This is a genomic window from Anaerotruncus sp. AF02-27 (genome assembly GCF_003465835.1).
GTDB classification, from domain to species: Bacteria; Bacillota; Clostridia; order Oscillospirales; family Ruminococcaceae; genus Anaerotruncus; species Anaerotruncus rubiinfantis.
On the sequence record NZ_QSBX01000009.1, the window covers coordinates 1 to 56,858 of the forward strand.

Below are 56,858 nucleotides of genomic sequence, written 5' to 3' on the forward strand. Positions count from 1 at the left end.
AACTCCAGCACAGGATCACGCACAACCTTGTGTGGCCCTCCCCGCATACTGGCTGGGAGCATACGGTTCATCGGGTATTTTGACCCCGGCGCGCCTTCCGCACGTTTCCGTGCTGCGCATAGCATCTCGCGTTCTCCGGCGGCATTCACTGTACCGCATCCGGTTCATGCACCCTTTGCGGCATATCAACACTTTGTCTTTCCGTCAATGCTCGCCTGGATCTGCGACAAACTGTATAACAGGCTCTGTTCCGAGCGGTAAAGCCCTTTAATGCGCTTTTCCAGTTCGTCTCGTTCTTTCCCACATAAGCCTTTCAAGCTCGCTTGCAAAGTCTCCCTGCGCTTCCTGATGGGCTCTAATTGGCTGAGATATTCGATTTTCAGTTCTTCGAGATTTTTCATAAGTAAAATAAAAAGAGCCGGTCAACTACCAGGCTTCTCCTGATAGTTAATCGGCTCGTCGGCTCAATGGCTCATCGGCTCTATGTATTGGATTTTATGCTGATAATCTGCTCTCTTTGCGGACACCGTTGATTTTTGCACTTAAAGGGCAATTCTCGGATTTCCGTTGTCGGCTTTACCGGAAATGCCTTCTTCCCGCATTTGTCGCAATAATACCATCCATTTTTGATCATATCTTTCTACCTCATATTGTACCATATATCCAAATTAATTGCAAGTGTGTTATATATCTTGTATTTGTTCGATCATTATGCCGCCGTTTGGCCCCTTCTTCGGGAGCTTGCCCTTAAAATCTCGCGGGACAAGGCGGTATTCGTCGACGAGTTCTCCCCACCCCAATGTGTCCATCTGGAACAGTTCAATATTGTCCTGAACCTCTCCGTTTCCATATCTCCGGCGAACCAACACCAAGCAAACATTTGCCCAGCCTTCGGCTTCCAAATCTATATAGTTGCTTGTTCCGTCATCTTCTTCAACCTCGACAAGCGCTTTCAGGTGCGCGGGAATCGGCATCATCTGTTTCCATTCCTCTGTCGCAATACCAAGATGTTCATTTTTCACAATTAATCACTCCCTATTTTATGCATGTTAACTTTTCTGTACACACCTGTACACAATAAAACGCCCTTCAAGATATCGAGTTGTACAGCGCAAACGCTCTATCCATGCCGGTTTACTAGCTTTTGTACTCGTTGTACACGCTGTACACACCAATTTCGCAGAGGGATATATATAGGGGAATAGAAAAGAGAGAATTTGTATTATCCTCTTTTATTCTCGCGCGTTATATAGTGTTATTATGTTTTTTAGTGTGTACAGTGTGTACAACCTACTGCAAACCGGCTTCGTGTGCGGGTTTAGCCTGTACACACCAAAAAAAATCAAGTGCGTACAGGTGTGTACTACTGTGTACAGGCTGAACTGTCCTGTACATCCAAATTCAAGCGGTATCCCGTCGTCCTTACTCCGTTGATCCTTTGTTGAAACTGTAGGCGTTTTCCGTTATCCGGTCGCTGGATCAGCCCGCGCCGCGCGAACTCCTTCGCCTCTGCAATCGGGTTGAAGTTCTTCTCGGTCAACGCATCGTTAAAGCAGCTGCCAAGCAGATAAACATATCCTGTCCCGATTATCCCATAGCAGGGATCGGCAAAACTCCTGAAATGCCCGATATTCGTCGCTACCCATCCACAGAGATAGTCCCATGCACGCCCGGTTGTGTCCGCATCCTCCTTTGTCAGAAGGTCTCCGATGATATATTCTCCCAGCTCCTGTGCCCGGATCATTGCCGCGCCTTCCTCCATTCGGAAGATCCAGCATGAAGCATAGAAATCTGCTGTGAGTATCAGCGCCGCCGAAGCGATCGGCTTGTCATTAAAGTCACCCTTTTCCCGTAAAAATCCCTGAAAGCCTTCAAAGGTGTCCCGCATCTCCTGAAGGCCCGCTTTCACAGAGCGCTTTTCTATCAGCCGCCTGATCCACTCGCGGCCAGCGTGCCCATAGTTCGCTTTCACAAATCCAGCCAGCTCCGGCGCATTGTCAAAAATCGGCTGTGCACAGTAAAGCTCAATCGCGCGGCCCATTGCACCGCCCTTTGAGTTGTCCGCCAGCAGCGGTGCTTCTCCGTTCGTAAGGATCGGAATGCGCCAGTGACCGGTTTGGCGAAGGTTGCCGTTGCGGTCTGCCTTTGTCCGTCCCCTCCCCTCGGTCAGGCGGTAAATGATCTTGTCAAAGGCCGTCTGTCTGTCGCTGCCGGATGTCTCACGCTCATCGATTGCAAGCGGGATCGAATGACAAAAGCCCGCGCTCTTTTCAAGCCCGATCTCCGTCGCATTGAAGCTGCGGTAAAGCCGCGCCGGGTCTCCCCACACGCTCATAGCCGCGTAAAGCGCAACTGTTTTCCCCGTCCCGGTGCCGCCCCAGATATGAAGGCAATAGCACAGAGCTTCAAACATCCAGAGCATAGGAGCGGAAAAGCTCGCTGCCAATAGTGCACGGAAGGCCATGCTTTCGGTTCTCGCACCGCCTATCGTGTCGATCCAATCACGATAGCTTCCGGCCCCGGTAACCCCTTCAAACATATCCCGCATTTCATCCTCGCCGTCAAATACACAGTTTTCTGTATAGGGGAAGAACTCTTTTTCACCAATCCAGCCAACCCGCGCAATCGACCTGCGGCGCGGGATCTCCTGGGCGTTCTCCGTTTCGAGATCATGAAGATACTGCACCAGAAATCGGCTGCTTTCACTTGTAACCTGTATGCCGTTGTCTGCCAAAGCAATAATAGCTGTCCGGCTCCCGGATGTGGATCGTTTTACGGGGATCTGTTTCCACCTCCAGTCGCGGTAAAAGGCCAGATTTAATTTTTCGGTTCCAGTGTCCACGTTCTGCAAACGGTCTGTAATGATGATTGGATGCGGACAGGCGCTTTCCAATCCGTTCTCCCCCACGCGCCAGACACCGCGCCCCACGCCGATATGCCAACCGGGCGGCACGGAAAGCCCCTGCAAAGGGATGTCTTTCAACACGATGTATTCCTCTTCTGGCCGGCTTGCGGTCAGTTCCGTCCTGCGCTTTTTGTCTGTCTGCTCCTTTTTTGCCTTTATCAGCGCGTCAAACTCCCGGGTGAACTTTTTTTCCTTTGCCACGGCTTTCAGTTTTGCAATTTCACGCTGCCGCGCAATTTCATCCTCCATGTCAAAAAGCGTGTCAAGCAACTCGTCGGGAATCAGCGCGTCAAGCGTATCCGGCTTTCCCTTCAAAACTTCGTCAACGGCTTTCACCGCCGTCCCCGCTTCGACCGGCGGCGATACCTCTGAAAAATTGTCCTTCGCTGTAGGCCGGAAGCCGCTCTGTTTTCGGTCGTAAGCATCCGGTTCGTACAGTAAGCGAAATTCCTTCCAACCATTCCCAGCACATGAATTGTGAAAGCACTTGAACCCGATTGCGCCGCTGTGATGCCTGAAAAGCACCGCATCCTTGCCCTTATGTTCCGGGTTGAACGGGCATCCGTCCTGCAATATGTACCGCGTCCCGTCCGCCGTGTTGATCGTGTCCTTAATCCTTATTCCATGATCTGAAATCCATCGGTCAAGATCAAACTCAAAGCCTCGATAATGCCTACTGTTTCTCATAGGCGGCTCCTGCTTGTACGCCTTCACAAAATCATGAAATATCGCTGTCGGAGTCACTTCGATCTGTTCCGGAACACACAAAACCGCGCTTCTTCGGTGTGGCCGCTCGGCTGTGCTTTGTCCTTTCACCGCCATTGATCCATATAGTTTTGTGATTCGGGCCGCGTTGAACACCTTGAGGTCGACCTTCACTGCGTCGGTGCTGAAAAGCATATCGGCACAGGAGAGCGCATCTTTTAAAAGCTGCGCGTGCGCCGGATCATTCGGCATGTCAATTCGGAATAACAGGTGAAACCCGTTGCCGCTGTCGCAAACAACAGGTTCCTTGAAACCGTGCGCTAACAAAACCTCACGCGCATTTTCCATTGCGCCTTGTGCAAGGGCTTTTTCCGCTTCGGTCGCGCTGATCCCGGCGGCCCGCTGCGGATCAAAATCCATCAGAAACCACCGCCGCCCGGTAATATCTGCATCGCTTGTGGTGTCGCCGTTCCCAGCCTTGTCCATCTTCCCGGCAAGCCTGCGGGCCATTGCATCCGGCACGACCGGGTTCATCACAAAATAGATATTGCCTTTACCATCCCACCGTATAGCAGACTGATATGCTGCGTCAAAGTCGGTAAAGTATCCGCTGTAAATAGTTTTATATGCCCCATCGAGAAGGACGCGCACTTCACACACGCCCTCACAAAAGAGCTTTAAAGGATTGGGCGGCATTGCGCCGCCCTGCATCCCTTTATTCATGCACATCCTCCTCTGCCCTCATCATCGCGCTTCTTCCCGTGCACATAGCGCAAGGTTCCATTTATCCAGATTGTCATAGCTGGAAATCTCAACGCCTCCTACAGGAAGCATTATAAATTCCTCACATGCCGAGTCGAAAAACTCAATGGAGATCTCGCAGTCGTCCGGCACGTGTTCCAATACCTTCATGAGCTCTGTTTTAATCATTTGTTATCTCCCTTCTGACGGGTTTGCAAGCCGCGTTAAGCGGCCTGCGCCCTTCCATTCATCATATTTCATTCTTGATCGATTCGCGCCACTGTGCGCCCTTCTGCGCGTCTATGGGGATTTCCTCAATGTCCCTGAGACCCCCGCACACAATGACTTCTTCTTCGCTGCGGTCACTGAGATATGCGATCACATCTTTCAGCAGGATCTTCGCACGGTACACGTGCCGTTCGTAGTCGCCCGGAAAGCGGGTTGCAAACCAATGGGCGATTGCCTCATTGACCGTCCAGGAATAGCTCAGATCGGCCGGTTGCAGCTTTTTGCCTTTGAATACCCAGGCCCCGCGATAAATGGTGACAAAGCCGTCCTTGTCCGCCAATGGCCGAAGCTCCTTATCGTAGCCTTCCGGTCGGAGCTTTTTCAGCTCCTTCAGATAGCGTTTAATGCCCTTGAAGCTCCGCGCGTTCGTGTAGATGTCAAGCAGGAGATGATACCGCTTGTCCTCCGGGATTTGATCGTGGCAGAGCTTATATGCCTCCAGATCCGTGTAGCCATACCATGAAAAGTTACCAAAACAGAACAGGTGTTCATAGTCGCCCTTCGCCAGACAATCCTTTATGTATTCCTCTTCGGTGATTAGGGTATGTATGGCTTTGTCCCGCTCTGAAAGCTTCTCGAATGCGTCCCGATCCATTGAAATCATTTTGTTACCTGCCTTTCTGCGGCCGCTCTGTCCCACGCTTCGAGACAGTCCCGGCCTATCATGTGAATTAACTCGACTGTATTTACACCAGGCACATGACCAATCGCCTTCTGTATCGTATCCGCCTTGTCTGTCGCCCATGATTCCCAGACATCCCGGTACTTCCCGGCCTTCCCGTCGCTCCATGCTTCTTTGATAAACGGGGTCACAATTTCCATGTAGTCGTCCCTTGTCATCTCCTCTCGCCGCCTTCCTTATGTACATAGAGATATTCGGCCAGCCGGTATAGACGATGCAGGAGCGCCGGGGACTGGATTTTGTCTGTCAGGTCGTGGATTGCCTGTCGCAGTGTTTGAATCTCAGTCATGAGCCGCACCGCCTTTCGCACCCGCTGCGATTACGGTACGGGACAAAGCGTCCGTGATCCTGGCTTGTTTTCTTAAAATCTCCTGTGCGGCACCTAGTAAAGAAAACAGCAGTTCCTTCCGGTCTATAAAAAGTGTCCCTATCGCGGAAGGGGTATCTTCCATAGTTACAAGATCTTCCAATTCTTCATGCAGAACGATCAATAGATTGCCCACATCTTCCTGCTGGCGGTTCACATCTGCCAAAATTCTCCCGATGTTCATAGCGTCTTTCCTCCTTGAAGTTCTTCAATAATCCAAAGCATAGCTAACACGTCATAGAATTTGCGGCAATCGTATCCCGTCAATTCAACAAGCCGCCGATTTCGATCATAAAAAGCATTGGATGAGTAAAAACTTTTCTGCGCTGCCAGCGTCAAATTTAAATTGTTCTCCGCCATTGCCAATACGAGTTCTGCATATCTTGGCTTTTGGGCAAGTAATTCCCTCACTTTTAGCTCTTTACATTCAGGGCGCGGTATGGTACTATGTAGTTGTTCATTAATCGCTGTGCTCGCTTCGTAGTTGCCGCTACGGGCGGGCATTTCTTTTTTCTGCGTCATGGTCTCACACCCACTTTCCAGCATCGGCACACTCGCCAAGAAGCTGCACCGCATATTTGAAGCCAAGAACAAAACCCTGTACCTCTCCAGCGGATTCGGCACGCCCGACCGCATCCTGAAATTCTTTGCGTAAATCCTTGTCAGATACTTTTTCAAGCATCTGGTCAACGCCACCCATTAGGATTCTTGCATTTTCAGTCTTAGGGATCGTGCCGTAGATATCGCCGTTGATAAAGTCGGTGTAGATTTCCTCGAGTTTTGATTGATTCATAATTGATCCTCCTTTTCCTTTCCTGCCTGCCATTTGAACGGCCCACCCTGGGTGTACCAGAGGTAAAACGGGACCGTTGGAACCTTGAAGCTCCTGTAACCATTGGGGCTTTTCTGCCACGGGAACCCAAAAGGGCATTGTCCGTGCTCCATTGATGCGCGTAGGCCATCCGGGTTCACGCCAAGAAAACGGGACAGTTCTGGGACTGGTATGTATTGCGGGTGACGCTTTATAAGCTCGCTCAGCTCGTCCAGCTTTTGTACAACCGGAAGCGGAATTTCAAGTGGGCTTAACATCTTCACCACTCCTTCCATCCAGATATCCGACAATTTCACCGTCTTTGTCAACCAAGCACCTGCGCCCTTCCACATCGGTGGTTATGGTCATGGCGTTTTCAAATAGGCCCGGGAATACTGCTTCAATGGCTTTATGCGCCGCCCGCTGTCCGGCATCGGTGTTGGTGATCCGGTCGAACATGTACTCCTTTAGGGCGTGTGTGAAAGGTGCGTCTGTCGTTTCCTCAATCCATTCGCTGCCGTCGTCGGGATAATCTAAATTGTAGACAAAGGCTAGCCTGCTGAATTCTCGATCCTTTTCGATCAACAGCCGTTCTTTCTTCCAATTCTTCATGCGATGCGATCCGCAAAGGTTGAACAGTTCCTCGTAGGTTGCGCCGGCGTATTGCCAAGAATCCAATAAAAGTGAAACATCTTCGCCAAACCTTACGAGCGCTTTCTTAGTTGTGTCATAAACTTCCTCTTTTTGCAGGATCGCGGCATCCAAGAGAACAAAAGAAATTCCTTGCCGCTCCATCAGCTTCTTTTGCCTCCGGTAATAGCGTAGATCTAAATTCGCCTGGTTCTGTGTGGCCAGCACCGAACGAATCATCATCCGAAGAAGAATAAGCAGCCGAAGATACTCATTTTTTGGATGAATCGTTTCATCTGCCACTTTTTGATAAAGGTCGTCAAAGTGCTCCGCGATCTTGACAGTGGTTTCCTTTGTGTTTAACATCCTTCGCCCCTCCGACTTCTCATCTCTGCCGGTTCAATCCACGCCTCCACAAATTTAATCGCGTCTGCAAGGTCTGACTGCCGGATATCCCGATAACTGGCGACGCCAAAACGATTTTTAAGGTCGCGGTAAATCGCCTGATAGATCAATCGGACACTTCCCTTTACTTGGTCCGGTGGATAAATAATCGCGGCTCGTTCATACGCTTTTCTTCCAACTACGCTTTGAAGGGTTCTCTGCTGACCCGTTTGTAAAGTGATCTGGTTCTCAACCTTGTCCTCAACAACCTCCAACTTCTTTTCCACATAAGAGGTTCGCTCATCCAATTCAAGAATAGCTTGCGTTTGAAGGCGGAGCTGATCGACCGCAGAAAATTTCGATTGTTCCTTGGCTCTGAAATATGTAGCTTCCAGATTGTCGAATTGTTCCCAGGCCTTATCGGTGTCGAGAATCTTGCAGTGCCGGGACGCTCCCCGCTCAGTCCAGAGATAAAGCGTTGAAGCAAATTTGCTAACGCCAATAGCTTCTTCGATATTATCGAAGTACCTTTTAAACTCTTTCAGTGCTTCGCCTTGTAGCAGGAAGTAGTGCGTACCTTCAATAAAATTGTCCTGATGATTGTTGGCATTTTGTTGAATTTGCTGTTCGCTGGCCTCATAGACTTCTGCAAGCTGTTTTGTGGTAAGTAATCTCTGTCCCCTAAATTCGACTGGGGTTAAAGCTGTTGTCATTTTCAAATTCCTTTCTTAATTTTCTGGGCCCGCCTTCATTTTGACCGGCCCGCCGATTTTTCGCAAAGTCCGTATCGCCCGATTTTCAAAATCATACGACACAAAGGTTGATCTAATTGGTGCAGACTGATACTTTGCCGTTTTGCGATCTCTTATTTTCTTCCAAAATCGCAGTATTTCGCCGGATGTTCCGTTGAACCTGCCGAATCTGCCTCCTGAGAACCCGCGCGCCTTCTGCGTCTGCCGTCAACATCCGATCTTCCAGACAGCTCAATTCCGCCCTGAGCGTCCCCAGCTCGGCGGCGCGGTCCGTCTTACGAATTAACATGCTTTTCATCGTTCACATCCCCGCTTCGGCTTCCAAAATTCCTTCAACCTTCGGTTAATCCGTAATCCATTTCGGTAAGCTCCCAGCATGTGCCAGCCGAGCATGTAGCCAAATTCTTGTATTTGTGCATTGCCTTGAAATTTTGGAAGAATTGGCAGAGGTGCGCCCATCGTAACCATCTGCCACAGTCTTTTATCGGTTGTATCAGCCGTAATGCCTGCATATCTTGGGTGTGGCCTTCCCAAAACTCCGGTCAGGTAAGTTGTAAAGTAGCCTTTAACTGCAATCCAGTCTGTCCGAAATGACCAATAGGTATCTTGCAGTCCCACGATTAGGCGGGTCGCAAGAATTCCTTTTACTGCTTTGTTCATAATCGCTAATTCCTTTCCATTATTTTGTACGTTCCATTCTCGTTCACAGGGAGTTTTATTGGACAGTAAAGATGCTAGACTTAGGATGTACCGGAAACCGCGCCCTTTTCATTTATTGCCACCTGATACTTCGCGGCCATCTGCTTGACAATATGTACATAGATTTCAATGAGCTTTTTGTCGTCGCCGATCACGTCAAGCCGGTTCAAATTCTTTATCGTCGTTTTCGGCGCTCCTTCCATCGCCAGCCGTGCCTTTTTATTTTCAAGCCGCCGTTTAAGGTTTACACCGCCCCGGAGGTCCACCAGTTTATAGATTTCTTCATGAACGTCCCTGATGTGCTCGAATCCCCCGAGCTTGTCCGAGATCCGGGAAATCAACGCCTGTGTTTCTTTCCTCCATGATGTTGGATCAAGCGCGATCAATTCGCAGGTGTCATCCAGCTTACGGTTCATGTCCTCAAGCGCCTTTGCCTGCTGCTTCTGCTCAATCTCGATTTTGATGAGATAGCGCAGTTCCGGTGACAGTTCTGACACGTTAGTTTCCAAGGCGATCAACTTTTGCCGGATGGTGTGACCTTCCGGGGATCGCTGGATCATTGCTAATTCTTTTGCCATTTCCAAGGTCAGGAGGTGTTCCGTCCGAGGCTTGCCCGGAAGCCCGTCAGACCTATCCCCCGAAAATGGGGAATAGTCCACATCCTCATAGAAACCATATCCGCACATGTCCTTGAACCAAGTGGAATAATCCTTGCCGATTTTAAGCCGCTCATGAAGCTCTCGCCCAATTACTACCCTTCTGCCGTCCTCCGTTGTGTATACCGGGATAATGTCACTGTTGAATACTGTTAATTTGTCTGTCATCCGTCTCGCTCCTTTCATTTAATCTGAATCTGCCAAGTCCAAAATCTTCCGAATGCTGGCAATGATTTTGGCGGGGGTTGCCTTGCCGATCATAATTCTGCGCAAGTAAGGGCTGTCCAGATATAGCCCTGTGTCCGCGCGAACTTGTTCCATCAGCCATTCTTGCGTCTTGTTTCTGAGTACAAGCTCGAACTTGACTTCCTTTCCGAACTCAGTAAGTTCGGTTTTACACATAAAAACATTACCTCCTTTTCGTCAATTTGTTCATTGACAATTACCCGAAAGTGTAATATATTTAAAGTGAAGTTTTGAAAATATCACTTTTTCGGGTTTCTTTAGCCATACTATAATACTTTTTAAGGTTATAGTCAAGCGTTTTTATAACCCAAAAAGGTGATTCTTCCATTTGTACAAAAAAGGAGTTATATGTATGGCTAATTTGTACGAAAGACTTTCTAGTCTCTGTGCTGAAAGCGGAATCACAGGATACAAGATGTGTGCTGATCTTTCTCTAAGTAAAAACCTTATGACAGAATTAAAATCCGGACGAAAGAGAGGTCTAAGCGCCAAGACCGCTGCTAAAATTGCAGCGTATTTCGATGTGACAGTCGATTACCTGCTCGGAAATGAGGACAACAAAAAAACGCCTGTCCTTACTGAAAAGGACAAGCGCGATATTGCGAAAGAATTGGAGGCCATTCGGCAACGCATGGAAGATGCGGACGACCTTATGTTTGATGGGGTTCCCCTGAGCCAAGAGGCCAAAGAATCCATAATCTCTGCTATGCAAATCGGCATGGAAATGGTTCGCCGCAAGAACAAAGAAAAATATACCCCCAAGAAGTATAAAAAGGAATGATGCTGTTTGCCTAAAAATACAGCTGAATATCTAAGAAAACGGTATCAGACAAACAATCCCTTTGAAATTGCAGATCAACTTGGGATACTCTTGGTTTTTGTACCGCTGGAAGCAGAAACGCATGGTCTTTTCCAGCGCTATAAAAAATCATCCATTATTTATATTAACGATTCTCTCCCGGAGCAAAACAAAAAGTTGGTGTGTGCACATGAATTAGGCCACGCCGTTTTACATAAAGGTCTCAATCGTGTTTTTATGGATGCTCACACGCTAATGGTGCCCGGTAAATTCGAGAAGGCCGCATGGCACTTTGCGGTTGACCTCTTGTGGACTGACGCAGACCTCCGGGAATTCCAGGAGTGGACAATCCCACAGATTGCAAACTACCTTGGAATTTCGGAAGAACTTGCCGAATACCGCATGTTGTCGGTGATTCCGAAATTATACTGATAGCGTTATGTCTCCGTGAGGCGGAAACGTTGAGTGCTGTTGAACGTGTCGTTAAGGGCGACACGTTAGCCGAGTGACTTTTTTGTTGATAGCTGCCCCAAAAATTGGGGAGGTTAACGGGCTGGATTTTCAACCGGTAAATACTGAATTGGATTTTCATGTCAGCGATTACTTTCTTGAATGTTACCCCCCCCAATTTGGGAATTCCATTGAGCGCAATTTTGCGCCCAATTTTGGGCCGAGTGATTTCGGCAAGCGTGCCCACTAGTGGGCATGTTTTTGATAATTCTATCAAAAAGGTTTTAGAATGAAATGAAAGGAGGCGCGACAATGCCCCGGCCAAAAAAAGAACAGCCCAACCACGCGGGCGGGCTGTATGAAGTCAAAATTACCATTGGTAAGACGCTCGACGGCAAGCTGCTGCGCAAGAGCTTTTACAGCTCCATTAGCAAAGACGACGCGCGGCGGCAGGCTGAGGAATGGAAGATCCAGCGGGAAGTGGCGAACCGCACTGGCGTGGGCTTTGTGGACAAAGAGCAGACTTTTGAAAGCTGGGCAAAGACTTGGTTGGAAACATATAAAAAGCCGAAGGTCAACCCCCATACCTACGACTTTACTTACCGGATCAATGTTGAAAAGTATATGATCCCATTCTTTAAGAAAGCCTGCCTGACAGATATTACTCCCGCTATCATTCAGGAATATTTCAACGCGCATAACCGTCTTTGACAAAGGTATAATAATAAATCACAACAAAAACCGAGCCAACCTACACTAAAACGCCACTTTTTGTATCAACAAAAGGGGCGTTTTTTTCATGGCTCGACAGGGAAAGGAGTGGTATCAATCAAAAATTAAAAATGGAAAGGGGGAATATTTTTCGCTGGCCGGGCCGTATGGTCTGGCCTTTTTTCATGCCACAAAAAAGGAGGTTAGCGAATGGCAGATGAAACATTGAACAAGGGCCCGGAGGGAGAAAAGCTCCCGGAGTCCCCAGCCCCGGATGGGCCCGGCGCACCGCCCGCGCCGGAACAGGCCGAACAGGTGACGCTCCCCGGTATGGGCGAGGGCGGCCCTGCTCCGTCTGGTAAGGTCATCAACCTGTCGGATGTGCGGGGTGATGATGATAAGGGCGGCAAGGCTCCCGCCGTTGAAGCGGAAAAGCCGGAAAAGCGCCGGGGCCGTCCGCCAAAGGAACAGGCGGAGCCGAAGTCTCCAAAAGCGGAAAAGACGGCCAAGCCCCGCGCAGGCCGCCCACCCAAGGGGGACAAGGCGGCCCGCGCCGAGGCTCAGCCGTCCACGCGAGACAAAGTGTCCCAAAGTAAAAAGAAAACCCCGGAAAAGGGCTCCGGCGGGATGGGCCCGCCCAAGTCTCCGCCAAAGGGCAAGGCCGGGCCCGTCAAAGCTGCGGCGGCCCCTGTCCCGGAGATCAACCGGCCGCCTACCCCAGCCGAGCCGCCCCGCCCGGTTGAGGAGGGCAAGGTTGTCTATTTGAAATTGTCCGAGCTCCATGCGTTCCACACGTTCCGGGAGCATCCCTACAAGGTGCAGGACGATAAGGCGATGGATGACCTGGTGGGGACGATCAAGGAGCATGGCGTTATGACCCCCGCCACCGTCCGCCCGGAAAAGGACGGCCAGGGCTATGAGATCATCGCGGGCCACCGCCGTCATCATGGCAGTGAACGGGCCGGGCTGGATGAAATGCCCTGTATTGTCCGCAACATGACGGACTTTGAAGCCGTCCGGGAAATGCGGAACAGCAACAAACAGCGCGGGGAGCCCCTCCCCAGCGAGTTGGCCCGCCTGCTGGATTTGGAGGTGGAGGCTATCAAGCACCAGGGGGCCCGCCCCGGCAACAGCCAGGAGGAGCAGGCCCTGGGGAAACGCTCTGTTGAGATTGTGGGTGCGGATCACGATATGAACTATAAAAAAGTCATGCGTTATATCCGGCTTAATTCTCTTGTCCCGGAGCTCCTGGATATGACGGACGCCAAAAAGCTGGGCTTTATGCCTGCGGTGGAGCTGTCCTATATCCGCCCGGAAAACCAGCGATTGATCGCTGTTTCCATTGAGGGGGAGCAGTCCTCCCCCTCGGTCAACCAGGCCAAGCGGCTCCGGGAGCTTGACAAGGAGGGCAAGCTCAACGGCGATGTGATTGACGGGATTTTGAGTGAAGAAAAGAAGGAGGATCGCGGCGTGATTATTTCAACATCTGAACTGTCGAAGTATTTTGGCAAGGAGGTCACTCCCGCCAAAATGAAAGAACAGATTATGGCCCTGCTGGACGACTGGAAAGAGAAACAGCCGCCCGAACTGGCAAAGCCGGAGAAAAAGAACACTCTGGAAAAGTAACGGGGCTTTGCTTCGAGACACTTTGTCCCAAGGTGCCGGGCCCCGGAAAAGCAGGGCTCTGTGGTGATATATCCCCCGTCGCCGGGGATAAAAAAGCACAGTCGGAGGTGGGCTGTCAAGGGGGCGGAACGCCCCGCCGCTTGCGGTGGCTTGCCCTTGACGGCCTGCCCCGGCTGTGCTATCTCCGGCCACGCGGCGGGGGGATATCCTCCAGAGCCGCTCCCTTTCCCTGGATAGGGAAAGGGCGGGGGGATAGGGTTGACCCGGCCCAACAATTCAGTTACGGAGGTTTTGACGATGAAACGACCCCTTGCTTATATTACCGCCGCATGGTGCGGCGATGACGATGACAATATGGAACGGGCGGCGCGGTACTGCCGCATCGTGTACGAGGCGGGCTTTTCGCCTGTCTGCCCCGCGCTGTATCTGCCCCTGTTTCTCAATGATGCGGTGCCGGAGGAGCACAAGAACGGCATCGACATGGCCCGCGACCTGCTCCGGCGTTCCCGTGTGCTGGTGGTGTGCGGCCACTCTATCACCGAGGCGATGAAAAATGATATTGCGGTGGCCCAGCGGCTGGGGATCACAGCGACCACCCTGGACGGCATTTTGACGGTCAAGGGCCAGGGCCGCCACTAACGCGCCGGGCCCAGAGAACGGCGGAACTTGGAGACACTTTGTCCCAAGGTGCGCCGGGGAAAGGAGGGATATAGCTGGTTGACGAGGATGTTTCCAGACGTACCATAGCACTATCCATAAAGGCCAGCAAGCTGACGGCGCGGGTGCTGGCCCAGGCGCTCCAAGCGGCGGGCCGCAAAATTGCAAAGACCCGCCGGGAGCACCAGACGCCCCACGGCAGGCAAACGGTGCGCCAGCTCATGGCCCACGGAGCCGCCACAAACAGCATTGAAATTGAAGCTCCCCGGCAGTTTGACCGGGTGGCCCGCCGCTTCAATGTGGATTATGCCTTTTATAAAACCGGGCCGGACAAATACCTGCTGTTTTTCAAAAGCGGCCAGGCGGACGCGGTGACAGCTTGCTTTTCTGAATACTCCAAACGCCTGTTGAAGCGTTCCAAGTCCAGCCGTGTCCCCATCCGGGAACAGCTCAAACGGGCTGAGGATCAGCTTGCAAAGGAAAAGCCCCGGAAGAAAGAACGAGTAAAGGAGGCGGCCCGTGAGGACAGATAAACTCAAAAAGTATTTGATACCTAACATCCCCTATCTGTTTATCCTGTGGGCCTGTCTGAAACTGGGGACGGCCTACCGGCTGGCGGCGGGTGCGGATGTTGCTCATAAGCTCATGGGGCTGGGCCAGACCATTGGCCCGGCCTTTGCCGACTTTGCGCCGGGGCTTGCTCCCTTTGACTGGCTCGTTGGCATTGTGGGCGCGGCGGCGTTCCGTCTGCTGATCTACACGAAAAGCAAAAACGCCAAAAAGTACCGCCGGGATGAGGAGTATGGCTCCGCCCGCTTTGGAACGGAAAAGGATATAAAGCCCTTTGTCGATCCCAAGTTTGAGAATAATGTCATTCTCACCGGGACGGAATTTCTTACCATGAACACGCGCCCGAAAAATCCGGCCAACGCCCGGAACTTGAATTGCTGTGTCATCGGCTCGTCCGGCTCCGGCAAAACCCGGTTTTGGCTCACGCCCCAGCTTCTCCAGGCTCATTCCTCTTTCGTGGTGGTTGATCCCAAGGGCGGGGTGCTCTCCCAGGTAGGCCGCTTTTTACAGCGGCGGGGGTATAAGATCAAGATTTTTAACAGCATTGATTTTTCTAAATCCATGCACTATAACCCGCTGGCCTATCTCAAAAACGAGGCGGACATTCTCAAATTTGTGGATACGCTCATAGCCAACACAAAGGGGGACGGCAAGGAGGGCGATCCGTTCTGGACAAAATCGGAAACGCTTTTGTATTGCGCCCTGCTGTCCTATATCATTTTCGAGGGCCCCGCCGAGGATCGGAACATGAATACGCTGGTGGATATGATTTCCGGCATGGAGGTCAAGGAGGATGATGAAAACTTCCTAAACACCGTGGACTATATGTTTAAGGGCCTGGAAAAACGCAAGCCGAATTGCTTTGCTGTCAAGCAATACAAAAAATACAAGCTGGCCAGCGGCAAAACCGCAAAAAGCATTTTGATTTCCTGCGGAGCTCGTCTGGCTCCGTTTGACATCCCCCAGCTCCGGGAAATTATGAGTTATGACGAGCTGGAGCTTGACCGCATCGGAGATCGGAAAACGGCGGTTTTCTTTACTATTTCCGATACCACGCCCACCTATAACTTTATTGTGGCCCTGGCCTTTTCGCAGATGTTTAATCTTCTTTGCGAGAGGGCGGACAACGTACACGGGGGCCGTCTGCCCCATCATGTGCGGGTGCTGTGGGACGAGGCGGCCAACACGGGCCAGGTGCCAAACCTGGAAAAGCTGGTGGCGGTGATCCGCTCCCGCGAGGTGAGCCTGTGCCTGTTCTATCAGCAGTTGGCACAATGCAAGGCCATCTATGATAAGCACGCGGAGACCATTCTCGGAAATATGGACAGCGTGATCTTCCTGGGTGGCCGGGAGGCCAGCACAATCAAGGAAATTTCCGAGAACTGGCTGGGAAAGGCCACAATCTCCATGCAGACCGAGGGCCGCTCCCGCGGCCAGTCGGAAAGCTACAACCAGAATACCCAGCGGCTGGGCCGGGAACTGATGACCCCCAGCGAACTGGCGACCATGCCGGGCGACAAGTGCATTTTGCAGTTGCGGGGCCTGCCCCCGTTTTTCTCGCCCAAATACGATTTGAAGCAGCATCCCAACTATAAGCAAACGGCGGAAGCCGATAAAAAGAAAAACGCCTTTGACCTTGATAAACTCATAAACCGCCGCAGGCGGCCTGGGCTGAACGAGGCTTGTGAGGTGTACAAGGTGGCCGTGTCGGAAACTTCGCTCACAGACGAGGACGAGGACATCCTCAACTATGACGATGTGGACGATCCGGACGCTTTTGTATAAATATCGCTTCGGGACAAAGTGTCCCGAAGTGGCAACCTGCCGCCAGGAATGGCGGCTTTTTTCATGGCCGGGGCATCTCCCCGGAGAAAAGGAGGCTCTATGCAGTTTTTCGCATCTGCTATCGACACTTTACAGACCCTTGTTGTGGCCCTCGGCGCTGGCCTGGGCGTGTGGGGCGTAGTCAATCTGCTGGAGGGTTACGGTTCAGACAATCCGGGCTCCAAAAGCCAGGGCATGAAACAGCTCATGGCGGGCGGCGGCATCATCCTGCTGGGCACAACGCTGATCCCCCTGCTCTCTGGCCTGTTTTAAGGTAGCGGCTTATGGATTTTCTCACCGACTGGCTCACGGATTGGCTCAAGGAGCTTTTAATCAGCGGGATCATGGGGAACCTTTCGGGGCTCTTTGATAACGTAAACGCCCAAGTCGGAGAGATTGCGGTACAAGTGGGAACAACCCCGGCGGCATGGCACGCCGGGGTGTTCTCCCTGATCCGCCAGCTTTCCGAAACGGTAATTTTGCCGATTGCCGGAATGGTGCTGACCTTTGTTGCGACCTATGAACTGATCCAGATGCTTTTGGAAAAAAACAATATGCACGAGTTTGATGTGGCGAATATCTACAAATGGATGTTCAAAACGTCCTGTGCCATCCTTATTCTGTCAAACACATTCAATATCGTAATGGCCGTGTTTGACGTGTCCCAGAGCGTGATTGCACAATCGGCGGGGCTGATCCAGGGTTCCACGGACATTACGCCGGATATGCTGACCCAGCTTGAAACGACGCTGGAGGGTATGGATTTAGGGCCGCTGTTGGGCCTGTGGCTCCAGTCCTCCATTATCGGCGTTACCATGTGGGCGCTGAATATCATTATTTTCGTGCTGGTCTATGGCCGCATGATTGAAATATATCTGCTCACCAGCCTGTCCCCCATCCCTGTGGCGACCCTTGCCAACCGGGAATTGGGACACACGGGCCAGAACTATCTGCGCTCGCTGTTCGCCGTGGGATTCCAGGGGATGCTCATTCTGGTGTGCGTGGCAATTTACGCGGTGCTTGTCCAGGGGATCGCCACAGGCGGAGATCCCATCGGGGCGATATGGGGCACCGTTGGCTATACGGTATTGCTTTGCTATATGCTGTTCAAAACGGGCAGTATCTCCCAGCGCATTTTCGGCGCGCATTAGAGGGGAGGCGCGTATGGCAGAACATTCAACCTTGGGACAAAATGTCCCGAAGTCCCCGGCTCCCCCGGAGGGGCTGTTCCTTATGGACGGCATCGAGGGCCTGCGCTCCCTGCCCCAACACTCGGTTGATATGCTCTTGACCGATCCGCCCTATGGCACGACCCGCAACTTTTGGGATGTGCCCCTGCCGCTCCCGGAGCTTTGGGAGGCGGTGCGCTGGGCGGTCAAGCCGGAGGGTGCGGTGCTGTTCTTTGCTCAATGCCCCTATGATAAGGTGTTGGGGGCCTCCAACCTCCCTATGCTCCGCTATGAGTGGGTATGGTACAAGAGCCGGTGTACTGGCTTTCTCAACGCAAGGCGGGCCCCCTTGAAACGGACGGAGAACATTCTGGTATTCTATCAAAAGCTCCCCTATTACGATCCGCAGTTCGAGCAGGGCAAGCCCTATAAGAAAACCGCTGACCGGGGCGGCAACAGCCCCAACTATGGAAAATTTGTCCGTTCCGGCGGCGGCTCCGAGGACGGCCTGCGCTTTCCCGGAAACCTGCTGACATTCCCATCGGTACAGCGCACCGTCCACCCCACGCAAAAGCCCGTGGAGCTGTGCGAGTATTTCATCAAGACCTACACCCGCCCCGGCGAGGTGGTGGCGGACATCTGCGCGGGCTCCGGCACAACTGCCGTGGCCGCCGTCAACACGGGCCGCCGCTTTATCTGCTTTGAAACCGCCCCGGCCTTTTACGCCCCGGCCACGGAGCGCATCCGGCTGGCGCAGGCGGCTGCGGAGGCCGGGGAGAAAGGAGTCTGACTATCGGAAACTATTCTATCATCTACGCCGATCCGCCCTGGCGGTATTCTGCAAAGAACGTACAGGGGGCGGCGGAAAATCACTACCCCACAATGGGGATCGAGGAGCTATGTGCGCTCCCGGTGGCTGATCTGGCGGCCCCGGACAGCGCACTTTTTTTGTGGGCCACGTTCCCGCAGTTGCCGGAGGCCCTGCGGCTCATTAAGGCGTGGGGCTTCACTTATAAAACCGTGGCTTTTGTCTGGCTGAAGAAAAACAAAAAGGCGGACAGTTGGTTTTACGGCCTGGGCTTCTGGACGCGGGGCAACGCGGAAATCTGCCTGCTGGCGACCAGGGGCCATCCCAAACGGCAGGCCACGAATATCCATCAGTTTATCATTTCCCCCGTTGAAGCCCACAGCAAAAAGCCGGACGAGGCCCGCGACAAGATTGTTTCCCTCCTGGGCGACCTGCCCCGCGTGGAGCTCTTTGCGAGACAGACCCCGCCCGGCTGGGACGTGTGGGGAAACGAGGTGGAGAGCACCGTCCCGGACTTCGGGACACTTTGTCCCAAGGTGGGCGGCCCGAAAGGAGGTCTTTCATGCCCTATGTAAATGTACCCAACGACTTATCCAAAATCAAAACGAAAATGGCCTTTAACCTAACCAAACGCCAGCTTGTCTGCTTTGGCGGCGCGGCGGCGGTGGGTATCCCCTCCTATCTGCTGGCCCGCAGCTCTATCGGCAACACCGGGGCCATGTTCCTTATGCTGGCCGTTATGCTCCCGGCGTTTTTGCTGGCGATGTATGAGCGTGACGGGCTCCCCTTTGAAAAGGTGATTAGAAATATCATCCGGGCCCGTTTCCTGCGGCCCGGCGCGAGGCTCTATCAGACGCAGAATTTATACGCCCCGTTTACCCTGCGGGGCTCCGTGGGAAAGGAGGATGCGATTGCAACAAGCAAAAAAGCAAACACCCAGGCGCGGCCCCGCCGCAAAGGGTAAAAAACGGGCGGCCCTGTCCGCCCAGCAGACAATCCCCTATGTGCGGATGCTCCCGGACGGCGTGTGCCAGCTCCCCGGCGGGCTCTATACAAAAACCGTGGAATATGAGGACATCAATTATTCTGTGGCAAGCACCGAGGATCAGACGGCTATCTTTAGCGGCTGGAGCTCATTCCTCAATTACTTTGACAGCTCTCTGCCGTTCCAGCTTTCTTTCATTAACCGCCGTTCCCACTCCCGGAGCCGCTACAAGGTGAACATTCCCCAGGCCGAGGATGACTTTAACAGCGTCCGGGCCGAGTTTACCGGGATGCTGAAAAATCAGATTGCCCGGTCAAACAATGGGATTGAACGCTCAAAATATATTACCTTTGGCATCCCGGCGGAAAGTCTGGACGAGGCGCGGCCCCGGCTGGAGCGCGTGGAGGCGGACGTTATGAGCAACTTTAAGCGGCTGGGCGTGCCCTCCGAGCCTATGGACGGGCGGGCGCGTCTGGCCCTGCTTCACGGCCAGATGCATCCTGGGAGCCGGGAGCCGTTCCGCTTCTCCTGGGGGGATATTGCAAAGACGGGGCTCGGCACAAAGGACTTTATTGCCCCCGACAGCTTTGACTTCCGCCAGCCCCGGCTGTTCCGCATGGGCCAGTATTGGGGCGCGGCCTCCTACTTGCAGATTTTGGCGTCGGAGCTCTCTGACAAGCTCCTGGCGGAAATTTTGGAGCTTGACGCGGAAATGACCGTGACCCTCCATATCCAGACCGTGGATCAGCTAAAGGCGATTAAAACCATCAAGGGGAAAATTTCTGACATTGGAAAAATGAAAGTGGAGGAACAGCGCAAAGCTGTCCGGGCCGGATATGACCCCGACATTCTGCCGCCCGACCTTATCACATTTTCCAAGGACGCGGCGGAGCTTCTGGCCGACCTCCAGTCCCGCAACGAGCGGATGTTCCTCTTGACCTTTACCGTGGTAAATCTGGCCCCCACCCGCCAGCGGCTGGAAAATGATATTTTCACGGTGGGCGGTATCGCGCAGAAATACAACTGCACATTGAAGCGGCTGGACTGGCAACAGGAGCAGGGCTTTGTTTCCTCCCTGGCCCTGGGCGGGAATGAGGTGGAAATCCAGCGGGGCATGACTACCAGCTCCACGGCGATCTTCATTCCCTTTATGACCAGGGAGCTCCGCATGGCCGGGCCGTCCCTCTATTACGGCATGAACGCACTTTCCCACAACGTCATTATGGCGGACAGGAAAAAGCTGAAATCCGCGAATGGGCTCTACCTGGGCTCTACTGGCTCCGGCAAGAGCTTCGCGGCAAAGCGGGAGCTGCTCAACGTCTTTCTTACCATTCCCCAGGATCGGATTATCATTGTAGACCCGATGGGCGAATATGCCCCGCTGGTGCGGCGGCTGGGCGGCCAGGTGATTGAGATTGCCCCGGACAGCCCTAATCACATTAACCCTATGGACATCCAGATGGGCGGCAACGACGAGGACAGCCCCCTTTCCATGAAAGCTGATTTTCTGCTGTCCCTGTGCGAGCTGGTGGTGGGCGGCAAGGAGGGCTTACAACCGATTGAGAAAACCGTCATAGACCGCTGTGTGCGGTTGGTCTACCGGGATCTGGCCCTGGGCGTGGGGGACGGCAGGATGCCCTTGCTCCAGGACTTGTACGAGGAACTTTTGAAACAGCCGGAGCCGGAGGCCCGGCGCGTGGCGACGGCCCTGGAGCTCTACTGTACAGGCTCCCTTAACCTGTTCAACCATCCCACGAATGTCAAAACCGACTGCCGTGTGGTGTGCATCGTGCTCAAGGGCATGGGAGACAATCTCCGAAAAATTGCGATGCACGTCACAAATGAGTTTGTCAATTCCTCGGTCAATACCAACTATCAGAGCGGCATCTCGACTTGGTGCTACTTTGACGAGTTCCATGTTCTGCTCCGAGATCAGCTCACCGCCAGCTATTTTGTTTCCATCTGGCAGATGCTCCGCAAACGGGGCTGTGTGCCCAGCGCGTTGACGCAGAACGTCAAGCACCTGCTGGCCAGCCCGGAAATCCAGAATATTCTGGACAACACGGATTTTATGATCCTGCTGTCCCAGGCGCAGAGTGACCGGGCAATTCTGGCAAAACAGCTCGGCATTTCCGAGCATCAGCTTTCCTATATCACACACAGCAATTCCGGCGAGGGCCTGCTGTTCTATGGGAATGTGACCATCCCCTTTATGGATCGTTTCCCCCGTGGGGAGATTTACGATCTTCTGACCACCCGCCCGGAGGATTTGAAAGATGGCGCGGCGGGATAAGGCTGGCCCTGGGCCCCGTGTGCGCCCGGAGCAGGCCGCGCCCCAGGGGGCTCCGGGCCCGGAGGCCGGGGCTGGCACGAAAGAACAGGCCGGGGGCACTTCGGGACAAAGTGTCCCAAAGTCCAAATTCCGGCAAAAGAGCAGGCAGGAACAGGCCGCCGCGTCCAAGCTCCGTATGGAAAAGCGCGGGGAGAAGCTGGAGGCGGCAAAGGGCAAGCTGGCAAAGCAGAAACCCCAAAAGAAACCCGGCCCCGTCAAACGGGCGGGCGGGGCCCTGGGGGGCTCCGTCCACGGCTTTGTGCATGGGAAGATTTACGAGGTAGAGCAGGAAAATGTAGGCACCGAGGGGGCCCATCACTCCGAGCTTTTGGGCGAGTCCGCGTTCCGCCAGGGCTCCCGCTTCGTGGGGCGGCGCATACGGGAGCACCCGGCGTGGGCCGTCCGGAGGGCCGAGGCCCGGTATGGCAAGGCTGCGGCGGACTATCAATTTTACACCGCCGCCCAGGAACACCCGGAGCTCTCGAAAAATGCCCTGTCCCGCTACTGGCAGAAACGGCGGCTCCGCAAGCAGTACCAAAAGCGGGCAAAGGAGGCCGCCCGCCAGGGGGCCGTGGCCGCTGAAAAGACCGCCGCCGCCACCGAAAAGCTGTCGGCCCAGGCGGTGGGCTTTGTGAAGCGGCATCCCCTGGGCGTGCTCCTGGCCCTGGCCTGTGTCCTGCTCATTCTGTCTATGCAGTCCTGTTCGTCCGCATTGGTTTTGCTCGGCAACGCCGGGGCCGGGGCTGTTGGGGCTACCACCTACCCATCCCCGGACGGGGAAATCCTGGCGGCGGAGGCGGCCTACCTCAATCTGGAGGCGGAGCTCCAAAACTATCTTGATACCTACACCAGCACCCACAACTATGACGAGTACCATTTTGATCTGGATGAAATCGAACACGATCCCTATGTGCTGATCTCCATTCTCTGTGTGCTCCACGAGGGGGAATGGACGGCGGCCCAGGTGCAGGGTACGCTGGGGATGCTCTTTGACCGCCAGTATATTCTCACAGAGCGCGTGGTGGTGGAGACACGGTATGACAGCGACGACGAGCCCTATTCCTGGTATATCTGTTATGTAACGCTGGAGAATTTTGACCTGTCCCATCTGCCTGTGTATTTCATGGGCGAGGAGCAGTTGGCCCGGTACTCCCTCTATATGTCTACCCTGGGAAACCGCCCCGACCTGTTCCCCGGCTCCGCCTATGTGGATCGCTATGTGACAAACCCGCCCGCCGGATATGAGGTGCCGGGGGAATATCTGGACGATGAAACATTCGCCGCTATGCTCTCCGAGGCGGAAAAATACCTGGGCTATCCCTATGTATGGGGCGGGAGCTCCCCGGCCACGTCCTTTGACTGCTCCGGCTTTGTGTCCTGGGTAATCAATCACTCCGGCTGGAATGTGGGCCGCCTGGGGGCCCAGGGGCTCTATAACATCTGTACCCGCACCAGCTCCCCGCGTCCCGGTGATCTGGTCTTTTTCAAGGGCACCTATGACACGCCGGGCGTTTCCCATGTGGGCATCTACGTTGGGGACGGAATGATGATCCATTGTGGCGATCCCATCAGCTATGCAAACTTAAATACCAGCTACTGGCAGTCTCATTTCTACGCCTACGGGCGTTTGCCTTGAATGGAGGTTTTGAATGGCAACAGCAAAAAGTATGAAAATCCAGGCCGAGATTGATAAGGTCAAGGCCAAAATCAGCGAACAGCAGGCCCGGCTGAAAGAATTGGAGCAGAAGAAACTGGAGGCCGAAAACAGCGAGATCGTGGACATCGTGCGGGGCATGAGCATCCCCCTTGCGGAGCTCCCCCTGGTGCTCCAGAAGCTCCGGGACGATGGCACTTTGGGACAAAGTGTCCCGAAGTCCGAGCCCGCGCCTGTTACCGAGGGAAAGGAGGACAACTGAATATGAAACGCTTTCGAGTCTTGACGGCGGCGCTTTGCGCCGCTGTTCTTTTATGCGGCTTTACCCCCGCAACGGCCTACGCCGGGGGCGGCGAGGACTGGGAGGGGCTTGACCCCGTGGAGCCCGCTGTCACGGAGGAGCCGGTGATTGAGCCCGGCGAGGGCTTTTCTGAGGACGGCAATCTTGTGACCCGTGATCTGCTCTATGACAAGCATACCAACAAGCAGTTTATTACCGTCCAGACCAGCGGCGGGGCCACCTTTTACATTGTCATTGACTACGACAAGCCCGTGGACGAGGACGGCGAACAGTACCAGACCTATTTTCTGAATACGGTGGACGAGGCCGACCTGCTGGCCGCTGCCGAGGCCGCTGGCGTAGAGCTGGCCTCCTGCTCCTGCTCGGACAAATGCGCGGCGGGGGCCGTCAATACCGACTGCGCGGTGTGCGCCGTCAACATGACCGAGTGCGCAGGTGTGGAGCAAAAGCCGGAACCAGAACCGGAGCCTGTGGCCGAGCCCGACGCCGAGCCGGAAACAGAAAAAGGCAACGCCGGGATGCTCCTGCTGGTGCTGGCCGTGGCGGTGCTGGGCGGCGGGGCCGCGTTCTATTTCAAGGTGTACCGCCCCAAACAGCAGGCGGCAACAGAGCCGGAGGAGGACTACGGCGAGGAACTGGAGGACTATGACGGCGAGGAGGACGGCCCGCCCTGGGATGAGGACGAGGACGAAAACGAGGATACGGAGGACGGGGAATGAATTTCACAGCAAGCTCTTTTGAACGGATGATGAAACAAAAGCCCCGGCCCCAGGCTCCCGGCCCGGCCAAACCGCCCAGAGGCTCCGCCTGCTCCGTCTGTCCCTACTGGCGGGGCCTGCGCTGTGTCTGCTGTTATCAGAAACTTTCTCCCAGGCCGGGCGGCGGGAGGTGACGCTTTGGCCCGCGAACTGACACGGGAGGAAAAGGCGGCCATCCGCTCCCTGGTGGTGAAATGGTGCGCCAACTATGACCGGGCCTGTGGATGCCTGCCCCTGGACTGTGAGTGCTATATGCTGGGAAAGTGCTGGACAGGTGCCTATTGCCGCTACTTCCGGGAGGCCGTCCTGCCCCTTGATCCAGCTCTGGAGGCCGCCCTTACTACTGTGGGCCCCAGGCCGGATTTCAAGCCCTGCCCCATCTGCGGCGGGGCCGTGGCCCCGGACAGGCGGCAGGCATATTGTTCAGAGGCTTGCGCCTTAAAAGCCCACCGCCGCCAACAGCGGGAATATATGCGCCGGAAACGGGGGTGATCTGTTGACAATTAGCCCCCGGAAAACCCGCTGATTTCAAGGCTTTTTGGGGCCGCTTTTGGGGCGGGCCGTAGTTTTATATGCCCGGCCCTGGAATGGCCGAAATGTTGTCAACATGGAAAAACGGGACTTTGGGACAAAGTGTCCCGAAGTCCCAGGCTGTTATGCTTGAGGAGGTGTCTATGGAAAAACAGAAAGACCAGGAATTTGCACATCTGGAGGTCAAACGTCTTTGCGGCGTGTTCGGCGCGCCCCTGCCCCCTGTGGAGGAAAAGCCCGTGGATAAGGTCAAGGAGCCGCCCCGCCCCTATCGGAGTCGGGAACGGGAGGAGCGGTGACAAAGAAACGCCGCCGCCCTGTCCATCTTCATGTCATGGTGTCTGAGGAGGAGCAGGCGCTGATCCGGGAGCGCATGGCCGAGGCTGGCATCCGCAACATGGGGGCCTATATGCGGAAAATGGCCCTTAACGGCTATGTGCTCCACGTTGACCTCTCGCCCGTCCGGGAGCTGGTGTCGCTCCAGCGGCGGTGCTCAAACAATCTAAACCAGGTGGCGATCCAGGCCAACACCTACGGCGGCATCTACCCGGAGGAGATCGCCGCTCTGCAAAGGGACTATGCGGCCTTATGGGGGCCGCTGTCTGATTTACTGGAAAGGCTCTCCGCCGTGGTGGAGCTTTGACCCTCCGGGGAGCGGTGTTTTACCGCTCCCCGGTTTTCACGACTTTGGGACACTTTGTCCCAAGGTGGCGAAAGCCGCATACAGAGAGGAGGGGTATTCACGGCCACAACCTACATCCGGCCTTACAAGGTAGCGGCTGGAAAAAGCGCAATCCAGACGATGGAGGAGCGGTTTGATTATGGGCTCAATCCCAAAAAGCTGGGGGCCGTGTCCGCTTATCTCTGCGACCCGTCCACAGCTCCCGCCGAGTTCCTGCTGGTAAAAAGCCAGTACCAGGCGGAAACGGCCCGGCCCGTGGAGCGCGGGGCCCTGTTCTTCCAGATCCGGCAGGCGTTCCCGCCCGGCGAGGTGACGGCGGAGGAGGCAAATAAAATCGGCTATGAAACGGCGATGCGCTGGACGAAAGGCAAATACCAGTTTTTTGTCTGCACACATACCGACAAGGGCCACATTCACAATCACATTTATTACAACTCCACGGCCTTTGACCGCTCCCGGAAATTCCATAATTTCATCGGCTCGTCCTTTGCCCTGCGGCGGCTGTCTGACCGGGTGTGCATTGAGCACGAGTTGTCCTATATCCAAAATCCCAAACTGCACAGCAAGGGCCGTTTTCTCCATTACGGTCAATGGATCGGGGAAAAGCCGCCCTCTGCCCAGCAGAGGGTGCGGCTGGCTGTCATCGCGGCCCTGGAGAAAAAGCCCGCCGACTTTGCGGCGTTCCTGCGGCTCATGGAGGAGTCCGGCTTTGCCGTCAAGCATGGGCGGGGCGGCGTGATCTCGTTCCTGGCTCCCGGCCAGGATAAACCGACCCGGCTCCGGGCTTCTACCCTGGGCGCGGGCTTTGACCCGGAGGACATCCGGGCGGTGATTGCCGGGGAGCGGCCCATCCCGGAACTCCCCCAGGACGCTCCGGCCCCGCCCCGGCGCGTTGATCTTGTGATTGACATTCAACAGCGCATGGCCCAGGGCAAGGGCCCGGCCTATGCGCGGTGGGCCAAGGTCTACAATCTAAAGCAGATGGCCGCCGCGCTCCAGTATCTGCGGGAGCAAGAACTGGCCGACTATGCCGCGCTGGAGGCCAGCACCGAGACGGCGGTGGATCGCTTTCACAAGTTGGCCGGGGAGCTGCGGGACACGGAGGCCGCCCTCTCCAAAACGGCCCGGCTTATGGAGGCCACGGTGGACTATGCCAAGACCCGGCCTGTGTTCGATGGTTACAAGGCGGCCCGGTACAGTAAAAAATACCTGGCCCAGCATGAGGCGGAGCTGGCCGCTTATCGGGCGGCAAAGGCGGCCATGAATGAAATCCTGGACGGGGCAAAGCTCCCCAAAATAGACACGCTGAAAAAATCCCGCCGGGAGCTGGCGGAAAAGAAAAAGGCCCTCTATGCCGAGTACCGCCAGGCCCAGGCGGATATGCGGGAGGCCGTGGCGGTCAAGGCGAATATTGACCACCTGCTCGGCGTGACGGACGGGCGGGAAAATAAGGCCCAGGAGCGGTAGCGACAGGCCGCAGACAACAGGCGCATAGCGCCGGGACTTTGGGACACTTTGTCCCGAAGTCCTGCGGGTTTGGGGAGCTCCCCAACAAGCATTTTTGCGGGCCTGCGGCCCGGCAAAAATTTCGGAGTGTGGACACACTCGAATTGCTTGCCAAAACGTGCGGGCCTCGGAAGTACCCGCGTTAAAACATCGGACTTATGTCATTTCACTCTTGTATTGTTCTATTGGATGTGCTAAAATAAAGTTGATTTTTAGAATTTGTTTTTATTTTGCAGGGAAGAGGTGACGGGATGCCAAAGGTAGCTTATTCTGAGGAGGATAGAGAGCGCATCAGAACGGAACTCGTTGCAGTTGGTCTTGAACTGATGGCAAAACAGGGCATACAGCATACTACTGTGGAGCAAATATATAAAAAGGTTGGTATTTCACGAACTTTCTTTTACTCTTTCTTTGCAACGAAAGAAGATTTGATCGTTGAAACGCTGTACTTGCAACAGCCTAAAATTATTGAGCAAGTGCAAAGACTGATGGCCGATCCTGCTTTAAGCTGGCGTGATGCCGTGAAACAATTTCTCTATGCCTGTTGTTACGGAGAGAAAAATGGCATCGCTGTTTTAACGATTGAAGAACAGCAACTCATTTTCAAACGTTTGTCAAAGGAAAGCTATCAAATATTCCGTCAAAAGCAGCTCCGTCTTTTTGGAGAAATTTTAGAAAACTTTGGTATAAAGGCGGACGCGGCAAGGATCAATTTATTTACGAATTTGAGTCTGACAGCGATGGTTGTACGCAAGGCAATTCCTGATACGTTACCTCTGTTTGTTCCCGAAGTTGCCGATGAAACAGTTGACTTTCAAATAAACGCTATTGTGGATGCCCTGGAGAAATTAAAAGCAACACCTACCGCTTGAGTGATTGAAATGAGATAATCCGTCCGAATATCATGTTTCGGCCATATATTCAGACGGATTTCTTTTTAGCCAGGATAAAAACAAATTTGGTTTTTTGCTCTTATTTTTGAGAGATAAAACCTAAAATAAAACGCAAAGGAGAACACGCGATGAAAGTATTTGATCTGTTCGTAAGCAAATATCCACCGGGTAATGATTTGAGAAAACCTACTGCGGAAACGCTGGAGCAATTTCAAGGGAAAGTGCCAGCGGAGCTTCTGAACTTTTGGCAGGAATATGGTTTCGGAAATTATGGCGGAGGTTTGCTAAAAATTATTGATCCAACCGATTATATTGATACGCTCACTCTTTGGCTGGGCGAACAGGAGGGGTGCCTTCCCATTCTAATGACTGGATTTGGAACGCTTTTTATTTACCGCAAGCTGTCTGATACAGCCGATGATATGTGCCTGCTTGATATTCACAACCGCAGATCGGGCAGTTTCTCTACCAGCTTTTCCGATTTTTTTGAGCGTATTATTCCTGCCGAAAATTTTGCGGCGCAGTTTCTGAGAGTGGGTCTATTTCAAGAAGCATTTGCTAAACATGGCGGCCTTTCAGAAAACGAGATTTTCTTCTTTGCTCCGGCTTTGGCTTTTGGGGGAACTGAGTCCATTCAATATGTCGAAAAGGGAAATGCCGTTGTTCATCAGCACTTGTTGTTTGAAATGGGGGCGGATCATTCCGATGATACAGAACCGGATGATATGTGGTCGCAAGCCTATGAAGCAAATCCCCATGTGTTTGAATTGGATAATGGCGGGCTTATGGTTAGCTTCACCTTTTCGGAAACTGTGGATACCATCCTGCCAGTAGCACCAGAAACGCTATATGAGATTGAGGGAGAGACTATTTCTCTATGGGCGCTGACTTTCGTTAGTCTAACAAAAGAGGAAAACCTTGGCTTTTTGGAGTACCACAAGGCTTTGAAACAATTACAACCCTACATTGTGGAAACGAGAGGAGATCACATATTAGTTCGCGGCCTGAGTTTGGCAGAGATGGAGCATATTCTGGCAAAGCAATAAATTTGCTTTACCGCTACTTTGGGACAAAGTGTCCCGAAGTGATATAGCTACTATCAAAATTATTTCATTTATGATGCTGTGGGTATTGCCCCATCCAGTTTCATATAAACACATTCAAACATTTAGGAGGAAAAGTCATGGGATTTTTTAGCAAGTTATTTAAGGGCCCTGAAATTGACATGGAAAAGAGCAACGCAAATGCAAAGAAAATGCGTGCTCTATTTAATCAGGTTGTAGAGAACGGGGACAATTACAGACTGATTTTCGGATATACCGAGGATGTGAGCCGGTTTAACTATGGCTTTGTTCATGGGAGCAAAACAAAGATCGGAAATTTAATTGTCGGCTGGAACGAAGCCAGCCAGACGATTGTGGTTGTTCCCACAGTACCCGATCTTTCCGGCTGTGGCGATCCGACCTACTATCGCCGTTCTGAAATTTTGAAAGCCTATCGGAACAAATACCCTACCGATGCTTTTATCATTTATCCAGACAAAAAAGGATACATTGGCATCAATGCCTATGACTGGCTGGAAGATGAAAAGCTGTATGTTTATGTATCACAGGATGATGAATTGGCCGCTTTTACCGACTTCTTTATGAATCGCTTTGCAACAAAGTGAGGTAAAAGATGCCTATTGGAGAAATCGGAGCGTTCCTGCTGTTTCTTGTGATCGTGTTTATAGTTGGAAATCTATGGTTTCATTTCGTAGAAGCAATTCTGCGGCAGATTAAAAAGCTATTTACACGTCACAAAAAACCTCCGGCATGGCATCCGCTCCCCCCGGACAAGGAGGATTGAAAATGTTCGATATAGACGAGATTAGGAAACAGGCACTCGCTTCTATGAGAGAAACCATGGAAAAGAACGAGGAACGAATTAGCAAAATTGAGGTTCCCAGCTCTGAAAAAGGCGCATCTGTGTCTGCCGCCGAAGTGGAAGAACAGATTGCCGCTAATACTCAACGTCAAGTAGAAATTCTTGGACAGATGTTTGGGCCAGATAGTATGGCTCAAATGGCTGTTAATGAGGAATTGCTGCAAAAGATGGTAAATGATAAAGTTGCTGAGGCAACTTCAGCTACTGCTGGGGACTTGATGGGACAGCTTTTCGGAGAAGATATGGGCATACTTGCGGCTGCTCTGGAAACGCTGGAAATGGAAGATGCGGACGATGAGGAAGAACTCTCATTCGATCTGGAACTGGAAGAAAAGCTCTATACTACCTTGGAAGAAACAATGGCCCGGCTTGAGGCCATGCCTGAGCCAGAAGCGATCCCATATCAAAAAGACGATGTAAAATGGGAACGCTTTGGCATCCTGCTGTCCGGTATTTTATCGACCCTTAACAATCACGATCTGGATAGTATGGATGTGGAGGAACATATTCCTGTTATGGAGCAGAAAATCGTGTCCCTTGTGCGCCGCTCCTGGGGGATAGATGGCCGGAGTGATCTGCTGGACATGATCCGTTATCTGGCGCAGGAGGGTTATATCCTGCGGTATCAGCTTTATAGTGAGGCATCTTCGCCGGAGGAACTCATGGACGAAACTATGGACGAGGATGACCGTGAGTCTACCTGCCGGGCATGGAGGTTTGCACAACGGTATAAAGGTCAATATGCTCCCGGTTTTATGGCTGGATGGGATATTGGCCGGGCGGCGATGCTGACACGCTGGGGATGCTATTTAGGCTGGATCACAGAAAGCGAGGCTGTTGGTATTCTGTGGGATCTCTCCCAAAAGGTTGTTGAGGAACTGCATAGCTGGCGCGAATTTGCGCAATCTTATCTTTTTGGCGGTCTGATGTGGAAATTGCTATGCGGTGACAGCTCCGCAGGAAGTTACCTGGGTTATCTTGCAGACGCCGCCACAGACCTATTGACTGGAAAAGCAGAGCAGGATAACGGACAATGGCGTGATTGCCCTTGGCCTGCACAGAGAAAAATTGGTTTCACATTATAAATCTTTTTGAAAATTTGTTGCTATTCATCAGCCGCCAACGGAAACGGCATATAAAAAAACCGTTGGCTTGGCGGCTGTGTTGATGCACGCCTAAACTAAAGTTAAGCGGCGGTTTTGAAATTAACCATTTCAAGGCCGCCGCCTTTTTATATCACACGGCGGTAACAAAGGAGGTACGTCGTGTCCCGCACAATCCTTACCCGCCCCTCTAACTTATCAAAAAAAGCCAGGGCCCCGGACAAGGATATTTTAACCGTAGTTGCGAAAATTGTTATAATGTAGGTGAATATCTCAATTTATGCGCTTGCGCGGCTTTATGTCGTGCAGGCGCATTTTGTTATCCGTACTTTGAGACAAAGTGTCCCAAGGTGCGGGACGGCCCTCCCAGGTGCCGCTCCCCGCCGGCCCTCCATTTCGTTTCCCCTCAACCCGAACAAAACGAAATGGAGGACAAGCTATGACAACCATCAATCTGAAAGATTTTTATTATTGGTACATACAGGATCAATTTATCGAGGTTGCTGACGAGGTGGCCGAGGCTCTCACCGCCAGCAGACGCCAGGAGGCCGCCTATGTGGAGCGGGCCCGGTACAACAAGGCATATTATTCCCTGGACTGTGATGACGGGATCGAATATTCCGCCTGCCAGCATGAGCCCAGCCCCCAGGAGCTCCTGGATCGCAAGGAAATGTTTTTCCGGCTCTGGAACGCGCTCAACTCCCTGCCGGAGCTCCAGGGCCGCCGGGTGGATGCCCACCTCATTCTCGGTAAAAGCTATCGGGAGATCGCCCGCGAGGAGGGCGTGGATAAAAGCGCCGTTAGGTGCTCCGTCCTCTGCGGGATCAAACGCATGAAAAAATATTTGCGGGAAAATTTCTAAAAAGCATCTCCATTACCCCCTGTTTTTCTGGTGGTATATGAGAGGTAGGTTGCCTACCTCTCCACAGCAGGACGGCGGCGGCTCCGAGCATAGCGCGGGGAGCCAGGCGGCGGGTGCGCGGTGACTTCTCCACAAGAGAACGAGCGACCAACACCTGCGCCGCAGGTGGGCCGGGCCATCCCACGGCCACGATCCGCCACAGGACAGGCTGGCCGCCTGTCCCTCCGGGCCGCTGTCTCCTGCTGTGTGGGAGTGCTGCGCCGAGTATGGTTGTCTTTGGACAGGTCAAGGAAACGGGCGCGGCCTCCCTCTATCTTATGAAAGCGGGGCCTGCTTTATGAGCAGGGCTCCGGCTGGCTTCGAGACATTTTGTCCCGAAGTCCCGGTCAAAACAAGGGCCAGCACTTTCGCGGTGCTGGCCTTTGTCATTTCTGAAATGGGAGGTATTCTATGCACGCACAGACCAAATACAAAAGCGAAATGAAAACGGCTGTACTTGGTGATCGGACAATTACTATTAAAAATCTTACTCCCATTCTGCCCCCGCAGGAACGGGAAAAGCGCAGGCGCGAGGTGGAACAACAGCTTTTTGACGTGTTCCGCAAATATGCCGGACAGCGGGGGTAGTCAAAGGCATCCTTGTTGAATGGGGGCGGCAGAGGTATAATATAATTGTAGGTTGGCTCCCGTATAAACGGAAGGGAGCTAATTATGGATAATAGAATAGATGCAATTTACGGGCGGCAGTCGATTGACAAAAAGGATAGTATCAGCATTGAAAGTCAATTTGAATTTTGCCGGTATGAACTAAAAGGCGGTGAAGCGAAAGAATACAAAGACAAGGGATATTCCGGGAAGAACATAGAACGCCCCGACTTCCAGCGGCTTCTGAAAGACATCCGGGCCGGACTGATCCGGCGGGTGATTGTTTACAAACTGGATCGGATTAGCCGCTCCATTGTGGACTTCACAAAGCTCATGGAACTGTTCAAGCAGTACAACGTGGAATTTGTCTCCTGCACCGAAAAATTTGATACGTCAACCCCGATGGGCCGGGCGATGCTCAATATCTGCATCGTGTTCGCCCAACTGGAACGGGAAAGCATCCAGATGCGTGTGCAGGACGCTTTTTATTCCCGGTGTGCCAAGGGCTACTATATGAGGGGCCGGGCTCCATACGGTTTTGATACGGAGCCCATCGTCATGGACGGTATCAAAACAAAGCGGCTGGTTGAAAACGCTGAGATGGACTACGCCGAGCTTATGTATGAAATGTATGCCGAGCCGGAGAACTCCTACGGCGACATTACCCGGTATTTTACCGAGAATGAAATCATGGTGTATGGAAAGACATTGAAGCGCGGCTTTGTGGGCCAGCTTTTGAGAAATCCGGTTTACGTCCAGGCCGATATGGATATTTACGAATATTTCAAGGCCCAGGGCGCGAAAATCGAAAGCCCGCCGGAACTGTTCACAGGTGAATTTAGCTGTTACTTGTACCAGGGCCGCGAGGGGGAGGAAAACATTCTGGTGATTGCGCCCCACAAGGGCCGCATCCCCTCGTCCCTCTGGCTGGCCGTCCAGCACAAGCTGTCCCAAAATACCACGTTCCAGAATGGCCGCAAATGCCACAATACATGGCTGGCCGGGAAAATCAAGTGTGGATGCTGTGGGTATGCGCTGGCCAGTCTGAACGCTCCAAACGGTGTCACTTATATGCGGTGCAAGCAACGCATGGAAAACAAAAGCTGTCAAGGGCCCGGCACTCTCACAAAGCACGACTTGGAAAAATCGGTCTATGAGGAAATGGTTAAGAAGATGCGGGAATTTCAAACGCTGAAAGGCAGTAAGGCGGAGGGGTACAATCCCAAACTGACCGCCGCCCGCGCTAAACTTGCCAAAATCGAGGGCGAGATTGAAAAGCTCATTGACACGCTGACCGGGGCAAACCCGCTTTTGTTGCAATACGCAAACAGCCGGATTGAAGAACTGGACGCGGAACGGCAAAAGCAGTTAAAGCTGGTGGCCGACCTCACCGCTAACTCTGTTTCTTCCTCACAGGTCGATAGCATAACGGGATATTTAAGCCATTGGGAAGATGTGAGCTTCGATGACAGGCGGCGCGTTCTTGACACGCTGGTTTCAAAAGTTGAGGCCACTCGCACCGAACTTGCTATTGAATGGAAGATCTAAAACTTTTCACTTTGCATTGTACCCTTGTCAAGAACGCTTAACTATCTTGCGCAAAGCAATCTCAAACGACACCGTGGAATTCTTCACAGTATTTTCGAGCAGGCGATTAACAACGACCTTTGCTATAAAAATCCCGTCCAAGATATCAGCTACAAATCCAGCAAGCCGGAAGTCATCAAGCAAGCATATACACAAGAGCAGTCGCTAAAGGCGCAGGATTACGCTCAGGGCCACGATGACGGATTGTTTGTATATCTTGTTCTCAACACCGGCCTGCGGCGCAGTGAGGCTCTGGGGCTTATGTGGAAGGACATTGACTTTAAAGAAAAAACTGTTTCTGTATGCCGGGCGATCACGCCTGACACCGTAAGCCCCAAAGACGGCGAACTGAAAAGCAAAACATCCCGCCGTGTCATTCCAGTTTCAGACGGTTTTATTGAATATTTGGAGAGAATACAAAAGCCTGACGGATTCGTGCTTGGGGATGAAACCACCTTCTGCACAATCGACGCTTTTGACTGGCGATATAAAAAGTTTATGACGCAAATGAGCCGTGAATTATCCATTCCGTATCTTTCCCCCCACGAGCTGCGACACTCCTATGGAAGCGTACTCTATGAGCGCGGGGTGGATATCTATACGATTTCAAAAGTAATGGGCCACGCTGATATATCCATCACTGCAAAAATATATGTCCATAGCACAGCGAACTCCTTACGCAAGGGCCTAAAACTATAGGCTTTCATTTTTACCATTTATTACGACACTTACTACGACACTTATACGACATAAAAAATGATTTAATCGGTATTAAACAGCACTTTAGCAAGCAAAAGAACCAGCTTTTTATGCATGTTTATAGCTTATAAAGCCAGTTTACAAAGCCTCTATTTGACGTTTGAGGGGCGTGTGCGCGAGCGTGTGGGTTCAAGTCCCATCTGCCGCACCAAGACCTTGTAGATTGGCTTTAAAAGCCCATCTGCAAGGTCTTTTTCTTTTTTCGGAAAAGTCCCTGTGAAGCCGGTATTTCTCTGCTGCTTTGGGAAAGATAGGACAGACTCATTTCAATGATCCGGCAATGGGTTTCGACACACTGAGGAGGGATTCAGATGCGTGAAAAACTGGCGGAGATTTTTGGCGTTGTCCTGCGCGGATGGGATAAGCTGCTCTGCTTTGAAGTGCTTTATAAAACGGCTGGATTCGGCATTTTGTTTCCCTTTCTCCAGTCCCAGATGGAAAAGCTCCCCAAGCTGGCGGGTATTCCCTATCTGGGGCCGCAGAATCTGGGGCTGATCCTGCGCTCCCCGCTGGCGCTGCTGTTGGCCGCCGGGCTCCTGCTTTTGCTGGCTTTCTATCTGCTTTTTGAAATCATTGTGCTGTTTTTGTACTGTGAATCCGGCTGGCAGCGGCGGGATCTCACTTTCCTGGGGCTTTGGAGGGAAAGCCTCCTGCGCACCGCCAGCCTTTTCCGGATGAAGCGGGCCGGTGTGCTGCTGCTTTTCCCTCCGCTTCTCCTCTCCGCATTCTCCCTTTCCAGCGGCTGGCTGCAAAACATACGCCTCCCGGAATTCGTCCTGGATTATATCCGCGCGGCGCCCCTGCTGACCTTGCTCTATGCGGGCGTGGTCCTTCTCTGCAATCTGATCCTGTTTCGCTATCTGTTTGGTTTTCCCGCGATGTTCTTAGCCGGCGCATCCTTCCTTGATTCCTGGCGGGAAAGCAGTCGCCTGCTGCGCAAAAAAAATCTGCGCATCTTTGGCATGCTGCTCTGCTTCGCTGCTGTTTTTACCGCTGTTCTGGCGTTCGCCGCAGCGGCCGCAGTCCTGCTGCTGGCCGGATATACAAGGGCGTTTTATCCTCTGGCACAGGCACATGCGCAGTTCCAATTCTATTTTATTGCCTTTCAGCGCGCGGGGACTATCGCAGCCGCCACTCTCGCCTCGGTATTTTTGTGCGCTGTCACCGTCGTGCTGTACCATGCCTGCCGGCAGGAAAAGCGCCCGTCGGCCGTCCCAGGGAAAAAGACAGGGTTCATAGGCATTCTGAAACGGACAGCATTTGCCCTGTTTACCCTTGTCTTTTTGATCTTTGCCAGCGAATCGGAAATAGGCGGCCCGTTTCCGCGGCTGCTGTGGGAGAATCCACAGATTGTCGCACATCGGGCGGGTGGATTCTTTGCGCCGGAAAACACGGTTGCCGCGCTTGAACAGGCGATCAGTGACGGCGCGGATCAGGCAGAAATCGACGTGCAGCAGCTTGGAGACGGCACACTCATCGTGCTGCATGATACAAATTTCCAGCGCACTACCGGTAGCAACGGGCAGGTCTGGGACGCCTCCTATGCCGATGTCCGCAGTCTGGAAGCCGGGTCTCATTTCTCCCCCACATTCACCGGTGAACCGATCCCAACACTGGAAGAGATGCTGACGGCCGCAAAAGGCCGGATTGGTCTGATGATCGAGCTGAAATCAACCGGGCATGAGACCAAACTGGTGGAATCAACATTGGAGCTCATCCAAAAGCACGGGATGCGGCAGCAGTGCAGCATTGCTTCAATGGATCTCAATATCCTCGCGCGCACCAAGGCGCTGATGCCGGAAATGCAGACGGTCTACATCTGCGCACTGCTGGTTTCCGACCGCTACGACCTGCCAAATGTGGACTGCTACAGTGTGGAAACCTCCTCCCTGTCCGCGGGGATGGTGGCACAGATTCATGCTGAAGGCAGAATGGTATACGGCTGGACGGCCAACTCCACGAAAACGCTGGCAAAACTGCTGTACTGCGAGGTGGATGGGCTGGTCACCGACAATATAATCTTCGCGGAGTACTGCATTGAAAATAACGGTGAAAACCTCCTGCTGGACGCTGTGACCGGCCTGTTTTTCTAAAACGAGAAAGCGCAGGAAACAGCAGCAGATCCCCCGGTGAATATCCGGAGGATCTGTTTCCTTATTATATAGAATCCTTTATGGCAGTTCCCGCATCTTCTTAAGCAGTTTTAAGAGCCCATCCCGGTTCTTCGCCTTCTTCATCCAACCCGGGAGCCGCTGCGCCTGTCCGCTTTGGAGCACATACCAGTCCCCTGCGCCGTTTGTGGAGAGATGTTTCTCACGCAGGCCGGCGCTGATATAATCGATAAGATATCCAAGATGTTCCCGATTGAGCGCCCAGACGACATGCCCGCGGTAGGCCCCCTTGAAATAGAGCTCCAACCCATCCAGAACATCCGCACCGGAAAAACCAATCCTCCGGACTGGAGCGGTCTGTTCGATCCTGCAGTACGGGCAGGCCACCTTCGCGCGTGGATAAGGGGCCAACTGTTCCGGCAGCCGCAGATTGAACCAACGTCCGCAGGCGATACAGGCGTTCTGCGCGGCGACCACCGGTTTCATCGGAACACGGGTCTCACTGAAGCGGCAGCTTTCGCATGTCAGGCGGTAGTCCTCCCCCCGCAGGCGCAAAACCGCCGCTCCGCCGCATTTGGGACAGCGTACGAGGACGCCGCCGCGCCGCAGCTGGCTATAGACATTGTATTCTTGCGGCGCGTCCGTAAAGCGCCGCCTGACGGATACCTTCATGGATTTTCCCTCTTTATGACGTGGTGATGGACGCTGTTTTCGTTTATCATATCACAAAGCTGGTGAAAAAGGAACCGTCAGCCGGCGGTTCCTTTTTTAAAAGCGCAAAGGAGCTCCACAATATTCCTCGCTTTGCGCGGCGTGCTGGAAAAACGCCTTGACCCGGGCCACCAGTTGAAGCGGCAGAAACGGCTTCACAAGATAATGGCCGCTACAACACGAAATCCGCTCCACCCGACCGGGCGGAGCGTCCTTGGCTGAAACGATGACGGCCGATGTTTGCCCAGGCCCGCGATATTCTGTAAGCTGACGCAATACGGCAGACGCCGGGCAAATGCCCGGCGTCTGCCGTATTTGTGTATGTGGGATAGAGGATCAGCGGAAGAATAAAAAGATGAGCGCGAGTGCGAACAGGATCTGGCAACAGCCGACCAGCCCGCCATAGAGCATGGCGCGCGGACCTTCCCGCAGCAGGTCGGCAAACTTGACCCGCATGCCAATGGCGGCCAGCGCGATGATCTCAAACTGGCTGCTGACCGCTTTCGCAGCAGCGCTGGCCGGCGCAGGGATCAGCTGCAGGCTGTTCACCACACTGAAAATGAAAAATCCGATAATGAACCATGGAACACGCGCCTTCACGTGCACGTCGTTTTTCGGGTGGGAGGCGAACAGGCTTGCGCCTTCCTCGGTGTCCAGTTTTGAAAAGGTAAGCGCCACCAGCACCAGGAAAATAATGCGGATAATCTTGAAGATGGTGGACATCTCGATAACCGGACCGCCGACGATCTCGGCGGAAGCGATCACCTGCCCGATCGACTGCAGCGTCCCGCCGATCATCGCGGAGGTATGCAGCACCTCATGCCCGTAGATAAGTCCGGTCAAAACCGGCAGCAGGATCATCAGCGCCGTCCCGGTGACGTTCACAATGGTGATCGAAATGCCCTTGTCCTTTGCGTCGCTCTTGACAATCGGCGCGACCGTTCCGATAGCGGATGATCCGCAAACCGCATTCCCAGCGCACATGAGCAGGACAAATTTTTTTCCAAAGCCGAGCCTGCGCCCGATGAGGTAAGCGGCGGTGATGGTGAGGGCCATCTGGCACAGGATATAGCCGATTCCGCCAAGCCCCACGCCGAGCATATCGTTCAGATCCAGGGTCATTCCGGTCAGCACGATCGAATATTCCAGCAGACGGCTTTCGGAAAATTTTGTCCCGGTATCGAAAGCCGGACGGTTCAAAAAGGTATTCCCGGCGAACATCCCAATTCCAATGGCAAACAGCGCCGCTCCGACGGTCGGGGCGAGCTTCACCACCACCTGAGCGATCAGGGCGATCACAAGGCAGGCCAGGAAGCCCGGAAGCAGCCCAAACAGTTTCTTTTGATCGATTGCAGGTATTCTCAAATGCAATTCGGTTCCTTCTTTCCAAACAGTCTGATCCCCATTATATGGGACGCGGGCGCCGCTTCGCAAATTGAAATGTCGGATTCCCCCATTGCAAAATTCAATACCTCCGTATTCCGGCTTGTCGAACGCCATCCGGATGCTGTATACTGAAAAGGAAAGAACTACGGAATGGGATGAAACAAGATGTTTGAAGAACTGCGCACCTTTGTGGCGGTGGCGGAGACGAAAAGCTTCACCAAAGCTGCTAAAAAGCTTTCCTTTTCTCAGCCGACCGTCAGCCAGCAGGTAAAACGGATGGAAATTTTCTTTAACGGCGCAACCCTTCTGAACCGCTCCTCCTACGGCGCGAACGTGGAATTGACCCCGGAGGGGGAGCTTGTCTATGAGCGCTGCGTGGAGATCCTCGCGCTCGTGGACGCGACGGTGCGCGAAGTGTTGCCTCATAAGGGGAAAGCGCTTGAACGGCTGCACGTCGGCGCCAGCCGCACGGTCGGGGATCACCTGCTCCCGGCAGTGCTGCGCGCCTTCTCGGACGCTTGCCCCGCGGCGGTCATCAGTGTCACCATCGGCAACACCCAGCAGGTCTGCGACTGGCTGCGCGGCGGCGAAATCGACATTGGCCTCATTGAAGGCCGCAACATGTATTACGATTTTGAACGGGCGGACTTTTACACCGATCAGCTCATTTTGGTCGCCGCCCCGTCCCTGGCAGCCGGGATCACCTCGTTCAACCCCGCAAAGCTTGGCGAGCTGCCCTGGATCACCCGGGAATCCGGTTCCGGCACCCGGCAGTATCAAAGGGATTTTCTCACCTCCAGCCAGATCAAGGTCTCAAGCCAGATCGAATGCAACTCCAACACCGCCAATGCCGAACTTGCGCGGCAGGGCCTTGGTGTGACGCTCATCTCGGAAAGCGCGGTCCGCCATGAGCTTGATTCCGGCACACTGGTCGCGCTCCCGATGGAAAAACCCTGCTCCCGCAAATTTTCCTATATCCTGAACGGCAGGGACCCTACCGATCCTCTGCTGTCCCAGCTGATCCGGATTCTCAGATCTTTGGAAAGCCAAACCGCCGGCTGACCGCCGGCGGTTTTTTGGATTCGTTTTCTGAATAGGGGAATTCAAAATGCCCATCGCAAATTGTACCGAAAGGGCTTGATTCTTTCCCGGGAGGGATTATAATAGGGGCGAACAAAAGAAAAAGGGGTCTTTACAAATGGAAAAAAGCAGAGTCGGCATCTCCGCGCAAAAGCATCGGGACGGTTATAACTGCTGTCAGGCGGTCGTCTGCGCCTACAGCGATCTTCTGGGAATGGATGAGATCACCGCTTTCCGCGCTTCCGAAGGCTTTGGGCTCGGCATAGCCGGCATGTATGAAACCTGCGGCAGCGTCTGCGCCATGGTGCTGCTTGCCGGGCTCAAAAACAGTGACGCGAATCTCGAAAAACCCGCCTCTAAATTCTCCACCTTTGAACTCGGGCGCAAAATGGCGGATCGGTTTTCCGAAATGAACACCACCACCCTCTGTAAAACCCTGCGCGGCACCGATGGGAAAACCGATCGCCTGCGCAGCTGCCGCGGCTGTGTGATCGACTGCGCCAAAATTGTGGAGGACACCCTTTTCCCCGGCCGGTTTGAGGTATATGACGGCCCCAACGAATAGCGCTTTTCTGGACGGCACCCCAGCCGGGCGGCGGAAATTTTCCGCCGCTCATTTTTATGCCTGCAGCCTGGGGCAGAGCAATCTGCCCGGCCGCCTTGCAAAAAACGCAACTACCCGGTGACGCTGCGCAGGGGCCGCCTGATGGGAACAGCCGAAACAGTTCTCCGGAAGAAAAAAGAAAGTTTCTTAAAAAATACAAAAAAGGCGCGCGGCCAGTCCGCGCGCCTTTTTTGTATCCGGATACGCAAGAATTTTTTGGGAAAAAATAGAAAGATAAACCAAATATTAACCCTAAAACTTGGATTATGAACTTCCTGCAAACAAATGGCCAGACCTGATGACAGGCGAAAATCGTGGCGCTATACTTTATAATTGTTGTTTTATGCCTTTCAGCAAATTCATGGCACATGATTGGGAGGGAGTTCAATGGCGGTAATCCTGATTGTGGATGACGATCCGAAAATTCGAAAACTGGAAGACATTTACCTGCGATCGGAGGGGTTTGACACCCTTTTTGCGGGCGATGGGATCCAGGCGCTCGGCATACTCGAAAAAAATCGGGTGGATCTGATCGTCGCGGACATCCTCATGCCAAATATGGATGGAGAAAATCTTGTGCGTTTGCTGCGCAAACATCATCTGAACATACCTGTCCTGGTCGTCACCTCAAAGTCCACTTTTGACGACAAACGAAAACTGTTCGCGGTCGGCGCGGACGATTACCTGATCAAACCGGTGGATCTGGAGGAGCTGGTCATGCGAATCCGCGCGATCCTGCGCCGCTGCAACATCAGCTGTGAAAAGCAGCTGCGCATCGGGGACGTCGTGCTCGATTATGCCAGCCTGGAGCTGCGAAACGGCAAAGGCGTCTGTACGCTTCCGCAGAAGGAATTCTATCTGCTGTTCCTGCTGCTCTCCTATCCTGGGCGCATCTTTACCCGCCAGGAACTGATGGACGAGGTTTGGGGTGTCGATACTGACACCAACCCCCGCACAGTCGACGTACATATTAACCGGCTGCGCGAACGCTTCACCGGAGATTCCCCCTTCACAATCGATACCGTGCGCGGACTCGGATATAAAGCAGTCATAAAGGCTGAGCGCCTATGAAAAAACAATATTTTCTAAAGGTCATTGTACTTCTCCTGGCGGCATTTATTGCTTCAGGCATCGTCACGATCATCTGGTCACATTGCATGTGGAAAGGATATTATGAGCATGCAATCGAAATCCCCGCGGACCGCCTGCTTGATCACATCTCGGACATGCTCGTCTGTGAAGGCGGAAAGGATGCCGTTTCACAAATCTTTCCCGATGGGCAGGAGGAATGCCTGATCCTGGAGTCCCTGTCCGAAGAAAATCTCACCGAAGCACAGCTTCAAGAACTGATCGAAACCGGTTCGGTGACCATTTTCGAGCGTGCACCCGGGATGGCTCTTACCGTGACGCAATATCGCCGTGTGGACACAGACGGATATATCCGTCTGCGCATCCATTCGGCCGAACTGGAACGCGGGTTTATGAAATCTGTCCTGACACTGTTCACCATCTGTCTTTTGATTGGCATCACCGCAATCCTGCTGGTTATCCGGCACATTCTGCTTCCCGCCGCCCGCCTGAGCCGCGCGGCGCACAAGGTTGCCGAAGGAGATTTCAGCGTGCGCGTGCCGGAATTGCCGGGGAACGGCGGAATGAGCCTGTTTGTCCGGGATTTCAATCTCATGGTTGGCAAAATCGAAAACACCACCATCCTGCACAAAAACTTTATGTCGGTCTTTTCACATGAGTTCAAAGCCCCGCTGGCAGCGATCAGCGGGTATGCAAAACTGCTGGAAAAACATATCCACACCGAACAGGAACCGCTCTATATCCAGGCAATCAACATGGAACTGCAGCAGGTGACCGAAACGGTTGACAATATTCTTCTGGTTTGCAGTCTGGACCGCAAGCCCTCGCCCGAAATGCTGGAAGAAGTGGACATCTCCGAACAGATCCGCCGGGTGTTTGTGTCCATGGAGCCGCGATGGACGGAAAAGGAGCTGTCGCTCGATCTCAATCTGGAAAAGGTGCCGGTGACCGGCCACAGATGGATGCTGGAACATGTCTGGAGCAACCTGATTGACAATGCGATCAAATTTTCCCCGCAGGGCGGCAGGATCGAGGTGCGTGTATTCCAGGCAAACGGGCATTCGGTCGTCACCATCCGCAACGGCGGGGACCCCATCCCTCCGCAGCAGCTTGAGCGGATTTTCGAGCGGTTCTTCCGGGCAGGGAATGGCCGGGAGGTACGCGGCCATGGGTTGGGAATGTCAATTGTTCAGCAGATCGTGCAGCTGCACGACGGAAATGTGACCGTGGAAAGCAGCACGGATACAGGGACCGTCTTCACCGTGACCTTATGATACTGTAAAAAAAACGGGGCGCCATTCGGAAGATTGGCGCTTCGTTTTTTCCTCCACCAACTCATAACTTAACTTCCATATTTTCATCATAAAATCATCATCATTTGTGCATATTTCCAGAAATATTCTGTGTAATATGCTAAAATTGCCACTTCAATTGGTGCATTTCACAAGAAAGGTTACAAAACGGTAACAAACACAATTGACCAAAATTTCCCGCAAAGCTATAATTTTTAACATCAGGGATACAACTGGAGAGGTGACCCTGAGCAAAATGCGCAAATTTCAAATATTTTTTCTAGGAGGAGATTCCCAATGAAAAAGGTACTTGCACTGGTTCTGGCGCTTGCTACCGTTCTGAGCATGAGCGTTGTCTCTTTTGCAGCAACGCAGGAGCTTACGCTGACTGATGGCGAAGGAGACGTCGCTGCTTATGATTCGGTTTATCTGAAAGATAACTCCACCCCGCTGGCAGTCGCGAACAACACGATTGAAAGCCTGCCGGACAAAACCTATTATTTTGTCGTTCCGACCACAACCACGAATGCTATCACCAACAAAGAGTTCGGTGACAGCGACCTGTTCAAATTCAAGTATAAGAAGACCGAGAACGGCAAATACATCAAATCGATCAAACTGGTCGACAAAGATGTTGCCGGCGCAGGCCGCGTCACTGCGATCGAGGTTAAACTCGTCGACGACATGACCGACAACGAGTACAAGATTAAGTTTGAGGCTTCCTTCTCTTCCAAGACCGATTGGGATGATACTCATCCTGGCATGAAGGATATCACTGTCAACATGCCTGAGTTCACCATCTGGATGAGCAACGCGGTTGACACCACCGATGACAGCGACGAGATGGCTGGCACCGGCGGCAAAATGATCAAGCCGGTTAAAAACGAAGAGAACACCATCACCTGGGAAGACGAGAACGATACTCTCGCAGTCCTGACCTTCGATGCTGATTCTGACGTTGCGAAATACTTCCCGAAACTCTCCACCAAGTGGGACAACGTGAAGTATGCTGAGCTCTTCAACGATCAGGACGCTTTCGTCCGTCAGTGGGTTGGTACTCCGGAGATTTCCTCCACCTCCCGTGCGGTTCTCGAACTGGTCGTTCCTTACGTTGACGAAGATGGCGATCTGACTGTTGACGAGGATTCCATCGTTGTCTACGAAGAAAACGCTGACGGCGAGCTCATCGACATCACCTCGAAGGGTTCCTTCGATTACAACGATGATGATGATTATGTCTTCACCATGAAAACCCGCCGCCTGGGCACCTACATCTTCGCTGAAGCTCCGGTTACCGAAGCTGAAGATGAAGTTCCGGCTGACGAAGTTGTCGACGCTGACAAAGTCAACCCCGGCACTGGCTTCTAATTAACTGATTCAAACCGGAAAGAACGGATGACTCTCCACATCCGTTCTTTCCCGAACATTTTAAAAGGGAATTTCCAAAAAGCGGAAGTCCGGGGTATTGGAGGATACCCTTGACGATAAATTGATCAAAACTATTTTTCTAGGAGGAATTTCCAATGAAAAAGATTCTTTCGGGAATCCTGGCCGCCGCGATGGTCATGAGCTTTGCTTCCGTCGCTGCTCTGGCTGTCGACTACAATACGGCCACTACTATCGGCTATGGCACTATGTGGAATGACAAAGATGACGAAGCCGTGGATAGTTCCGTCGGTACATTCACTGCTGTGAATGGTTCTTTCGACGGTGAAGATGTCCGCCCGGGCTCTATCTTCCTTCTTCCGATTACAGATGATTCTATTACATGGTCATCAGATACTACCACTACTACAGTAAACACTGACGAGATCAAAAATGATGATTATTTCAAATTTGATGTCGACAAGGATACTAACGGCAAGATGATCAAAAAGATCTCTCTGTTGACCGATAAGAAGGTCAATGGCACCCGTTATGATCTTGTTCTGAAGTTTGAGCTGGCCGACAGCTACACCACTGACGAAATCCATACCGATGGTACCATCACTCTGGAGGCAAAGAAGGACTCCACCGATTTCAGCGGTGACAAGACCCCCAAAAATGCGTTCAACGATGGGGACTTGATCTCGATTGATTACTCTTTCTGGATCAACAACGAAAAAACCGAGAATGACGACAACCCGGATTCCGGCGATCGCGTTTACTTCGATCCTGACGACAACGACACCAACACCCTGATCTGGGGCGACGACCGTGCCGCTCTGAAGTTCGAAGCTGACGACGATGCTTCCAAATTCTATGCCCGTCTGTCCACCAGCACCGACCGCACCCTGTACGCTGAGTACGGCGATCCGGTTGACGCTGACCTGTGGTTCTATGACTTCGTCACCAACCCGACCATCCCGTCGACCTCCCGCGCGACCCTGACCCTTGGCATTCCGTGGGACGAAGATGATGACGATTATATTCCGGATCCGGAAAGCTGCTTCATCTACGAGAAAGATGCTGACGGCAACCTGACCGACGTCACCGACAAGTTCACCTTCTCCGAAGATGACGAAGAGATCCCTGGCTGGTCCATGAAGACCCGCGTCCTGGGCACCTACGTCCTCTCCGACACTGAGCTCGACATCGAAGCGATCAACGCTGACGATGAGGATGACGACGATGCGGCTGCCGATGTCACCACCCCTGACGGCGGCAAAGACATCCCGCAGACCGGTTCCAGCGACATGGTTAACGTAGCGGTTGTTGCCGCTGTTGTTTCCCTAACTGCTGCTGGCGCTGTCGCGTTCAAGAAAAGCTCCAAATAATTAAGATCCTGCCTTAATAAGAAAACCCGCCGGTTGCCTCCACAACCGGCGGGTTTCTTTTTGCTGCAATTTATTCGGCATGCACCGCACTTTTTTCCGGCAGGTTCCAGACGAATTTATAGCCGACACTGCGCACAGTGACAATATGCCGTCCAGCCCAACCCAGTTTGCTGCGCAGAGCTTTCACATGGCTGTCCACCGTGCGTTCCTCCCCTGCGTAATTCCATCCCCACGCATGATTGAGAATTTGGACGCGGGAAAGCGCAAGATTCGGATTCTTTGCAAAGTAGTAGAGCAGCTCGAATTCCTTTGGCGTAAGATCAAGCTGTACACCGTCCAATTCCACCACATGCTCCGCCAGACTGATTCGCAGCTCATCAAAAATCAGCTCCGGCGCGGGCAGCGCATCCGCCCGGCGCAAAAGAGACTTTGCATGCGCAATGATAATCTGGTCACTCACCGGGCGGCGCAGACAATCGTCCGCGCCGTTGTCGAGAATTTCCAGTTCGGTACGGTCGTCGGTCGCGTCGGTGATGACAAGGATCGGCGCATCGGTGAGTTCCCGCATCCGTTTGAATTGTTCAGCACGGTCTCCGCGATATCCTGCCGCGTCCAGGATGATGAGCGACACTTTCTGTCCCTCCAGGTAATGATGAACCTGTGAGGCTGTCGAGGCATTCAACACCTGCCATCCTTCATCATAAATCCGTTGAATGAGCCGCACACGGTGCTGCCGGGCGGTTTCCGCATTTCTGACATTCGTTTCGTTCTGGGCAAATAGTACCATTGGAACCATCCGTGTTTTCCTCCCTGTTGTCAGCCGGGCCGGATCGAAGCCCGTTCATAAAAAATGTCCGGATTCTCAACCGTTTCCACATGAATCCATAACACAATTTGCATATGCACACATTATAATATAAATAACATTTAGGGGTCGGCATTGCCGATGGGCTTAAATGCTCATGAGCCTCGGATTCCTCATCCGGGCACATGCCTCCTGTAAATCAGTTTAAAAGCAAAAACTCTCCAACAAAAAAACCGCTGTGGCGGTTTTTTTGTTTTCCGCCCCAATTCGGCACTCTATGGCATTATTATACAATTTCCGTTTAAATCCAATGTTAATTCCCACGTGGCAAATGTAAATTTTCTGCCGATAAATCGAAACGAGCCCCCCAGATGGGAGGCTCGTTTTCAGTCAGTCAAAATATGCGGCCGTGTTGCCGGCTACTTTTTTCAGCAGCTCATAGAAAACAGCCTGCTCGATCCCGGTGAGGCCCGAAGTCATCTGGGCCACCCATCGTTCCCCCACCTGCTCGAGAAAAGGATAAATTTTATACGCCTTGCCGGTTGGACAGATGTCAAAAGACCGGCAGTCATCCGCGTTGACCCTGCGGGTGATATAACCTTGCGCTTCCAGGCGCGAAAGCATCTTGGCAACGGTGCTTTTGTCCATATCAAGCAGCTCGCCCAAACGGCTCTGCGGCAGGCCTTGAGTCTCGCAGACAATCATGATGAATGGCGCCTGCCCGCCGGTGATTCCGACCGAAGCGAACTGTTCATTGAGATACATCTGGGTTTTACGCTGCACCACCGAAATCAGCTTCAGCAGATCCTGTTCCGGGAATTCCAACATCCTGTCCACCTCCGGTTCTAACAGTTTCAATTGCAACTTTTATATTACCTTGTGCAATTTGCATTGTCAATGAATTTCTTCAAATTTTTGGCTTGACAAATAAATTTTAATTCCATAGAATAGTAAATGTGCTGAATTGACGCGATAAAAAATGCTCCAACTTCCGCTGATTTGGTTGCATTTCCAACATTTATTAGGGAGGAATACATATGAACGAAAACACTGCCCAACCTGCGGAGAATAAAATGGGCGTTATGCCGGTGGGAAAACTGCTCATTTCCATGTCCCTGCCGATGGTCATTTCCATGCTGGTACAGGCGCTTTACAACATCGTGGACAGCATGTTCGTGGCACAGCTGAGCGAAAACGCGCTCACCGCCGTGTCGCTCGCGTTTCCCGCGCAAAGCCTGATGATTGCTGTTGGCACCGGTACCGGTGTCGGCATCAATGCGCTGCTCTCAAAAAGCCTGGGGGAAAAGAACTTCCATCTTGCCAATAAAACCGCTGTCAACGGCATTTTCCTGGCCGGGCTCAGTTTCATCGTTTTTGCGTTTCTGGGGATCTTCTGCACCCGTACCTTCTTTCTGATGCAGACCGATATTCTTGAGATCGTGGTCGAAGGCACCAGCTATCTCACCATCTGCTGTGTCTGCTCATTCGGGATATTTGGTCAAATCGTTTTTGAAAAGCTGCTTCAGTCGACCGGTCGGACTTTCTATACGATGATTACCCAGGGAACCGGCGCCATCATCAATATTATCCTTGATCCAATTATGATCTTCGGGCTTTTGGGATTTCCAAAGCTTGGCGTGGCCGGCGCGGCGGTCGCCACTGTGACCGGTCAGATCGTCGCTTTCATCCTCGCAGTCTATTTTAACTGCAAAAAGAACGAGGAGCTCGACCTGCGGGCAAAAAATTTCCGTCCAGACAGCGCTGTCATCGGAAAAATTTACGCAGTTGGCGTGCCTTCGATCATCATGGCCTCCATCGGTTCTGTGATGACCTTCGGAATGAACAAAATCCTCATCGCGTTCACTTCGACCGCCACGGCAGTGTTCGGAGTCTATTTCAAACTTCAGAGCTTTATCTTCATGCCGATTTTCGGGCTCAATAACGGTATGGTTCCGATCCTTTCCTATAATTTCGGCGCGCGCAAACCTGACCGGATGGCCAAAACCTTCCTGTTAAGCGCCTGCTATGCGGTTGGGATCATGTTTTTGGGGGTGGCTGCCTTTTGGTTCTTCACGCCGCAGCTTCTTTCGATCTTCAACGCCTCCGAAACAATGATCGCCATTGGCGTGCCTGCTTTGCGGATCATCAGCCTGAGCTTCGTCTTCGCGGGCTTCTGTATCTGTTCGCTGTCGGTTTGTCAGGCGCTTGGGCATGGCTTTTTGAGCCTTTCAGTCTCGGTTGTGCGCCAGCTGATCATCCTGCTGCCCTCCGCATGGCTGCTCGCCAAGTTCGGCGGGCTGGAGGCGGTGTGGTGGTCGTTCCCACTCGCTGAAATCTTCTCGGTCGCGCTCTGCGCCGTTTATATGGCCTACCTCTACAAAAAGGAGATCAAACCCCTGCGCGAACTGTCCGAACAAAGCGAATAAGGGCTCTTTCCCCCGCCGCGATCCCGGCGGGGGATTTTTTGTGTCCAAAATCAATAAAGCGCGGGAAAAGCCGTCTTTTCAAGGGGATTGTCTATCACCAAAAGATCCCGGAGCTAATATGATAGTACAAAACCTGAAAGGAGATGGAGAATCTTGAACGCTTCATCTGATAACATGGACGATTATTCCATGTGGAGCCGGTCGTCCGTCCCGGGCAGCATGCTTCCGAACCCCGGCGAAGGCGGGCCTGTTGCAGCTCCAGGCGGCGGCATCCCTGGAAGCCTGCTGCCAAATCCCGGCGAGGGTGGGCCTGTTTTCCCCGGCGGCGCAAATACGCCGGGCAACATGCTTCCGAATCCCGGCGAGGGCGGGCCTGTTTTCCCCGGCGGCGAAAACGTCCCGGTCATCCCCCTGCCAAACCCCGGCGAGGGTGGACCGGTCGCACCAGGGGATACCTTCCCCGTATTTCCGCAGCCCAATCCCCCGTGCTTTTTCTGTAACACCGGCAAACGCAACGGACAGGTGCGGTTCCTGAACGCGGCCTATGGATACCGGCCGTTCCGAGTCTACATCAACAACCGTTACATCGCGGGCGGGCTTGGCTTTGCGTCGCTCACTCCGTACGGCAGGGTGGCCAGCGGCTTCCAGACCATCACCGTAACCGGCTCAAACGGATATGTCTATCTGCAGAAATCCATGCCTTTCCGCTCGGACGACGCCAGCACCATTGCCATCATCAACTCGGCCAGCGGGCTGGATTTGATGCAGATTTCCGACTCGCCCTGCCTCAAACTGCCCGGCATGTCCTGTTTCCGGGTCTGCAATCTCGCGTACAGCTCGAATCCGCTTGACATACTCCTCGCGGATGGCCGCGTGGTCTATTCCGACGTGCGCTTCAAGGAAGTGACCTCTTTCAAACGGGTACGCCGCGGGTCTTATGAGTTCTACATCACCGAAACCAGCCTGCGCCCGACTCCGCGTTTCGAGGATATCGAAACGCTTTCCTCCAACATAGCGACCCTTGAAATGCCGGAAGTGCTCGTCTCCTTCTATGTGGACGTACGGCCAAACGCGATGTATACCGTCTACATCCTCAGCCGGGACAGCTCTCCCGAAGCGCTTCAGACAATGGTCGTCGAGGACCGCTGACCCGCCCTCTCCAGTTGCCTGTACATCAGGCGCCCGGCCCACCGGCCGGGCGCTTTTTCGTTCCTGGATCCGCCTTCCGGCCTTACAGCGCGCGGCGTTCCACCAACTTTGTCCACACCTGCCTGCCCAGCGTTTGGTCAGCGCGGAAAAGGTAGCCGATGACACAGCTTTGCATTTCAGGTGAAGCCTGCCGCAAATCGGCGGCCAGGTTTTCGGCCAACTGTTCCCACCGCGTTCCAGGCGCTTTTTCCTCCTCCCGCACACAGGGTGGCTCCGGGACAGACTCCTTCGGAACGGCCTCACAGACGGCAGCTTCCTGCACCGCATTCCCCATCCGAAAAGCCTCTGTCACCGGTTCCGTCTCGGGGATGGGTTCCGTCTCGGGGATGGGTTCCGTCTCGGGGATGGGTTCCGTCTCGGGGATAGGTTCCGTCTCGACGATGGGTTCCGCCTCGGGGATAGGTTCCGTCTCGAGGATGGGTTCCGTCTCGACGATGGGTTCCGCCTCCGCGGGCGGTTCTTTTGTCGCGGGCCGTGCCCGGCGCTGCATCTGCAAAAGCATCTGGTTGTATCTGTGCACCTGTTCTTCATAAGTTTCCTGTGTAAACATGAATTTCCCAGCTCCTTTTTCACAGTTATTTCGCACTTTCCACTTTCATTCTATGATTTTTAACCCGTGAATGTGCTATTTCGGCACAGAAACACGCATAGCAGCGCGTTTGCTCCATATAATACCTGCGAAAAGAGGTGTTCCTTTCATGCAGATCTATGATTTCACCGTCCAGTCGATCGATGGGAGACCAGTCCCGCTTGCGGAATTTTGCGGTAAGGTGCTGCTGATTGTCAATACGGCCAGCAAATGCGGCTTCACACCCCAGTACGCGGAGCTCGAGATGCTTTACACAAAATGGAAGGGCAAGGGGTTTGAGGTGCTGGGTTTCCCATGTAACCAGTTCCTGGACCAGGAGCCGGACAGCAACGAAAGTATCCAGGCCTTCTGTCAGAAAAACTATGGCGTGACCTTCCCGATGTTCGCCAAAATTGATGTGAATGGCCCGAATGCCAGCCCGCTCTACGACTACCTACGTGCGCAAGAGCCCTTCGGAGGCTTTGATCTTTCCCACCCGATCGGAAAAAAGCTGGATGAAATCCTTTCCGAAGGCGGAAAAAACTACCAAACCGGCAACGATATCAAATGGAATTTTACCAAATTCCTGGTGGATCAGACCGGCCGGGTAGTGAAGCGTTACGAGCCCACCGCCGACCTGTCGGTGATCGACCATGAGATTGCCCGTCTGTTAAATTAAGACAAAAAAACACCCCGCGGCCGGCGCGCAAGCCGGATGCGGGGTGTTTTTCATCATTCAAACAGGCTCAGCTGCTTGCCGCCGGATGGATTTTTCACCGGCGACGCCTTGCCTTTTTGCAGGCATCCCTGCGGAATCTCCGTGAAAAACGGCGACGGCTCGCCAGGCATAAGCAAGGTTAATTCGTCCTGGGCGCGGGTCATACCAACATAGAAGAGCCTACGTTCCTCCTCCAGATCGACGCTGCGGCCAGGGGCGTCGAGCGGGAGCACCCCTTTTTTCACGCCGCAGAGGAATACAACCGGGAACTCAAGCCCCTTCGCGCCGTGCAGCGTCAGAAGCGAAACCGCGTCGGAGAGGTAGCTTTTGCCGCCGCTGCGGATGAGATCACCCTCCCCGCCAAACGCAAGGTTCTGCAAAAACGAAGCCATGCCGTCATGACAGACCGCTATGCCGAGCAGCTTCTCCATTGCCGGGGAGCCAGAGAGTTCCCGCTCCGAAATCCAGCGTTCGAGCAGCTTCTGTGGTTTTTCCCGTTCCATAAGCGGCTGAAAAATTTCCGCAAGCGCCTTGAATTTTTCCGGCTGCTGTTTTGCCGCAAGCCGGTGAAGGGGCGCTGTACCCGGATCGGACAGCGCGCGGAAAAACTGGACGGCTTCCCGCACGTCCGGGTCAGTAAGCAGCTTGTCCCGGCCGGTCACAGTATAGGGGATGCCTTCGATGCGCAGGCATTTTTCCAGCACTTCCGCCTGCCTGTGGGTACGGTAGAGCACCGCGATGTCCGAAAATCCCCGTGCGCAGCCGGCTTCCCGACGCTCCTGCGCGTCGAGCATATCGATACCGCCGACCAGGCGGTTGATTTCTTTGGCGATGAAGATCGCTTCGGAATATTCGTCAGCGGCAAAAAGCGCCCGCACAGGCGCGCCGGATGAGCGAAACGCCTCAAGCGAACGCGCTTCGCCGCCGTTATGCGCGATAAGCGGCAGAGCGCAACCGATCACTTCCGGCGTCGAACGGTAGTTACGCAGGAGGCGGATCTGCCGGAGATGCGGCAAATCCTGCGCAAGCCGGGCAAAACAGCGCGCGTCCGAACCTCGAAAGCCATAGATCGACTGGTCCGGATCTCCAATCACAAAGAGGCTTTCGCCCGCCCGGCTCCATGCCTGTACCAAACGGTACTGCAAATCGTTGATATCCTGAAACTCGTCCACCAGCAGGTGGGTAAAACCGCGCAGGGCGGATTCTTTCCGATTTTGCGGTTCAAAGCGTTCGAGCGTTTCCAACAGCAGGTCATCAAAATCGCGCGCGCCGTAAGCCGCGAGTTTTTCGCAGTAGCGAAGATAGGCCTCCTGCGGGAGCTTTTCCTCCGCTTCATCGGGCGGCGCGCCGTTTTTGCGGCGCGAAACCTCCTGGAGCAGTTTTTTTGCCGAGATCCGAAGCCCGCATTCCCGCACCGTTTCCTCCGCGACAAACAGCGCTTCGGATTCGTCCGCCAGCATCACCACATCGTCTAAAAGCCGCATACAGACCGCGTGGAAGGTTCCGATCCGCATGGCGCGCGCGGCGCGTTTTCCAATCTGTTTTTCCAGCCGTTCGCGCATCTCGCCGGCTGCCTTATTGGTAAAGGTCACAGCGGTGATCTCGGCGGGTTTCACACCGCGCTCCTGCACCAGATATGCAATGCGCGCGACCAGTGTTTTGGTTTTTCCGGTGCCTGGCCCGGCCACGACCGCCACCGCCGCTTCTTCGGCGGTGACCGCAGCTTTTTGCTCATCATTGAGCCCCGCCAGCGGGCCCCTCTCCTCCGTTTGCAGCCCTTCCCGCGTCCCGGCCGGAGCCGGGCTGGATTTTGCCGCACGCCGCGCAGGGGCCTTTCGGGCCGGTTTTTCATCCGGCGAGGCGCCAAACAGGCTTATCTGACCGGAAATCCGGTCGATCTCTTCGGCGGTGAGCAGCTGGATCTTCCCATATTCACCGTCAAAGCCGGGGACGCGTTCCACTTCGCCGGCCCGCATCCGGCGCACACCCTCGGCGATGAGCGGCCCGGCTTCCCGGACGATCTCATCAAGCGGCGCCTCCCGCAGAATGTAAAACTCCGGGCCGAGCTTTCCAAGAAGCTCCAGATACCGCGCCTGCACCCGCACGCCGGCCGGTGACATGCCGAGCGACGAACCGATCACCTCCGGCAGCGGCACCAAACTTTCAAACGGTTTTCGTCCCTGCGGCAGGAATCCTTCCGGCCGGTCGGCAAGCTGCTGCACCCGGTGCCACACACCCGTCGTGAGCTTTTTGCCGCAGACCGGGCAGCGACCCTCCAGCTCCTCTGCTTCGGAGGGAGAAAGGCAAATTCCGCAGTTTCGATGGCCGTCGCAGTGGTACTTTCCCTCCTCCGGAAAGAATTCGATCGTGCCCGCAAAACCGCCGTTCCCGGCGATCGCCCCCGCCAAAGCGGGATAGGAAAGCTCCGTATCCAAAAGGTTCGCCTCCCGGCCAAGTTTGGCCGGGGAGTGTGCGTCCGAATTTGAAACGAGTGTAAACCGGTCAAGCGCCGAAAGCCGCCAGTTCATCGGCGGGTCGGAGGAAAGCCCGGTTTCAACCGCATGGATGTGCGGCGTAAGATCCTCGAAACACTCCTCGATCGTATCGAATCCCGAAAACGCTCCAAAAAGCGAAAAATGCGGCGTCCAGATATGCGCGGGAATAAAAACCGCATCCGGACAGCATTCGAGCGTGATCTCCAGAAGATCGCGGCTGTCAAGCCCCAGGATCGGCCTTCCGTCCGAGTGGACATTGCCGATCGCCTCGAGCTTTTTTGCAAGCTCCTGCGCCGATTCCAGGCTCGGCAGCAGGATTACATTGTGCACCTTGCGCACCCGGCCGTTCTTTTTATAGATCGAGCTGATCTCCCCGGAAAGGACAAACCGCGGGCTTTTTTCCCCGCCCGCCAACTGGTCCGGCAGGCGGAAATTTGCTTTCAGGCGGTAAAGCCCGTCTTCAGCGGGTTCGAGTTTCTCCCGAAGTTCTTCCCGCCAGGCTGGGTGGGTGAAATCGCCGGTGCCGATGAGGTCGATCCCCTTGCGGCGCGCCCACAGATCGAGATATTCCGGAACGCATTCCCGACTGGTCGCGCGCGAATATTTTGAATGAATATGCAGATCAGCAATATACATGCCCGTTCCCCCGGTTTTCGTAGGATACCTTCATTTTAGACTTTTTGCGGTAGGGTTGCAAGCCTTGTAATCCTCCAAAACGCGCGAAATCGAGCTCGGTGGAAGAATAAAAGCCGGGAACCCGCCGTCAAGCGGCGGGTTCCCGGCTTTTATTTTCTTTCGGGATATGCAGGGGAAGCCCGGAACCGTTCACGCCCACGCCGACGACATATTCGTCCACGCGTTCGTCAAACAGGATCTCCGGCGTATAACGTTTCGCGCTGCCATTCTGGTCATAGGCGATGATGCAGTGGACATCCGGGGAATCATATGCCCAAATCTGATACACATAGGGCGGCGCGACAAGCATCAACGTATCGCCGTCGAGCAGCACCGCCCGCGCAAACCGCGTAAGCCGTTCGCCGTTCACGATCCCGCCGTCCACATAACCGGCCCAATCCTGCCCGGCAAGAAACTGCGGGAAGCCCGGCCCGATCTGTGAAAGCGCGTTAGCGGCCTTTCGCGCGGCGGTGGGATTTGCAAGGCCGGCGCCACCGCCACCGGTGCCCATGCTCTTGATGCGGTAACGGTCAAGGTCTTCGCGTACCGCGCGCACTTCGAGATAACAATCGGTCCAGACGCCGGGCGACGGATTTTCGCCGTTCGCACTCATGAACCGATCCGGCTGCGCCGACGTGATATCGTAAGAAATTCCCACACAGAACTCGTCTCGGTCGCCCGCTACGAGCCGCGCCTCCCGAATGGTAAATTCCAGAATGCGGGAAGCGTCCACGATATCCGGGTTCATGTAGCATTGCTGGTAATTCTCAAAGAGCTGCCGTCCGATCTCCACCGGGTCTTGTGCCCCAGTCGTAAAGGTCAGCGACCTTTCCGCAAATACACGGTTCTGTGTCTGCATGAAATCCACAAGCGCCTGCATCGTTTCGCCGCCGTCCGCGGGGAGATAGCACCGCTCGTGGCCGCCGGTCAGAATCGGATCGAACAGGCTGAGGCAATAGTTTCCATCCGGAGCGGCATAGAGCCGCAACTTCGCGCCGTTCTGATACCCCTCGATGGCAACGCTCGCGAGCTGATCAAACAGCCGGAAATCCTCATCCGGGTAAGCCGCGTCCATCCGAACGCTTGCGAGCAGCTCTTGCGCCCGCGCAATGTCGTTTCGATAGACCAGGTCGCCAATCGTGTATTCCGCCCGGTCGGCCGGTTCGAGATAGAAGCGCGGGACGGTCCTCTGCTCGGACGCGATCTGCTGCAAAAAAGCATTCGCCTCATCGGGCGAAAACGGCGGCGCGACCGGATTTTCGCGCATAGACGCCTCCAGCCCGGACAGGAAATCCGCGCACCAGCTGTCATCCAGCGGGAAGGTGTAAACCATATCCGCGTCTTCATATCCGATCACGCCGACCGCGTTTTTGCCGGCGTAAAAATGAAGCGCAGTGTGGGAATAGCCTGCAAACTGGTAGAGATAGCATTCGAGCTCTCGGTATTCCGGCTCGCCGTCCGAGAAAGCTTCGGTCAGCGGCTGCACACGTTCCGGACGCGCGGCCGCGATCCCATCCATCACATAGTGGCAGACGGACGATTCCACCGTGACTGGGAAACTGTAATCCGCCGCCTCTGAGCCGTTATGCAACCCCACCGTCTCGACGCCCCAAATGTCCGGCAGGCGAAGGCCGCCTTCCAGCGCCCGCTCACCGCTCATCAGCTCATCAAGCGGCCGCATCACCCAGGAGCTTGCCGCGTCTTCCTTATATTCCACCGTCACCCGCACGCCCGCCACCGGGCTTGGGATTTCGGTTTCCAGCGGTTTTTTCGCCATAACGTATTTTTCATATTCCTCGAACCGCTCCTCTGGGATCAGGTTGACATAGCCGGACGCAAGCGCGCCCACATCGTCCCGGACGGAAAGGTCCGCTTCGGTCTCAACGAGGTAACAGACCATATAGCGGTAGCTGCCGCCCATATTTTCTA

59 protein-coding genes (1 of these 59 running past the window's edge) are annotated in these 56,858 nt (G+C 53.7%); 37 read left to right on the forward strand and 22 right to left on the reverse strand.

What is annotated here, in order from left to right:
• Nucleotides 1–683: 683 nt before the first annotated feature.
• From DWV16_RS08790 to DWV16_RS08860, 15 genes are all read right to left on the reverse strand, one after another.
• The gene (locus DWV16_RS08790) at nt 684–1,022 is read right to left on the reverse strand and encodes a hypothetical protein (protein ID WP_118478795.1); all 339 of its coding nucleotides are present in this window, start codon (nt 1,020–1,022) and stop codon (nt 684–686) included.
• Nucleotides 1,023–1,363: 341 nt separating this feature from the next.
• Entirely contained in the window at nt 1,364–4,333 is a 2,970-nt protein-coding gene (locus DWV16_RS08795; RefSeq protein WP_158572832.1) for a DUF927 domain-containing protein, read from the reverse strand.
• 21 nt (nt 4,334–4,354) lie between these two features.
• On the reverse strand, nt 4,355–4,540 hold the full coding sequence (locus DWV16_RS08800) for a hypothetical protein (protein WP_118478799.1): 186 nt from the start codon (nt 4,538–4,540) through the stop codon (nt 4,355–4,357).
• 61 nt (nt 4,541–4,601) lie between these two features.
• Nucleotides 4,602–5,243: a hypothetical protein gene (locus DWV16_RS08805; protein WP_118478801.1), complete on the reverse strand. Its 642-nt coding sequence runs from the start codon at nt 5,241–5,243 to the stop codon at nt 4,602–4,604.
• Nucleotides 5,240–5,479 (reverse strand): hypothetical protein, encoded by a 240-nt coding sequence (locus DWV16_RS08810; RefSeq protein ID WP_118478802.1) that lies wholly within the window; start codon nt 5,477–5,479, stop codon nt 5,240–5,242. Before DWV16_RS08810 ends, DWV16_RS08805 begins: the two co-directional genes overlap by 4 nt.
• Nucleotides 5,476–5,610, reverse strand: coding sequence for a hypothetical protein (locus DWV16_RS19770; protein WP_255420059.1), 135 nt, complete (start codon nt 5,608–5,610; stop codon nt 5,476–5,478). Before DWV16_RS19770 ends, DWV16_RS08810 begins: the two co-directional genes overlap by 4 nt.
• Nucleotides 5,603–5,872 (reverse strand): hypothetical protein, encoded by a 270-nt coding sequence (locus DWV16_RS08815; protein ID WP_118478803.1) that lies wholly within the window; start codon nt 5,870–5,872, stop codon nt 5,603–5,605. The genes DWV16_RS19770 and DWV16_RS08815 overlap by 8 nt, the downstream gene beginning before the upstream one ends.
• On the reverse strand, nt 5,869–6,210 hold the full coding sequence (locus DWV16_RS08820; protein WP_147349448.1) for a hypothetical protein: 342 nt from the start codon (nt 6,208–6,210) through the stop codon (nt 5,869–5,871). The genes DWV16_RS08815 and DWV16_RS08820 overlap by 4 nt, the downstream gene beginning before the upstream one ends.
• Nucleotides 6,211–6,214: 4 nt before the next feature.
• Nucleotides 6,215–6,481: a hypothetical protein gene (locus DWV16_RS08825; protein ID WP_118478807.1), complete on the reverse strand. Its 267-nt coding sequence runs from the start codon at nt 6,479–6,481 to the stop codon at nt 6,215–6,217.
• Nucleotides 6,478–6,777: a hypothetical protein gene (locus tag DWV16_RS08830; protein WP_118478809.1), complete on the reverse strand. Its 300-nt coding sequence runs from the start codon at nt 6,775–6,777 to the stop codon at nt 6,478–6,480. The genes DWV16_RS08825 and DWV16_RS08830 overlap by 4 nt, the downstream gene beginning before the upstream one ends.
• A complete protein-coding gene (locus DWV16_RS08835) occupies nt 6,761–7,495 on the reverse strand; it encodes a hypothetical protein (RefSeq protein WP_118478811.1) in 735 nt (244 codons plus the stop codon). Before DWV16_RS08835 ends, DWV16_RS08830 begins: the two co-directional genes overlap by 17 nt.
• Nucleotides 7,489–8,226 (reverse strand): ORF6N domain-containing protein, encoded by a 738-nt coding sequence (locus tag DWV16_RS08840; RefSeq protein ID WP_118478813.1) that lies wholly within the window; start codon nt 8,224–8,226, stop codon nt 7,489–7,491. Before DWV16_RS08840 ends, DWV16_RS08835 begins: the two co-directional genes overlap by 7 nt.
• Nucleotides 8,227–8,559: 333 nt before the next feature.
• A complete protein-coding gene (locus DWV16_RS08850) occupies nt 8,560–8,925 on the reverse strand; it encodes a hypothetical protein (protein WP_118478817.1) in 366 nt (121 codons plus the stop codon).
• Between the two features lie 80 nt (nt 8,926–9,005).
• Nucleotides 9,006–9,788 carry an antA/AntB antirepressor family protein gene (locus DWV16_RS08855; protein WP_158572833.1) on the reverse strand — a complete coding sequence of 261 codons (783 nt, stop codon included), beginning with the start codon at nt 9,786–9,788 and terminating at the stop codon, nt 9,006–9,008.
• Nucleotides 9,789–9,806: 18 nt separating this feature from the next.
• A complete protein-coding gene (locus tag DWV16_RS08860; protein ID WP_118478821.1) occupies nt 9,807–10,022 on the reverse strand; it encodes an XRE family transcriptional regulator in 216 nt (71 codons plus the stop codon).
• Between the two features lie 196 nt (nt 10,023–10,218).
• Between DWV16_RS08860 and DWV16_RS08865 the strand changes: the two genes are divergently transcribed.
• The 28 genes from DWV16_RS08865 to DWV16_RS08995 all read left to right on the forward strand — a co-directional run bounded on the left by DWV16_RS08865 (nt 10,219) and on the right by DWV16_RS08995 (nt 37,097).
• A complete protein-coding gene (locus DWV16_RS08865; protein ID WP_118478823.1) occupies nt 10,219–10,647 on the forward strand; it encodes a helix-turn-helix transcriptional regulator in 429 nt (142 codons plus the stop codon).
• A 6-nt stretch (nt 10,648–10,653) separates the two neighbouring features.
• Entirely contained in the window at nt 10,654–11,097 is a 444-nt protein-coding gene (locus DWV16_RS08870) for an ImmA/IrrE family metallo-endopeptidase (protein ID WP_118478825.1), read from the forward strand.
• 330 nt (nt 11,098–11,427) lie between these two features.
• Nucleotides 11,428–11,826 (forward strand): N-terminal phage integrase SAM-like domain-containing protein, encoded by a 399-nt coding sequence (locus tag DWV16_RS08875; protein ID WP_158572834.1) that lies wholly within the window; start codon nt 11,428–11,430, stop codon nt 11,824–11,826.
• Between the two features lie 210 nt (nt 11,827–12,036).
• A complete protein-coding gene (locus DWV16_RS08880) occupies nt 12,037–13,452 on the forward strand; it encodes a ParB/RepB/Spo0J family partition protein (RefSeq protein WP_118478829.1) in 1,416 nt (471 codons plus the stop codon).
• 297 nt (nt 13,453–13,749) lie between these two features.
• Nucleotides 13,750–14,091, forward strand: coding sequence for a hypothetical protein (locus DWV16_RS08885; RefSeq protein WP_117570308.1), 342 nt, complete (start codon nt 13,750–13,752; stop codon nt 14,089–14,091).
• A 131-nt stretch (nt 14,092–14,222) separates the two neighbouring features.
• On the forward strand, nt 14,223–14,642 hold the full coding sequence (locus tag DWV16_RS08890) for a PcfB family protein (RefSeq protein ID WP_243184716.1): 420 nt from the start codon (nt 14,223–14,225) through the stop codon (nt 14,640–14,642).
• Nucleotides 14,629–16,464, forward strand: a complete 1,836-nt coding sequence (locus DWV16_RS08895; RefSeq protein ID WP_118478831.1) for a VirD4-like conjugal transfer protein, CD1115 family — start codon at nt 14,629–14,631, stop codon at nt 16,462–16,464. Before DWV16_RS08890 ends, DWV16_RS08895 begins: the two co-directional genes overlap by 14 nt.
• A 99-nt stretch (nt 16,465–16,563) precedes the next feature.
• Nucleotides 16,564–16,776: a Maff2 family mobile element protein gene (locus DWV16_RS08900; RefSeq protein WP_117545302.1), complete on the forward strand. Its 213-nt coding sequence runs from the start codon at nt 16,564–16,566 to the stop codon at nt 16,774–16,776.
• An 11-nt stretch (nt 16,777–16,787) separates the two neighbouring features.
• Entirely contained in the window at nt 16,788–17,654 is an 867-nt protein-coding gene (locus DWV16_RS08905; protein WP_117536713.1) for a VirB6/TrbL-like conjugal transfer protein, CD1112 family, read from the forward strand.
• 13 nt (nt 17,655–17,667) lie between these two features.
• Nucleotides 17,668–18,462, forward strand: a complete 795-nt coding sequence (locus DWV16_RS08910; RefSeq protein ID WP_117570334.1) for a site-specific DNA-methyltransferase — start codon at nt 17,668–17,670, stop codon at nt 18,460–18,462.
• The gene (locus DWV16_RS08915; RefSeq protein WP_117570333.1) at nt 18,459–19,055 is read left to right on the forward strand and encodes an MT-A70 family methyltransferase; all 597 of its coding nucleotides are present in this window, start codon (nt 18,459–18,461) and stop codon (nt 19,053–19,055) included. The genes DWV16_RS08910 and DWV16_RS08915 overlap by 4 nt, the downstream gene beginning before the upstream one ends.
• Nucleotides 19,043–19,444 carry a PrgI family protein gene (locus DWV16_RS08920; protein ID WP_117536716.1) on the forward strand — a complete coding sequence of 134 codons (402 nt, stop codon included), beginning with the start codon at nt 19,043–19,045 and terminating at the stop codon, nt 19,442–19,444. Before DWV16_RS08915 ends, DWV16_RS08920 begins: the two co-directional genes overlap by 13 nt.
• Entirely contained in the window at nt 19,386–21,758 is a 2,373-nt protein-coding gene (locus DWV16_RS08925; RefSeq protein ID WP_199484335.1) for a VirB4-like conjugal transfer ATPase, CD1110 family, read from the forward strand. The genes DWV16_RS08920 and DWV16_RS08925 overlap by 59 nt, the downstream gene beginning before the upstream one ends.
• Complete coding sequence (locus DWV16_RS08930; protein ID WP_118478833.1) at nt 21,742–23,433, forward strand: C40 family peptidase; 1,692 nt, start codon at nt 21,742–21,744, stop codon at nt 23,431–23,433. Before DWV16_RS08925 ends, DWV16_RS08930 begins: the two co-directional genes overlap by 17 nt.
• Nucleotides 23,434–23,446: 13 nt before the next feature.
• Entirely contained in the window at nt 23,447–23,713 is a 267-nt protein-coding gene (locus tag DWV16_RS08935) for a DUF4315 family protein (RefSeq protein ID WP_117536714.1), read from the forward strand.
• Between the two features lie 2 nt (nt 23,714–23,715).
• Nucleotides 23,716–24,471 carry a DUF4366 domain-containing protein gene (locus DWV16_RS08940; RefSeq protein WP_117570332.1) on the forward strand — a complete coding sequence of 252 codons (756 nt, stop codon included), beginning with the start codon at nt 23,716–23,718 and terminating at the stop codon, nt 24,469–24,471.
• Nucleotides 24,472–24,648: 177 nt separating this feature from the next.
• A complete protein-coding gene (locus DWV16_RS08945; protein ID WP_117570331.1) occupies nt 24,649–25,002 on the forward strand; it encodes a cysteine-rich VLP domain-containing protein in 354 nt (117 codons plus the stop codon).
• A gap of 182 nt (nt 25,003–25,184) precedes the next feature.
• Nucleotides 25,185–25,340 carry a hypothetical protein gene (locus DWV16_RS19310; RefSeq protein ID WP_022180498.1) on the forward strand — a complete coding sequence of 52 codons (156 nt, stop codon included), beginning with the start codon at nt 25,185–25,187 and terminating at the stop codon, nt 25,338–25,340.
• Nucleotides 25,337–25,684 carry a plasmid mobilization relaxosome protein MobC gene (gene mobC, locus DWV16_RS08950; protein ID WP_022180499.1) on the forward strand — a complete coding sequence of 116 codons (348 nt, stop codon included), beginning with the start codon at nt 25,337–25,339 and terminating at the stop codon, nt 25,682–25,684. The genes DWV16_RS19310 and mobC overlap by 4 nt, the downstream gene beginning before the upstream one ends.
• Before the next feature lie 159 nt (nt 25,685–25,843).
• On the forward strand, nt 25,844–27,190 hold the full coding sequence (locus tag DWV16_RS08955) for a relaxase/mobilization nuclease domain-containing protein (protein ID WP_117579872.1): 1,347 nt from the start codon (nt 25,844–25,846) through the stop codon (nt 27,188–27,190).
• A 290-nt stretch (nt 27,191–27,480) separates the two neighbouring features.
• Complete coding sequence (locus DWV16_RS08960; RefSeq protein WP_118478835.1) at nt 27,481–28,101, forward strand: TetR/AcrR family transcriptional regulator; 621 nt, start codon at nt 27,481–27,483, stop codon at nt 28,099–28,101.
• Between the two features lie 149 nt (nt 28,102–28,250).
• Nucleotides 28,251–29,168 carry a T6SS immunity protein Tdi1 domain-containing protein gene (locus DWV16_RS08965; protein WP_117536691.1) on the forward strand — a complete coding sequence of 306 codons (918 nt, stop codon included), beginning with the start codon at nt 28,251–28,253 and terminating at the stop codon, nt 29,166–29,168.
• Between the two features lie 137 nt (nt 29,169–29,305).
• On the forward strand, nt 29,306–29,791 hold the full coding sequence (locus tag DWV16_RS08970) for a hypothetical protein (protein WP_117536690.1): 486 nt from the start codon (nt 29,306–29,308) through the stop codon (nt 29,789–29,791).
• Between the two features lie 181 nt (nt 29,792–29,972).
• The gene (locus tag DWV16_RS08975) at nt 29,973–31,133 is read left to right on the forward strand and encodes a DUF1266 domain-containing protein (RefSeq protein WP_158572835.1); all 1,161 of its coding nucleotides are present in this window, start codon (nt 29,973–29,975) and stop codon (nt 31,131–31,133) included.
• Between the two features lie 457 nt (nt 31,134–31,590).
• Complete coding sequence (locus DWV16_RS08980) at nt 31,591–32,013, forward strand: sigma factor-like helix-turn-helix DNA-binding protein (RefSeq protein ID WP_117536688.1); 423 nt, start codon at nt 31,591–31,593, stop codon at nt 32,011–32,013.
• 711 nt (nt 32,014–32,724) lie between these two features.
• Nucleotides 32,725–34,206, forward strand: coding sequence for a recombinase family protein (locus DWV16_RS08985; RefSeq protein WP_118478839.1), 1,482 nt, complete (start codon nt 32,725–32,727; stop codon nt 34,204–34,206).
• Between the two features lie 24 nt (nt 34,207–34,230).
• Nucleotides 34,231–34,944 carry a site-specific integrase gene (locus DWV16_RS08990; protein ID WP_158572836.1) on the forward strand — a complete coding sequence of 238 codons (714 nt, stop codon included), beginning with the start codon at nt 34,231–34,233 and terminating at the stop codon, nt 34,942–34,944.
• A 371-nt stretch (nt 34,945–35,315) separates the two neighbouring features.
• On the forward strand, nt 35,316–37,097 hold the full coding sequence (locus tag DWV16_RS08995; RefSeq protein WP_118478843.1) for a glycerophosphodiester phosphodiesterase family protein: 1,782 nt from the start codon (nt 35,316–35,318) through the stop codon (nt 37,095–37,097).
• A 78-nt stretch (nt 37,098–37,175) separates the two neighbouring features.
• Here the strand turns inward: DWV16_RS08995 and DWV16_RS09000 are convergent, their stop codons facing one another.
• Nucleotides 37,176–37,787 (reverse strand): hypothetical protein, encoded by a 612-nt coding sequence (locus tag DWV16_RS09000; protein WP_118478845.1) that lies wholly within the window; start codon nt 37,785–37,787, stop codon nt 37,176–37,178.
• Nucleotides 37,788–38,162: 375 nt separating this feature from the next.
• Nucleotides 38,163–39,191 (reverse strand): YeiH family protein, encoded by a 1,029-nt coding sequence (locus DWV16_RS09005; RefSeq protein WP_242863637.1) that lies wholly within the window; start codon nt 39,189–39,191, stop codon nt 38,163–38,165.
• Between the two features lie 186 nt (nt 39,192–39,377).
• Between DWV16_RS09005 and DWV16_RS09010 the strand changes: the two genes are divergently transcribed.
• From DWV16_RS09010 to DWV16_RS09035, 6 genes are all read left to right on the forward strand, one after another.
• Complete coding sequence (locus DWV16_RS09010) at nt 39,378–40,274, forward strand: LysR family transcriptional regulator (protein WP_118478847.1); 897 nt, start codon at nt 39,378–39,380, stop codon at nt 40,272–40,274.
• Between the two features lie 136 nt (nt 40,275–40,410).
• Nucleotides 40,411–40,857: a C-GCAxxG-C-C family protein gene (locus DWV16_RS09015; protein WP_118478849.1), complete on the forward strand. Its 447-nt coding sequence runs from the start codon at nt 40,411–40,413 to the stop codon at nt 40,855–40,857.
• Between the two features lie 426 nt (nt 40,858–41,283).
• A complete protein-coding gene (locus DWV16_RS09020; RefSeq protein WP_066457972.1) occupies nt 41,284–41,967 on the forward strand; it encodes a response regulator transcription factor in 684 nt (227 codons plus the stop codon).
• Nucleotides 41,964–43,259, forward strand: a complete 1,296-nt coding sequence (locus tag DWV16_RS09025; protein WP_118478851.1) for a HAMP domain-containing sensor histidine kinase — start codon at nt 41,964–41,966, stop codon at nt 43,257–43,259. The genes DWV16_RS09020 and DWV16_RS09025 overlap by 4 nt, the downstream gene beginning before the upstream one ends.
• A gap of 315 nt (nt 43,260–43,574) precedes the next feature.
• Complete coding sequence (locus tag DWV16_RS09030) at nt 43,575–44,645, forward strand: hypothetical protein (protein ID WP_118478853.1); 1,071 nt, start codon at nt 43,575–43,577, stop codon at nt 44,643–44,645.
• A gap of 497 nt (nt 44,646–45,142) precedes the next feature.
• Complete coding sequence (locus DWV16_RS09035; RefSeq protein WP_243007303.1) at nt 45,143–46,033, forward strand: LPXTG cell wall anchor domain-containing protein; 891 nt, start codon at nt 45,143–45,145, stop codon at nt 46,031–46,033.
• Nucleotides 46,034–46,103: 70 nt separating this feature from the next.
• On the opposite strand, the gene DWV16_RS09040 is transcribed toward DWV16_RS09035, so the two are convergent.
• Both DWV16_RS09040 and DWV16_RS09045 read right to left on the reverse strand, forming a co-directional pair.
• Nucleotides 46,104–46,829: a response regulator transcription factor gene (locus tag DWV16_RS09040; RefSeq protein WP_066457963.1), complete on the reverse strand. Its 726-nt coding sequence runs from the start codon at nt 46,827–46,829 to the stop codon at nt 46,104–46,106.
• Nucleotides 46,830–47,228: 399 nt separating this feature from the next.
• Entirely contained in the window at nt 47,229–47,666 is a 438-nt protein-coding gene (locus DWV16_RS09045; RefSeq protein WP_066457960.1) for a MarR family winged helix-turn-helix transcriptional regulator, read from the reverse strand.
• 209 nt (nt 47,667–47,875) lie between these two features.
• Here DWV16_RS09045 and DWV16_RS09050 point away from each other — a divergent pair, with 209 nt between their 5' ends.
• Entirely contained in the window at nt 47,876–49,264 is a 1,389-nt protein-coding gene (locus DWV16_RS09050) for an MATE family efflux transporter (RefSeq protein ID WP_118478857.1), read from the forward strand.
• A gap of 153 nt (nt 49,265–49,417) precedes the next feature.
• Nucleotides 49,418–50,413, forward strand: coding sequence for a DUF4397 domain-containing protein (locus DWV16_RS09055; RefSeq protein ID WP_158572837.1), 996 nt, complete (start codon nt 49,418–49,420; stop codon nt 50,411–50,413).
• 82 nt (nt 50,414–50,495) lie between these two features.
• Here the strand turns inward: DWV16_RS09055 and DWV16_RS19315 are convergent, their stop codons facing one another.
• A complete protein-coding gene (locus DWV16_RS19315) occupies nt 50,496–51,023 on the reverse strand; it encodes a hypothetical protein (protein WP_118478861.1) in 528 nt (175 codons plus the stop codon).
• 148 nt (nt 51,024–51,171) lie between these two features.
• On the opposite strand from DWV16_RS19315, the gene DWV16_RS09065 reads away from it, so the two are divergent.
• Nucleotides 51,172–51,720 carry a glutathione peroxidase gene (locus tag DWV16_RS09065; RefSeq protein WP_066457949.1) on the forward strand — a complete coding sequence of 183 codons (549 nt, stop codon included), beginning with the start codon at nt 51,172–51,174 and terminating at the stop codon, nt 51,718–51,720.
• 53 nt (nt 51,721–51,773) lie between these two features.
• Here DWV16_RS09065 and DWV16_RS09070 read toward each other — a convergent pair whose 3' ends face one another.
• The gene (locus DWV16_RS09070) at nt 51,774–54,890 is read right to left on the reverse strand and encodes a UvrD-helicase domain-containing protein (protein WP_118478863.1); all 3,117 of its coding nucleotides are present in this window, start codon (nt 54,888–54,890) and stop codon (nt 51,774–51,776) included.
• Nucleotides 54,891–55,017: 127 nt separating this feature from the next.
• Nucleotides 55,018–56,858, reverse strand: partial view of a M56 family metallopeptidase gene (locus DWV16_RS09075; RefSeq protein WP_118478865.1) — the final stretch only. 1,948 nt of this gene lie beyond the right edge of the window; the window shows 1,841 of its 3,789 coding nt (coding positions 1,949–3,789); its start codon lies beyond the right edge, outside the window; the stop codon is at nt 55,018–55,020.

Excerpts from the sequence above, each read along its gene's own strand:
- DWV16_RS08795 (WP_158572832.1), bottom strand. The coding sequence starts at position 4,333 with ATGAATAAAGGGATGCAGGGCGGCGCAATGCCGCCCAATCCTTTAAAG.
- DWV16_RS08800 (WP_118478799.1), bottom strand. The coding sequence starts at position 4,540 with ATGATTAAAACAGAGCTCATGAAGGTATTGGAACACGTGCCGGACGAC.
- DWV16_RS08805 (WP_118478801.1), bottom strand. The coding sequence starts at position 5,243 with ATGATTTCAATGGATCGGGACGCATTCGAGAAGCTTTCAGAGCGGGAC.
- DWV16_RS08810 (WP_118478802.1), bottom strand. The coding sequence starts at position 5,479 with ATGACAAGGGACGACTACATGGAAATTGTGACCCCGTTTATCAAAGAA.
- DWV16_RS19770 (WP_255420059.1), bottom strand. The coding sequence starts at position 5,610 with ATGACTGAGATTCAAACACTGCGACAGGCAATCCACGACCTGACAGAC.
- DWV16_RS08815 (WP_118478803.1), bottom strand. The coding sequence starts at position 5,872 with ATGAACATCGGGAGAATTTTGGCAGATGTGAACCGCCAGCAGGAAGAT.
- DWV16_RS08820 (WP_147349448.1), bottom strand. The coding sequence starts at position 6,210 with ATGACGCAGAAAAAAGAAATGCCCGCCCGTAGCGGCAACTACGAAGCG.
- DWV16_RS08825 (WP_118478807.1), bottom strand. The coding sequence starts at position 6,481 with ATGAATCAATCAAAACTCGAGGAAATCTACACCGACTTTATCAACGGC.
- DWV16_RS08830 (WP_118478809.1), bottom strand. The coding sequence starts at position 6,777 with ATGTTAAGCCCACTTGAAATTCCGCTTCCGGTTGTACAAAAGCTGGAC.
- DWV16_RS08835 (WP_118478811.1), bottom strand. The coding sequence starts at position 7,495 with ATGTTAAACACAAAGGAAACCACTGTCAAGATCGCGGAGCACTTTGAC.
- DWV16_RS08840 (WP_118478813.1), bottom strand. The coding sequence starts at position 8,226 with ATGACAACAGCTTTAACCCCAGTCGAATTTAGGGGACAGAGATTACTT.
- DWV16_RS08850 (WP_118478817.1), bottom strand. The coding sequence starts at position 8,925 with ATGAACAAAGCAGTAAAAGGAATTCTTGCGACCCGCCTAATCGTGGGA.
- DWV16_RS08855 (WP_158572833.1), bottom strand. The coding sequence starts at position 9,788 with ATGACAGACAAATTAACAGTATTCAACAGTGACATTATCCCGGTATAC.
- DWV16_RS08860 (WP_118478821.1), bottom strand. The coding sequence starts at position 10,022 with ATGTGTAAAACCGAACTTACTGAGTTCGGAAAGGAAGTCAAGTTCGAG.
- DWV16_RS08865 (WP_118478823.1), top strand. The coding sequence starts at position 10,219 with ATGGCTAATTTGTACGAAAGACTTTCTAGTCTCTGTGCTGAAAGCGGA.
- DWV16_RS08875 (WP_158572834.1), top strand. The coding sequence starts at position 11,428 with ATGCCCCGGCCAAAAAAAGAACAGCCCAACCACGCGGGCGGGCTGTAT.
- DWV16_RS08880 (WP_118478829.1), top strand. The coding sequence starts at position 12,037 with ATGGCAGATGAAACATTGAACAAGGGCCCGGAGGGAGAAAAGCTCCCG.
- DWV16_RS08885 (WP_117570308.1), top strand. The coding sequence starts at position 13,750 with ATGAAACGACCCCTTGCTTATATTACCGCCGCATGGTGCGGCGATGAC.
- DWV16_RS08900 (WP_117545302.1), top strand. The coding sequence starts at position 16,564 with ATGCAGTTTTTCGCATCTGCTATCGACACTTTACAGACCCTTGTTGTG.
- DWV16_RS08905 (WP_117536713.1), top strand. The coding sequence starts at position 16,788 with ATGGATTTTCTCACCGACTGGCTCACGGATTGGCTCAAGGAGCTTTTA.
- DWV16_RS08910 (WP_117570334.1), top strand. The coding sequence starts at position 17,668 with ATGGCAGAACATTCAACCTTGGGACAAAATGTCCCGAAGTCCCCGGCT.
- DWV16_RS08920 (WP_117536716.1), top strand. The coding sequence starts at position 19,043 with ATGCCCTATGTAAATGTACCCAACGACTTATCCAAAATCAAAACGAAA.
- DWV16_RS08925 (WP_199484335.1), top strand. The coding sequence starts at position 19,386 with ATGCGATTGCAACAAGCAAAAAAGCAAACACCCAGGCGCGGCCCCGCC.
- DWV16_RS08930 (WP_118478833.1), top strand. The coding sequence starts at position 21,742 with ATGGCGCGGCGGGATAAGGCTGGCCCTGGGCCCCGTGTGCGCCCGGAG.
- DWV16_RS08935 (WP_117536714.1), top strand. The coding sequence starts at position 23,447 with ATGGCAACAGCAAAAAGTATGAAAATCCAGGCCGAGATTGATAAGGTC.
- DWV16_RS08940 (WP_117570332.1), top strand. The coding sequence starts at position 23,716 with ATGAAACGCTTTCGAGTCTTGACGGCGGCGCTTTGCGCCGCTGTTCTT.
- DWV16_RS19310 (WP_022180498.1), top strand. The coding sequence starts at position 25,185 with ATGGAAAAACAGAAAGACCAGGAATTTGCACATCTGGAGGTCAAACGT.
- DWV16_RS08955 (WP_117579872.1), top strand. The coding sequence starts at position 25,844 with ATGGAGGAGCGGTTTGATTATGGGCTCAATCCCAAAAAGCTGGGGGCC.
- DWV16_RS08960 (WP_118478835.1), top strand. The coding sequence starts at position 27,481 with ATGCCAAAGGTAGCTTATTCTGAGGAGGATAGAGAGCGCATCAGAACG.
- DWV16_RS08965 (WP_117536691.1), top strand. The coding sequence starts at position 28,251 with ATGAAAGTATTTGATCTGTTCGTAAGCAAATATCCACCGGGTAATGAT.
- DWV16_RS08970 (WP_117536690.1), top strand. The coding sequence starts at position 29,306 with ATGGGATTTTTTAGCAAGTTATTTAAGGGCCCTGAAATTGACATGGAA.
- DWV16_RS08975 (WP_158572835.1), top strand. The coding sequence starts at position 29,973 with ATGTTCGATATAGACGAGATTAGGAAACAGGCACTCGCTTCTATGAGA.
- DWV16_RS08980 (WP_117536688.1), top strand. The coding sequence starts at position 31,591 with ATGACAACCATCAATCTGAAAGATTTTTATTATTGGTACATACAGGAT.
- DWV16_RS08985 (WP_118478839.1), top strand. The coding sequence starts at position 32,725 with ATGGATAATAGAATAGATGCAATTTACGGGCGGCAGTCGATTGACAAA.
- DWV16_RS08995 (WP_118478843.1), top strand. The coding sequence starts at position 35,316 with ATGCGTGAAAAACTGGCGGAGATTTTTGGCGTTGTCCTGCGCGGATGG.
- DWV16_RS09000 (WP_118478845.1), bottom strand. The coding sequence starts at position 37,787 with ATGAAGGTATCCGTCAGGCGGCGCTTTACGGACGCGCCGCAAGAATAC.
- DWV16_RS09010 (WP_118478847.1), top strand. The coding sequence starts at position 39,378 with ATGTTTGAAGAACTGCGCACCTTTGTGGCGGTGGCGGAGACGAAAAGC.
- DWV16_RS09015 (WP_118478849.1), top strand. The coding sequence starts at position 40,411 with ATGGAAAAAAGCAGAGTCGGCATCTCCGCGCAAAAGCATCGGGACGGT.
- DWV16_RS09020 (WP_066457972.1), top strand. The coding sequence starts at position 41,284 with ATGGCGGTAATCCTGATTGTGGATGACGATCCGAAAATTCGAAAACTG.
- DWV16_RS09025 (WP_118478851.1), top strand. The coding sequence starts at position 41,964 with ATGAAAAAACAATATTTTCTAAAGGTCATTGTACTTCTCCTGGCGGCA.
- DWV16_RS09030 (WP_118478853.1), top strand. The coding sequence starts at position 43,575 with ATGAAAAAGGTACTTGCACTGGTTCTGGCGCTTGCTACCGTTCTGAGC.
- DWV16_RS09035 (WP_243007303.1), top strand. The coding sequence starts at position 45,143 with ATGATCAAAAAGATCTCTCTGTTGACCGATAAGAAGGTCAATGGCACC.
- DWV16_RS09040 (WP_066457963.1), bottom strand. The coding sequence starts at position 46,829 with ATGGTTCCAATGGTACTATTTGCCCAGAACGAAACGAATGTCAGAAAT.
- DWV16_RS09045 (WP_066457960.1), bottom strand. The coding sequence starts at position 47,666 with ATGTTGGAATTCCCGGAACAGGATCTGCTGAAGCTGATTTCGGTGGTG.
- DWV16_RS09050 (WP_118478857.1), top strand. The coding sequence starts at position 47,876 with ATGAACGAAAACACTGCCCAACCTGCGGAGAATAAAATGGGCGTTATG.
- DWV16_RS19315 (WP_118478861.1), bottom strand. The coding sequence starts at position 51,023 with ATGTTTACACAGGAAACTTATGAAGAACAGGTGCACAGATACAACCAG.
- DWV16_RS09065 (WP_066457949.1), top strand. The coding sequence starts at position 51,172 with ATGCAGATCTATGATTTCACCGTCCAGTCGATCGATGGGAGACCAGTC.
- DWV16_RS09070 (WP_118478863.1), bottom strand. The coding sequence starts at position 54,890 with ATGTATATTGCTGATCTGCATATTCATTCAAAATATTCGCGCGCGACC.